The organism is Streptomyces sp. NBC_01241 (genome assembly GCF_041435435.1).
GTDB lineage: Bacteria > Actinomycetota > Actinomycetes > Streptomycetales > Streptomycetaceae > Streptomyces.
Window position 1 is genome coordinate 6,078,891 of sequence record NZ_CP108494.1, and the last position, 57,671, is coordinate 6,136,561.

General features: G+C 70.4%; 50 protein-coding genes and 3 pseudogenes (2 of these 53 cut by a window edge). 41 read left to right on the forward strand and 12 right to left on the reverse strand.

The features are described from left to right. From OG306_RS27350 to OG306_RS27385, 8 genes are all read left to right on the forward strand, one after another. A protein-coding gene (locus OG306_RS27350; protein ID WP_266905325.1) for a 2-hydroxyacid dehydrogenase crosses the window boundary here: on the forward strand, positions 1-451 show its 3' portion. It extends 500 nt beyond the left edge of the window; 451 of the gene's 951 nt are visible here — the last part of the coding sequence; the start codon falls outside the window, past its left edge; the stop codon is at positions 449-451. 432 nt (positions 452-883) lie between these two features. Then, entirely contained in the window at positions 884-3,721 is a 2,838-nt protein-coding gene (locus tag OG306_RS27355; RefSeq protein WP_266905323.1) for a putative bifunctional diguanylate cyclase/phosphodiesterase, read from the forward strand. A gap of 227 nt (positions 3,722-3,948) precedes the next feature. After that, complete coding sequence (locus OG306_RS27360) at positions 3,949-5,805, forward strand: acetolactate synthase large subunit (protein WP_266748771.1); 1,857 nt, start codon at positions 3,949-3,951, stop codon at positions 5,803-5,805. A 20-nt stretch (positions 5,806-5,825) separates the two neighbouring features. Next, complete coding sequence (gene ilvN, locus OG306_RS27365; RefSeq protein WP_136329340.1) at positions 5,826-6,353, forward strand: acetolactate synthase small subunit; 528 nt, start codon at positions 5,826-5,828, stop codon at positions 6,351-6,353. A 100-nt stretch (positions 6,354-6,453) separates the two neighbouring features. Further along, on the forward strand, positions 6,454-7,455 hold the full coding sequence (ilvC, locus tag OG306_RS27370) for a ketol-acid reductoisomerase (protein ID WP_266748772.1): 1,002 nt from the start codon (positions 6,454-6,456) through the stop codon (positions 7,453-7,455). A 273-nt stretch (positions 7,456-7,728) separates the two neighbouring features. Next, positions 7,729-9,321 (forward strand): phosphoglycerate dehydrogenase, encoded by a 1,593-nt coding sequence (gene serA, locus OG306_RS27375; protein ID WP_266748773.1) that lies wholly within the window; start codon positions 7,729-7,731, stop codon positions 9,319-9,321. Positions 9,322-9,401: 80 nt separating this feature from the next. Continuing rightward, entirely contained in the window at positions 9,402-9,998 is a 597-nt protein-coding gene (locus OG306_RS27380; RefSeq protein ID WP_266748775.1) for a TetR/AcrR family transcriptional regulator, read from the forward strand. A gap of 193 nt (positions 9,999-10,191) precedes the next feature. After that, positions 10,192-12,651, forward strand: coding sequence for a Tox-REase-5 domain-containing protein (locus OG306_RS27385; protein ID WP_266748777.1), 2,460 nt, complete (start codon positions 10,192-10,194; stop codon positions 12,649-12,651). A 32-nt stretch (positions 12,652-12,683) separates the two neighbouring features. Here the strand turns inward: OG306_RS27385 and OG306_RS27390 are convergent, their stop codons facing one another. Next, the gene (locus OG306_RS27390; RefSeq protein ID WP_266907592.1) at positions 12,684-13,355 is read right to left on the reverse strand and encodes a TetR/AcrR family transcriptional regulator; all 672 of its coding nucleotides are present in this window, start codon (positions 13,353-13,355) and stop codon (positions 12,684-12,686) included. Positions 13,356-13,436: 81 nt separating this feature from the next. Here OG306_RS27390 and OG306_RS27395 point away from each other — a divergent pair, with 81 nt between their 5' ends. From OG306_RS27395 to OG306_RS27415, 5 genes and pseudogenes are all read left to right on the forward strand, one after another. Next, a complete protein-coding gene (locus tag OG306_RS27395; protein ID WP_432762242.1) occupies positions 13,437-14,417 on the forward strand; it encodes an ABC transporter permease in 981 nt (326 codons plus the stop codon). Between the two features lie 217 nt (positions 14,418-14,634). Continuing rightward, the gene (locus OG306_RS27400) at positions 14,635-15,072 is read left to right on the forward strand and encodes a cytidine deaminase family protein (RefSeq protein WP_266748781.1); all 438 of its coding nucleotides are present in this window, start codon (positions 14,635-14,637) and stop codon (positions 15,070-15,072) included. 45 nt (positions 15,073-15,117) lie between these two features. Further along, positions 15,118-15,429: pseudogene (locus OG306_RS27405) on the forward strand (IS5/IS1182 family transposase); the annotation flags it as partial. A 183-nt stretch (positions 15,430-15,612) separates the two neighbouring features. Continuing rightward, positions 15,613-16,335, forward strand: a complete 723-nt coding sequence (locus tag OG306_RS27410; protein ID WP_371665692.1) for a hypothetical protein — start codon at positions 15,613-15,615, stop codon at positions 16,333-16,335. Continuing rightward, positions 16,332-16,850, forward strand: a complete 519-nt coding sequence (locus OG306_RS27415; protein ID WP_371665693.1) for a hypothetical protein — start codon at positions 16,332-16,334, stop codon at positions 16,848-16,850. The genes OG306_RS27410 and OG306_RS27415 overlap by 4 nt, the downstream gene beginning before the upstream one ends. A 28-nt stretch (positions 16,851-16,878) precedes the next feature. Here OG306_RS27415 and OG306_RS27420 read toward each other — a convergent pair whose 3' ends face one another. Continuing rightward, entirely contained in the window at positions 16,879-18,021 is a 1,143-nt protein-coding gene (locus tag OG306_RS27420) for a PucR family transcriptional regulator (protein WP_266748786.1), read from the reverse strand. Positions 18,022-18,200: 179 nt separating this feature from the next. On the opposite strand from OG306_RS27420, the gene OG306_RS27425 reads away from it, so the two are divergent. Continuing rightward, complete coding sequence (locus OG306_RS27425) at positions 18,201-19,166, forward strand: proline dehydrogenase family protein (RefSeq protein WP_371665694.1); 966 nt, start codon at positions 18,201-18,203, stop codon at positions 19,164-19,166. A 39-nt stretch (positions 19,167-19,205) separates the two neighbouring features. Next, positions 19,206-20,837 carry an L-glutamate gamma-semialdehyde dehydrogenase gene (gene pruA / locus OG306_RS27430; RefSeq protein ID WP_266748789.1) on the forward strand — a complete coding sequence of 544 codons (1,632 nt, stop codon included), beginning with the start codon at positions 19,206-19,208 and terminating at the stop codon, positions 20,835-20,837. Positions 20,838-21,063: 226 nt separating this feature from the next. Here the strand turns inward: pruA and OG306_RS27435 are convergent, their stop codons facing one another. The 3 genes from OG306_RS27435 to OG306_RS27445 all read right to left on the reverse strand — a co-directional run bounded on the left by OG306_RS27435 (position 21,064) and on the right by OG306_RS27445 (position 24,076). Beyond that, the gene (locus OG306_RS27435) at positions 21,064-21,774 is read right to left on the reverse strand and encodes a nitroreductase family protein (protein WP_371665695.1); all 711 of its coding nucleotides are present in this window, start codon (positions 21,772-21,774) and stop codon (positions 21,064-21,066) included. Positions 21,775-21,920: 146 nt separating this feature from the next. Next, the gene (locus tag OG306_RS27440) at positions 21,921-23,345 is read right to left on the reverse strand and encodes a sensor histidine kinase (RefSeq protein WP_371665696.1); all 1,425 of its coding nucleotides are present in this window, start codon (positions 23,343-23,345) and stop codon (positions 21,921-21,923) included. Beyond that, the gene (locus OG306_RS27445) at positions 23,342-24,076 is read right to left on the reverse strand and encodes a response regulator transcription factor (RefSeq protein WP_323183950.1); all 735 of its coding nucleotides are present in this window, start codon (positions 24,074-24,076) and stop codon (positions 23,342-23,344) included. The genes OG306_RS27440 and OG306_RS27445 overlap by 4 nt, the downstream gene beginning before the upstream one ends. A 170-nt stretch (positions 24,077-24,246) precedes the next feature. Between OG306_RS27445 and OG306_RS27450 the strand changes: the two genes are divergently transcribed. From OG306_RS27450 to OG306_RS27470, 5 genes are all read left to right on the forward strand, one after another. Continuing rightward, positions 24,247-25,611, forward strand: a complete 1,365-nt coding sequence (locus OG306_RS27450; RefSeq protein ID WP_266905319.1) for a ferredoxin reductase family protein — start codon at positions 24,247-24,249, stop codon at positions 25,609-25,611. Positions 25,612-25,622: 11 nt separating this feature from the next. Continuing rightward, positions 25,623-26,066, forward strand: a complete 444-nt coding sequence (locus OG306_RS27455) for an FMN-binding protein (RefSeq protein ID WP_266748795.1) — start codon at positions 25,623-25,625, stop codon at positions 26,064-26,066. Beyond that, positions 26,059-26,826 carry an FAD:protein FMN transferase gene (locus tag OG306_RS27460; protein WP_266748796.1) on the forward strand — a complete coding sequence of 256 codons (768 nt, stop codon included), beginning with the start codon at positions 26,059-26,061 and terminating at the stop codon, positions 26,824-26,826. The genes OG306_RS27455 and OG306_RS27460 overlap by 8 nt, the downstream gene beginning before the upstream one ends. 214 nt (positions 26,827-27,040) lie before the next feature. After that, complete coding sequence (locus tag OG306_RS27465) at positions 27,041-27,496, forward strand: hypothetical protein (protein ID WP_371665697.1); 456 nt, start codon at positions 27,041-27,043, stop codon at positions 27,494-27,496. 355 nt (positions 27,497-27,851) lie between these two features. Further along, complete coding sequence (locus OG306_RS27470; RefSeq protein ID WP_266748797.1) at positions 27,852-27,980, forward strand: hypothetical protein; 129 nt, start codon at positions 27,852-27,854, stop codon at positions 27,978-27,980. Between the two features lie 47 nt (positions 27,981-28,027). Here OG306_RS27470 and OG306_RS27475 read toward each other — a convergent pair whose 3' ends face one another. Further along, entirely contained in the window at positions 28,028-28,216 is a 189-nt protein-coding gene (locus OG306_RS27475; RefSeq protein WP_266748798.1) for a hypothetical protein, read from the reverse strand. Positions 28,217-28,328: 112 nt separating this feature from the next. On the opposite strand from OG306_RS27475, the gene OG306_RS27480 reads away from it, so the two are divergent. Further along, the gene (locus tag OG306_RS27480; protein WP_266748799.1) at positions 28,329-29,372 is read left to right on the forward strand and encodes a 3-isopropylmalate dehydrogenase; all 1,044 of its coding nucleotides are present in this window, start codon (positions 28,329-28,331) and stop codon (positions 29,370-29,372) included. A 241-nt stretch (positions 29,373-29,613) separates the two neighbouring features. Beyond that, positions 29,614-30,702 carry a branched-chain amino acid aminotransferase gene (locus OG306_RS27485; protein ID WP_266748800.1) on the forward strand — a complete coding sequence of 363 codons (1,089 nt, stop codon included), beginning with the start codon at positions 29,614-29,616 and terminating at the stop codon, positions 30,700-30,702. A gap of 252 nt (positions 30,703-30,954) precedes the next feature. Here the strand turns inward: OG306_RS27485 and OG306_RS27490 are convergent. Further along, positions 30,955-31,277 (reverse strand): annotated as a pseudogene (locus OG306_RS27490) (cytosine permease); the annotation flags it as partial. 137 nt (positions 31,278-31,414) lie between these two features. On the opposite strand from OG306_RS27490, the gene ureA reads away from it, so the two are divergent. From ureA to OG306_RS27570, 16 genes are all read left to right on the forward strand, one after another. Continuing rightward, entirely contained in the window at positions 31,415-32,110 is a 696-nt protein-coding gene (gene ureA / locus OG306_RS27495; RefSeq protein ID WP_266748801.1) for an urease subunit gamma, read from the forward strand. After that, entirely contained in the window at positions 32,110-33,792 is a 1,683-nt protein-coding gene (locus OG306_RS27500) for an urease subunit alpha (protein ID WP_266748802.1), read from the forward strand. Before ureA ends, OG306_RS27500 begins: the two co-directional genes overlap by 1 nt. Before the next feature lie 27 nt (positions 33,793-33,819). Next, positions 33,820-34,845: an agmatine deiminase family protein gene (locus OG306_RS27505; RefSeq protein ID WP_371665698.1), complete on the forward strand. Its 1,026-nt coding sequence runs from the start codon at positions 33,820-33,822 to the stop codon at positions 34,843-34,845. A gap of 57 nt (positions 34,846-34,902) precedes the next feature. Continuing rightward, the gene (locus OG306_RS27510) at positions 34,903-35,508 is read left to right on the forward strand and encodes a TetR/AcrR family transcriptional regulator (protein ID WP_371665699.1); all 606 of its coding nucleotides are present in this window, start codon (positions 34,903-34,905) and stop codon (positions 35,506-35,508) included. Between the two features lie 81 nt (positions 35,509-35,589). Beyond that, positions 35,590-36,924 carry an MFS transporter gene (locus OG306_RS27515; RefSeq protein WP_371665700.1) on the forward strand — a complete coding sequence of 445 codons (1,335 nt, stop codon included), beginning with the start codon at positions 35,590-35,592 and terminating at the stop codon, positions 36,922-36,924. A gap of 279 nt (positions 36,925-37,203) precedes the next feature. Continuing rightward, complete coding sequence (cimA, locus tag OG306_RS27520) at positions 37,204-38,811, forward strand: citramalate synthase (protein WP_266748808.1); 1,608 nt, start codon at positions 37,204-37,206, stop codon at positions 38,809-38,811. A gap of 262 nt (positions 38,812-39,073) precedes the next feature. Then, positions 39,074-40,048, forward strand: coding sequence for a LacI family DNA-binding transcriptional regulator (locus tag OG306_RS27525; protein ID WP_266905307.1), 975 nt, complete (start codon positions 39,074-39,076; stop codon positions 40,046-40,048). Positions 40,049-40,255: 207 nt separating this feature from the next. Next, positions 40,256-41,929, forward strand: a complete 1,674-nt coding sequence (locus OG306_RS27530; RefSeq protein WP_371665701.1) for an ABC transporter substrate-binding protein — start codon at positions 40,256-40,258, stop codon at positions 41,927-41,929. Positions 41,930-41,950: 21 nt separating this feature from the next. Next, on the forward strand, positions 41,951-43,096 hold the full coding sequence (locus OG306_RS27535) for an ABC transporter ATP-binding protein (protein WP_266905303.1): 1,146 nt from the start codon (positions 41,951-41,953) through the stop codon (positions 43,094-43,096). Beyond that, positions 43,093-44,073 carry an ABC transporter permease gene (locus tag OG306_RS27540; protein ID WP_266748815.1) on the forward strand — a complete coding sequence of 327 codons (981 nt, stop codon included), beginning with the start codon at positions 43,093-43,095 and terminating at the stop codon, positions 44,071-44,073. Before OG306_RS27535 ends, OG306_RS27540 begins: the two co-directional genes overlap by 4 nt. 3 nt (positions 44,074-44,076) lie before the next feature. After that, positions 44,077-45,075, forward strand: coding sequence for an ABC transporter permease (locus tag OG306_RS27545; protein WP_266748816.1), 999 nt, complete (start codon positions 44,077-44,079; stop codon positions 45,073-45,075). Then, positions 45,072-46,091 carry an ABC transporter ATP-binding protein gene (locus OG306_RS27550; RefSeq protein ID WP_266748817.1) on the forward strand — a complete coding sequence of 340 codons (1,020 nt, stop codon included), beginning with the start codon at positions 45,072-45,074 and terminating at the stop codon, positions 46,089-46,091. The genes OG306_RS27545 and OG306_RS27550 overlap by 4 nt, the downstream gene beginning before the upstream one ends. A gap of 85 nt (positions 46,092-46,176) precedes the next feature. Next, positions 46,177-47,595 (forward strand): GH1 family beta-glucosidase, encoded by a 1,419-nt coding sequence (locus OG306_RS27555; RefSeq protein WP_266905301.1) that lies wholly within the window; start codon positions 46,177-46,179, stop codon positions 47,593-47,595. A gap of 74 nt (positions 47,596-47,669) precedes the next feature. Next, positions 47,670-49,046, forward strand: coding sequence for a hypothetical protein (locus OG306_RS27560; protein ID WP_266748819.1), 1,377 nt, complete (start codon positions 47,670-47,672; stop codon positions 49,044-49,046). Between the two features lie 164 nt (positions 49,047-49,210). Then, entirely contained in the window at positions 49,211-51,892 is a 2,682-nt protein-coding gene (locus tag OG306_RS27565) for a SpoIIE family protein phosphatase (protein WP_266748821.1), read from the forward strand. Positions 51,893-52,027: 135 nt separating this feature from the next. Next, positions 52,028-52,474 (forward strand): DUF7144 family membrane protein, encoded by a 447-nt coding sequence (locus OG306_RS27570; RefSeq protein WP_266748822.1) that lies wholly within the window; start codon positions 52,028-52,030, stop codon positions 52,472-52,474. Positions 52,475-52,640: 166 nt separating this feature from the next. Here OG306_RS27570 and OG306_RS27575 read toward each other — a convergent pair whose 3' ends face one another. Next, positions 52,641-53,258: a YceI family protein gene (locus OG306_RS27575; RefSeq protein ID WP_266748824.1), complete on the reverse strand. Its 618-nt coding sequence runs from the start codon at positions 53,256-53,258 to the stop codon at positions 52,641-52,643. Positions 53,259-53,473: 215 nt separating this feature from the next. On the opposite strand from OG306_RS27575, the gene OG306_RS27580 reads away from it, so the two are divergent. Beyond that, positions 53,474-53,998 (forward strand): hypothetical protein, encoded by a 525-nt coding sequence (locus OG306_RS27580; protein ID WP_266748826.1) that lies wholly within the window; start codon positions 53,474-53,476, stop codon positions 53,996-53,998. A 205-nt stretch (positions 53,999-54,203) separates the two neighbouring features. On the opposite strand, the gene OG306_RS27585 is transcribed toward OG306_RS27580, so the two are convergent. After that, the gene (locus OG306_RS27585) at positions 54,204-54,632 is read right to left on the reverse strand and encodes a DUF6223 family protein (protein WP_266748828.1); all 429 of its coding nucleotides are present in this window, start codon (positions 54,630-54,632) and stop codon (positions 54,204-54,206) included. Between the two features lie 195 nt (positions 54,633-54,827). Here OG306_RS27585 and OG306_RS27590 point away from each other — a divergent pair, with 195 nt between their 5' ends. After that, positions 54,828-55,955 carry a sensor histidine kinase gene (locus OG306_RS27590; protein WP_266748829.1) on the forward strand — a complete coding sequence of 376 codons (1,128 nt, stop codon included), beginning with the start codon at positions 54,828-54,830 and terminating at the stop codon, positions 55,953-55,955. Next, positions 55,952-56,614: a response regulator gene (locus OG306_RS27595; RefSeq protein ID WP_266748830.1), complete on the forward strand. Its 663-nt coding sequence runs from the start codon at positions 55,952-55,954 to the stop codon at positions 56,612-56,614. The genes OG306_RS27590 and OG306_RS27595 overlap by 4 nt, the downstream gene beginning before the upstream one ends. Before the next feature lie 421 nt (positions 56,615-57,035). Here the strand turns inward: OG306_RS27595 and OG306_RS27600 are convergent, their stop codons facing one another. The 3 genes and pseudogenes from OG306_RS27600 to OG306_RS27610 form a co-directional block, all read right to left on the reverse strand. Beyond that, positions 57,036-57,323 carry a DUF1905 domain-containing protein gene (locus tag OG306_RS27600; protein ID WP_266748833.1) on the reverse strand — a complete coding sequence of 96 codons (288 nt, stop codon included), beginning with the start codon at positions 57,321-57,323 and terminating at the stop codon, positions 57,036-57,038. Positions 57,324-57,435: 112 nt separating this feature from the next. Then, positions 57,436-57,543: pseudogene (locus OG306_RS27605) on the reverse strand (beta-1,3-glucanase family protein); the annotation flags it as partial. Positions 57,544-57,610: 67 nt separating this feature from the next. After that, a protein-coding gene (locus OG306_RS27610; RefSeq protein WP_266905299.1) for a DUF397 domain-containing protein crosses the window boundary here: on the reverse strand, positions 57,611-57,671 show its 3' end. The gene runs 203 nt beyond the window's last position; 61 of the gene's 264 nt are visible here — the last part of the coding sequence; its start codon lies beyond the right edge, outside the window; its stop codon occupies positions 57,611-57,613.

Sequence of the window (57,671 nt, forward strand, 5' to 3'; positions counted from 1 at the left end):
GGTGGCGCGCGTCGCGCGCTCTGCGCGGACAACCGCACGCGGCCCCGTGCACACACTCGACGACCTCCCCGCACTCCTGTCCGAGGCCGACGTCGTCGTGCTGTCCACCCCGCTGAACCCGTCCACACAAGGGCTGGTGGGCGCGGAGTTCCTCGCCGCGATGCCGGACGGAGCGCTGCTCGTGAACGTCGCACGGGGCGGCGTCGTCGACACCAAGTCACTGCTGCTCGAACTCGAGTCCGGCCGGCTGCGCGCCGCTCTCGATGTCACCGACCCGGAACCGCTGCCCGCCGGCCATCCTCTCTGGCATGCTCCGAACGTCCTGATCACCCCTCATGTGGGCGGCAGCACCTCGGCGTTCCTGCCACGTGCCAAGCGCCTGGTGGCCGGGCAACTGAGCCGGTTCGCCGCGGGGGAATCGCTGCGGAACGTCGTACACACCACCGGCTGACCACGCTGTGGGTCCGCCCGGCTGCGCACCGTACCGACAACGGTCGCGATGGTTACGGAGAGTAGATGAACTATGTCCCTCTGTGACTGGTCTGGTGTATCGTCCCGAAAGGGGCGCTGCGCCGAGGAGGGGACGGCGCCGGGGAGGACGCAACACGCGAGGGGGACGGGCGATGCACGGCCGATGGGCGAACGATCCGACACCGCAGGGCAGTCGACGGCGACTCGGGGCCGCTCGGGCTTTCCCGCTCCCCGCCCGTGGCACGGGCGTCGCGGCGCGTGGGCCGTGTGACCGCACGGCGGACGGACTCCTTCGCACCGGGCGTACGCGTACGGACCCGACCGCAGGGCGGGCGTCGTGGGTGCCGGGCATCGCGGTGGGAGCCCCGGCGGGGCGACCGGTGCGTGCGCACCCGTCGCCGGGTGTGCCACGGTGAGCGCGCCGACCGGCGCCCTCGGAGCGCTCCTCTCCCGGCGGGCGGCCCTCGGCGGCGCGTCCTCGCTGGTGTCGCAGGTCCTGCTCGGCCTCGTCTGCGGGGGCTACGCGGTCGGGGCCGCCCTCGGCTGGGGTTCGAGGGAGCTCGCGCTGTTCATGGGGGATTTCGGCCTCAGCGCCGCCGCGCTGGCCGCGGCCGTCTCCTGCTTCCTCTACGGGCGGGCCGGCGGTGACCGGTGCCGGCCCGCCTGGCTACTGTTCTCGCTCTCCTCGCTCATGGCCGCCGGGGGCAACGCCGTCTGGGGGTGGTACGAGGTCCTGCTCGGGCGCCAGGTGCCCAGCCCCTCACTCGCCGACGCCTTCTACCTCTGCTTCGCACCGCCCGCCATCGTCGGACTGCTCGTCCTCGCCAAACGCCCCGTCACCCGGGCCGGCTGGGTCTGTCTCGCACTGGACTCCTGGCTGATCGGCGGATCGCTCCTCACGCTCTCCTGGAGCCTCGCCCTCGCCCACACCGCGCACCTCGTGGACGCGCAGGGGGCGAGTGTGGCGCGCGCCGCCCTCTCGCTGGCCTATCCGCTGCTCGACATCGTGCTGGTCTCCATGGTGCTGGCCCTGCACTTCCGGCGGTCCAGCATCAACCGCTCCGCGGTGAACACCGCCATCGCCGCCCTGGCCCTGACAGTCCTGTCCGACGCCCTGTTCACCTCACCGCTGCTGCGCCAGACCTACCGCTCCGGCCAGTTGCTGGACGCGGGCTGGTTCGCCGGATCGCTGCTCCTCGCGTACGCCCCCTGGGGCGCGGCCAACGCGCAGGAGCACGCCTTCCCGCCACGGGACGCGCCGCGGCCGACCAGCCGCCCCATCGCCGGATCGCTGGCCGCGCTGACGCCCTATCTCGCCGCCGCCGTCTGCACCCTCGGAATTCTCCACAACGTCATCGAGGGCCGCCGCGTGGACCGCGTCGTGGTCTTCACCGGCTGCACGGTGGTGCTCGCCCTGGTCGTCCGGCAGGGCATCATGCTCGTCGACAACATCGCCCTCACCCAGGAGCTGGCGCAGAAGGAGAACCACTTCCGCTCCCTGGTGCAGGGCTCCAGCGACGTCATCATGATCGCCGCCCCCACTGGTGTCCTGCGCTACGTCAGCCCCGCCGCCGCAGGGGTGTACGGGCGCGACGCCGAAGACCTCGTCGGCGCCGAGCTCTCCTCGATCATCCACCCCGACGACCTGGGCCGGGTGGTCCACGAGGTGCGCCGGTTCCTCGCCGCCTCTCCGGCCGAAGAACCCACCACCCGGATCGAGTGCCGGTTCAGATCCGGTACGGGCGACTGGCTCAATGTCGAATCCACCGTCAACCGCCACCAGGGCGGCCTGATCCTCAACAGTCGCGATGTGACCGAACGGGTGCGCCTGCAGGCCCAGTTGCAGCACAACGCCGAGCACGACCCGCTCACCGACCTGCCCAACCGTGCACTGTTCACCGAGCGGGTGCGCCAGGCTCTCGGCGGCCGCCGCTCCGGCGACCCGGGCACCGCCGTGCTCTTCATCGACCTCGACGGCTTCAAGGCGGTCAACGACCGCCTCGGCCACCAGGCGGGCGACGAGCTCCTCGTCCAGGCCGCCCGCCGCCTCCACGAATCCGTACGGGCCGGCGACACCGCCGCCCGCCTCGGCGGTGACGAATTCGCCGCCATCATCCTCGGCGACGGCACCCGCGACCAGTCCGCCCGGGAGTGCCAGGTCCACGAGATCGCCGACCGGCTGCGCCTCACGCTCTCCCAGCCGTACCGCATCGGCGCCGGTGAGGTCAGGGTCGCCGCGTCCATCGGAGTCGCGTTCGCCGAGCCCGGCATCACTCCCAGCGACCTCATGCGCAACGCGGACCTCGCCATGTACCGCGCCAAGGCCGGCGGCAAGGACCGCGTCGAGCTGTACGCCCCGCAGATGCAGGCCGAAGTCGTACGCCGCTCCGAGCTCGCGGCCCGGCTGCGCACCGCACTGCGCGACGGCGAGTTCGCCCTGCTCCACCAGCCCGTCGTACATCTCGCCAGCGGCAGCGTCGCCGCCGTCGCCGCCCAGGCCCGCTGGCGCTCCGCCCAGGGCATCCTGTTCACCCCGGCCGAGTTCCTCCGCGTCGCCGATGACAGCGACCGCACCGCCGAGCTCGGCCGCTGGCTCCTCGAAAAGGCCGTCGAGCAGGCCGCCGACCGGGCCAGGGCCGGTCACCCCGTCTCCGTCGCCGTGCGGCTCTCCGCCCGCAGGCTCCTCGACCAGGCCATGCCGTTCAGTTCCGTCGAGGCGCTGCTCACCCGCCACAGCCTGCCCTCGGGCGCCCTCATGATCGAGGTCGCCGACAGCGACCCCCGCATCTCCTTCGACGACCTCGAACAGCGTCTCGTCGCCCTGCGCCGGCTCGGCGTCCGCATCGCGCTCGACGGCTTCGGCAGCGGCTACGCCGCGATCAATGCCCTGCGACGGCTCCCCATCGACGTACTGAAACTGGACCGCGGTCTCGTCGAGGGCGTCGTGGAATCCGCCCGGCTGCACAAGATCACCAGCGGCCTCCTGCGCATCGCCTGCGACCTCGGCATGCAGTCCGTGGCCGACGGGGTCGACGTACCGGAGCAGGTCCTTGCGCTGCGCGCCATGGGCTGTACGCACGGCCAGGGAATGGCCTTCTCCGGGCCGCTCGACGAGTACCGGCTGCGCCGCGCCCTGGCCCGCGGTGAGTTCCCGGTACCCGGCAGCACCACCGCCCGGCCGGTCCTGACGGGCGGCTCCGTCCCCCTCCTGAGCGGCTCACATGCTGAGACTCCCGTCCCACCCACTTGACACCCCGCGTGCGTCGGAGAGAGGGTCATTGCCATGCGCACCCGAATTCTCGTACTTGGAAAGCGCGTCGGCTGAGCGGAGTCCCTCGTGGAGACTCCGCAGACCACACCGACGCGCTCCCCTCGCTTGCCTCACGGCACGAGGGGTTTTTTATTGCACCGGCACCAGGCAAAACGTCGCAAAGTACCCGCAAGACACTCGCAAAAACCCTCAGCTTCGAGAAGAGAATGCCGATGACCGAGCAGGCCACCGGGGCCCACCATCCCCAGCCGCGGGCCCGTAACGGCGGATCGTCCACCGCCACCGTTGAGCACGTCACGGGCGCGCAGTCCCTCATCCGGTCTCTCGAGGAGGTGGGGGCCGACACGGTATTCGGCATTCCCGGCGGCGCCATCCTTCCGGCGTACGACCCGATGATGGACTCCACCCGGGTCCGTCATGTGCTGGTCCGGCACGAGCAGGGCGCGGGCCACGCCGCCACCGGTTACGCGCAGGCCACCGGCAAGGTCGGCGTCTGCATGGCCACCTCGGGCCCCGGAGCCACCAACCTGGTCACGCCGATCGCCGACGCCCACATGGACTCCGTCCCGCTGGTCGCGATCACCGGCCAGGTCGCCTCCAAGGCGATCGGGACGGACGCCTTCCAGGAAGCCGACATCTGCGGCATCACCATGCCGGTCACCAAGCACAACTTCCTGGTCACCAGGGCCGAGGACATCCCGCACACGATCGCCGAGGCCTTCCACATCGCCTCCTCCGGCCGTCCGGGACCCGTCCTCGTCGACATCGCCAAGGACGCCCTCCAGGCGCGGACCACGTTCAGCTGGCCGCCCGTCCTGGACCTGCCCGGCTACCGCCCGGTCACCAAGCCGCACGCCAAGCAGATCCGCGAAGCCGCCAGGCTCATCACCCAGGCCAAGCGCCCGGTGCTGTACGTCGGCGGCGGCGTCATCAAGGCGGGGGCCACTGCCGAACTGAAGGTCCTCGCAGAGCTCACCGGAGCGCCCGTCACCACCACACTGATGGCGCTCGGCGCATTCCCCGACAGCCACCCGCTGCACGTCGGAATGCCGGGCATGCACGGTGCGGTCACCGCCGTCACCGCGCTGCAGAAGGCCGACCTGATCGTCGCCCTCGGAGCCCGTTTCGACGACCGCGTCACCGGCAAGCTGGACAGCTTCGCCCCGTACGCCAAGATCGTCCACGCCGACATCGACCCGGCCGAGATCGGCAAGAACCGCGAGGCCGACGTGCCGATCGTGGGCGACGCCCGCGAGGTCCTGGCCGACCTGGTCCAGGCCGTCCAGGCCGAGCACACCGAAGGCCACGTGGGTGACTACGAAGCCTGGTGGAAGGACCTCAACCGCTGGCGCGAGACGTACCCGCTCGGCTACGAGCTGCCCGAGGACGGCAGCCTCTCGCCGCAGCAGGTCATCCAGCGCATCGGCGAGCTCGCCCCCGAGGGCACGATCTTCGCGGCGGGCGTCGGCCAGCACCAGATGTGGGCCTCGCACTTCATCCAGTACGAGCAGCCCGCCACCTGGCTGAACTCCGGCGGCGCCGGAACGATGGGCTACGCGGTCCCGGCCGCGATGGGCGCCAAGGCCGGCAAGCCGGACCGTACGGTCTGGGCGATCGACGGCGACGGCTGCTTCCAGATGACCAACCAGGAACTCACCACCTGCGCGCTCAACAACATCCCGATCAAGGTCGCCATCATCAACAACGGCGCGCTCGGGATGGTCCGCCAGTGGCAGACCCTGTTCTACAACCAGCGGTACTCCAACACCGTGCTGCACTCCGGTGCCGACACCGAGGGCCTCCCGGCGAAGGGCACCCGCGTCCCCGACTTCGTCAAGCTGTCCGAGGCCATGGGCTGCTACGCGATCCGCTGCGAGGACCCGGCCGATCTGGACAGGGTCATCGAAGAGGCCAACTCCATCAACGACCGCCCCGTCGTGATCGACTTCATCGTCCACGAGGACGCCATGGTGTGGCCGATGGTCGCCGCCGGCACCTCCAACGACGAGGTCATGGCCGCCCGCGGAGTCCGCCCCGACTTCGGCGACAACGAAGACGACTGAGAGACAGAGAGACCGACTCCATGTCCACCAAGCACACGCTCTCCGTCCTGGTCGAGAACAAGCCCGGTGTCCTCGCCCGGATCACCGCCCTGTTCTCCCGCCGCGGCTTCAACATCGACTCGCTCGCGGTCGGCACCACCGAACACCCCGACATCTCGCGCATCACCATCGTCGTCAATGTCGAGGACCTGCCTCTCGAGCAGGTGACCAAGCAGCTCAACAAGCTGGTGAACGTCCTGAAGATCGTCGAACTCGAGCCGTCCGCTGCGATCCAGCGCGAGCTCGTCCTGGTGAAGGTCCGCGCCGACAGCGAGACCCGTTCCCAGATCGTCGAGATCGTCCAGTTGTTCCGTGCCAAGACCGTGGACGTCTCCCCGGAGGCCGTCACGATCGAGGCGACCGGCGGCGCCGACAAGCTGGAGGCCATGCTCAAGATGCTGGAGCAGTACGGCATCAAGGAGCTGGTCCAGTCCGGCACGATCGCCATAGGGCGTGGCGCGCGCTCGATCACCGACCGTTCGCTGCGCGCCCTGGACCGTACGGCCTAGCCGCTACCCCCTCGCCGCTCGTATGGCGAGACCCGAAAACGTATCTGACGCACCCCGCCGTACGGTGGGACGCAACACCTGCACACCAAGGAGAGACCCAGTGGCCGAGCTGTTCTACGACGACGATGCCGACCTGTCCATCATCCAGGGCCGCAAGGTCGCGGTCATCGGCTACGGCAGCCAGGGCCACGCCCACGCGCTGTCGCTGCGTGATTCGGGTGTCGACGTCCGTGTCGGTCTGCACGAGGGCTCCAAGTCCAAGGCGAAGGCCGAGGAGCAGGGCCTGCGCGTGGTGACGCCGTCCGAGGCCGCCGCCGAGGCCGACGTCATCATGATCCTGGTCCCGGACCCGATCCAGGCCCAGGTCTACGAGGAGTCCATCAAGGACAACCTCAAGGACGGCGACGCGCTGTTCTTCGGCCACGGCCTGAACATCCGCTTCGACTTCATCAAGCCGCCGGCGGGCGTCGACGTCTGCATGGTCGCCCCCAAGGGCCCGGGCCACCTGGTCCGCCGTCAGTACGAGGAGGGCCGCGGCGTTCCGTGCATCGTGGCCGTCGAGCAGGACGCCTCGGGCAACGGCCTGGCGCTCGCCCTGTCGTACGCGAAGGGCATCGGCGGCACCCGCGCCGGCGTCATCAAGACGACCTTCACCGAGGAGACCGAGACCGACCTGTTCGGTGAGCAGGCCGTCCTCTGCGGTGGCACCGCCGCCCTGGTCAAGGCCGGTTTCGAGACCCTGACCGAGGCCGGCTACCAGCCGGAGATCGCGTACTTCGAGTGCCTGCACGAGCTGAAGCTCATCGTGGACCTCATGTACGAGGGTGGGCTGGAGAAGATGCGCTGGTCCATCTCGGAGACCGCCGAGTGGGGCGACTACGTCACCGGCCCGCGGATCATCACGGACGCCACCAAGGCCGAGATGAAGAAGATCCTCGCGGAGATCCAGGACGGCACCTTCGCCAAGAACTGGATGGCCGAGTACCACAACGGTCTGCCCAAGTACAACGAGTACAAGAAGGCGGACAGCGACCACCTCCTGGAGACCACCGGCCGTGAGCTGCGCAAGCTCATGAGCTGGGTCAACGACGAGGACGCGTAACACCGACGCCCCCGGGGGCGGGTCATCCGACCCGCCCCCGGGGGCGTATCCGCTTCACCGCTGGAAGAGGCGGCGTCGTACGTGTGTACAAGTCGTCCACCCCCGTGTGGGTGATCCTTCCATCGGGGCGCAGTATGCGTCCTGGCGCATGACTACACTTCTCCACACATACACGCGTCAGGCCCACAGTGTCGTGCGTCTTCCACGCGGCAAGCCCCTCCACCGCCTGCGGCCGTCGGGACGGCCGTCCGCACTGGACCTGTGAGGACTCACGTGAGCTCGAAACCTGTCGTACTCATCGCTGAAGAGCTGTCGCCTGCCACGGTCGACGCCCTGGGCCCGGATTTCGACATCCGGCACTGCAACGGCGCGGACCGCGCCGAGCTCCTCCCCGCGATCGCCGATGTCGACGCCGTCCTGGTGCGCTCCGCCACCAAGGTCGACGCCGAGGCCATCGCCGCCGCGAAGAAGCTGAAGGTCGTCGCCCGCGCGGGCGTCGGTCTGGACAATGTCGATGTCTCCGCCGCCACCAAGGCCGGCGTGATGGTCGTCAACGCGCCGACCTCCAACATCGTCACCGCCGCCGAACTGGCCTGCGGTCTGCTGGTCGCCACCGCGCGCAACATCCCGCAAGCCAACACCGCCCTGAAGAACGGCGAGTGGAAGCGCTCCAAGTACACCGGCGTCGAGCTGAGCGAGAAGATCCTCGGCGTCGTCGGCCTCGGCCGCATCGGCGTCCTGGTCGCGCAGCGCATGTCGGCCTTCGGCATGAAGATCGTCGCGTACGACCCCTATGTACAGCCCGCGCGCGCCGCCCAGATGGGCGTCAAGCTCCTGTCGCTGGACGAGTTGCTCCAGGTCGCCGACTTCATCACCGTGCACCTGCCCAAGACCCCCGAGACGCTCGGCCTGATCGGCGACGAGGCGCTGCACAAGGTGAAGCCCTCGGTGCGCATCGTCAACGCCGCGCGCGGCGGCATCGTCGACGAGGAGGCGCTCGCCTCCGCCCTCAAGGAGGGCCGGGTCGCCGGTGCCGGTCTCGACGTGTACACGAAGGAGCCCTGCACGGACTCCCCGCTGTTCGAGTTCGACCAGGTCGTCTGCACCCCGCACCTCGGCGCCTCCACCGACGAGGCCCAGGAGAAGGCCGGTATCGCGGTCGCCAAGTCCGTGCGCCTCGCGCTCGCCGGTGAGCTCGTGCCGGACGCGGTCAACGTCCAGGGCGGCGTGATCGCCGAGGACGTGCGCCCGGGCCTGCCGCTCGCCGAGAAGCTCGGCCGGATCTTCACCGCGCTCGCGGGCGAGGTCGCGGTCCGGCTCGACGTCGAGGTGTACGGCGAGATCACCCAGCACGATGTCAAGGTGCTCGAACTCTCCGCGCTCAAGGGTGTTTTCGAGGACGTCGTCGACGAGACCGTGTCGTACGTGAACGCCCCGCTCTTCGCGCAGGAGCGCGGTGTCGAGGTCCGCCTCACCACCAGCTCCGAGTCGCCGGACCACCGCAACGTGGTCACCGTCCGCGGCACGCTCTCGGGCGGCGAGGAGGTCGCGGTCTCCGGCACACTGGCCGGACCCAAGCACCTCCAGAAGATCGTCGCCGTCGGCGAGTACGACGTGGACCTGGCGCTGGCCGACCACATGGTGGTGCTGCGCTACGAGGACCGCCCCGGTGTCGTCGGCACGGTCGGCCGGATCCTTGGCGAGGCCGGTCTGAACATCGCGGGCATGCAGGTCTCGCGGACGGGCGCGGGCGGCGAGGCGCTGGTCGTGCTCACCGTCGACGACGACGTCCCGGCGTCGGTGCTCGCCGAGATCTCCTCGGAGATCGGGGCCGCGTCGGCCCGTACGGTGAACCTGACCGACTGACAAAGGCCCGAGGACTCCGCGTACCCGGCATCTAGACGTTCGTTTTACACAAACGTCTGCATGCCGGGTACGCTGCTTTCATGGGACATCGTGAGGATCTGCTCGAAGGTGCCAAGCGCTGCCTGCTGGAGAAGGGGTACGCCCGGACGACGGCGCGCGACATCGTGGCCGCCTCCGGGACGAACCTCGCCTCCATCGGCTACCACTACGGCTCCAAGGAAGCCCTGCTCAACCTCGCCTTCCTCAAGGTGACGGAGGAATGGGGCGATGTGCTCACCGAGCAGCCGGACGAGGCGGTGGGCGGCGACGCCGACGGCGGGCCCCGGGCGCCGCTGGACCAGTTCCGCGACACCTGGGAACGGGTGATCGACAGTTATGAGCAGACCCGGTCCGTCTGGCAGCTCCAGATGGAGGTCGTCTCCCGGATCGACCAGGACCCGGAGTTGCAGAAGGCCCTCGTGGGCCCGCAGCGCGAGGGCCGTGACGGCCTCGCCGAGAACATGCTCGGCATCGATCCGGAGGCGGACCCGGAGAAGGCGCGGGTGGCCGGGCTGTTCTGCCAGGCACTGCTCGCGGGCGTGATGGTGCAGTGGCTGATGGACAGCGAATCCGCACCGTCCGCACAGGACCTGACGGATGGTCTGAAGGCGGTGCTGGAGGGACGGGCGGGCCAGTAGAGCCGGGTCGCGTAACGGGGCGGCGGTCGCGGGTGTCGCGGAAGCGGACGCCGTGATCCGGCCTCGGTGACGGCACCTCATGGGGCCCGCGCGGGGCCGATGTTGGGCCCTGAGACCCATGACGTGCGCGGGGGCCCGACCCTAGGGTGAGTGACTGTCATGGCACTCACCGACGCCGGGGGGCGGCTCGCGTATGTCTGTTATGGGCGGCGTACCGGTTCCTGAAGGCCCGGCGCGGGGGAGTGCGGGGCGGCGGGAGCTCCCGCGCCCGCTCAACACGGTGCGAGTGCTGCTCCTCGTGCTGTTCGGCGCGACCGTCCTGGGCGCACTCGGCCTCTTCGGTTCGGCGCTCGCGGTGGACGCGCTGGGCGCCGAAGTCATCGGCATCCTGCTGTACGCCGCCGCGCCGGGCATCCTCGGCCTGCTGCTGGCGCGGCACGTACGGACCGGCGGCAAGCGGGTCTGGTGGGGACTGGTCGCCGTCCAGGTGTGGCTGGTCCTCGGCGGCGTGGCCAACATCGGGGACGGGTCGGCACACGGCTTCACCCAACTGCTGCTGCCGGTCCTGATCCTGGTCTTCCTCACCCGGCAGCAGAGCCGGGCGTGGTTCCTGCTGCCGCCGGGGGAACGGGGCGAGCAGCCGAAGTTCTCGCTTCCGCACATGATCACCTGGCGCCGGGACCGGGGGCAGACGGCCCTGGAGTACCTGGGCCTGGTGCTCATCGTGGTCGCGCTGATCGCGGCCATGGCGCTGAGTGGCGTCGGCGGCAGGATCACCGCGGAGCTCCAGTCGGCGATCTGCTCGCTGAGCGGCTACTCGTGCCCCGCCTCCGGCGACGGCACGGGCCGGGTCGAGGCGGGCGGCGGCCAGGACGGCGGCGCCACGGGCGGCGAAGCCGCCGGGGGAAGCACCGCGGGCGCGGACGGCGGCACGACGGTCACCGGCGGTACCGGCTCGACGGGCGGTACGAACGGCGGCGCGAACGGCAGCAGCAGCGGCGGCGACGCGAGCGGCGGGAGCGCGGCCGGGGGCTCCTCCGGTGGTACGAGCGTGAGCGGCGGGGGCGCGGTCGGGGGCTCCTCCGGTGGTACGAGCGTGAGCGGCGGCACCGGGGGGCCCGACGACGGCCGTCCGGGCAGCGGGGTCGACACCTACCCCGAGAACGGCGAGGAACCCGAGGCCGACTACGACGTACCCGCGTCCGACAAGGACGACAACGGGAACGACCAGGGCGGCGGCGACAAGGCCGGGAAAGAGGACTGTGGCGGCTGGGGCTTCTTCGGCTGCGCCTGGGACCGCACGACCCAGGTCGTCAAGGGGCTCGCGGTCGACGGGGTCTGGGGCGACGTCACCGGGATCATCGACCTGTTCAAGCCCGAGACGTGGTCCGGCATCGCGGACTACGGCAAGCAACTCGGCAACCAGTGGATGCAGGACTCCAAGGACGCCGGCCACAAGTGGGGCGACGGCGACTACCTCGGTGCGGTCTGGGACTGGGGCAAGGCGTCGGTCAACACCGTCGTGAAGGCCGGCGACGACGTCTTCGTCGGCGACGACGTCCGCGACCGCTGGAACGACGGCGAGAAGACCCGGGCCGTCACCGACGTCGTGTGGAACATCGGCTCCTTCTTCATCCCCGGCTACGACGTGGCGAAGGTCGTCGGCAAGGTCGGCAGACTCGGCAAGCTGGGAAAGGTCGCCGAGAAGGTGGCGGAGGCCGCCAAAGACGCGGGGGCCGCGGCCCGCCGCGCCCGCAAGGCCGCCGAACTCGGAGACCTCGACGGAGTCCGCAAGGCCGCCAAGGAGGCCGACGACGCCGCGGACGCCGCGGAGGACGCGGCGCGCCGGACCGGCTGCGTCATCGCTTCCGGGCCGCCCCTGGTGCGTTACGACGGCAGAACCACGGGCGTCGGCGGCTCCGGCACCGGAGTGCTGGCCTCCGGTCCCGCCGGCCGGGTCGTCCTCGCGGACGGCGGGTGCGACGAGGCGGCCAAGGCCAAGGCTGCTCAGGCGCGCGCCCAGGAACGGGCGGCGCACCTGGAGCAGAAGCGCCTGGAGGAGCCGGAGCGCGCCCGCAAGGCCGAACTGGAGAAGAAGAAGTACCCGGAGCCGAAGCGCAACGACACCTCCGACCCCCGCAACTACAACCCGCCGTCCTGGGGCAAGGACCTCAAGGACCACAAGTTCGGCGACGCGGACCTGGGCGACGGCTACTGGGCCGGCCGCGACCGCAACCCCGCACCCAACTGGAAGAACGAGTCCTGGCTGCGGTACCAGGAGCAGATCACCGGCACCAACCGGGGCCAGGAGTACGTCGTACCGCACCCCAGGGAGGGCAAGCCGGCCGTGGAGTACGACGGCTGGGATTCGAGCAGGCAGACCTTCCTGGAGGCCAAGAACGGCTACCGCAGCTATCTCTCCCAGACCGAGCAGGGCGCGCTCACCAAGTCCGGCAAGGACAAGTTCATCGCCGAGGCGCAGGCCCAGGTGGAGGCGGCCGGCGGCCGGGCGGTGGAGTGGCACTTCTCCGACCCGGACGTGGCCAAGGCCGCCCGCCGGGCGTTCCGTGACGAGCAGCTGCCGGTCAAGGTCGTCTACAGCAAGCCGAAGCCGAACGACAGCACCAGGAAACCGGGTGCCTTCGACGAGTAGCGTCTCCAGAACTCCGGGTCAAGCGCCGCTCGTCACATGGAATGTGACCTGGGTTCAGGCGTGACCCCGCCCAGGATCACGCTCAGGCCGGAGCGGAACTCGGCCGCGTCGGCGTCGCCGAGCAGGGCGAGCTGAATCACGTACCCGTGCAACATGCCGATGAGGACGCGGGCCACGCCGTCGGCGGACGCGTCGCCCGGCAGCAGTCCCACCTCCTGCTGCTCCTCTACGGCTCGCACGACGAGCCGGCGCACCTGGTCGAACGTCGCAGCGAAGAATCTTGAGAGCTCCGGTGAGCGTGCCCCTTCTCCCCAGACAGTCAGGATCAGCTTGGCGACGTCCTGGGTGGCGTCCAGTCGATGGATGACGTCGAGCATCTGGCCGAGTGCGCCATCGAGGGGACTCGATGCGCCATTTCCCAGCACTGAGTCGAAGGCTGCCGTGAACTCGCCGAGCGCGTCGGAGCCGATGGCCGCGATGATGTCGTCCTTGCCACGGAAGTACCGGTAGACAGCGCCCGCGGACATATCGGCTTCGCGCAGGATGTCCTGCATCGAGGTGGCATGGAAGCCGTTGTTGATGAAGCAGCGGCGTGACGCGTCGAGGATCTGTCGGCGACGAGCGTCGAGGTGTGCTTGAGATACCCGGGGCATGCCACTAAAAAAAACGAACATTCGCCTTGCGTGAGCCGACGCGCAGGCCATGCTGCCCACGAACGCGAACGACCATTCTGTTAGGAGCGTCTGATGGCTTCCCCGAACCCTCCGCAGCCCGCTCGCCTGTTAGTGGGCGTCCTGTTGGTCCCCCTGATCGTCATCGCGGCCCTGTCCGCCTTCGCCTGGCCGGCGGCCCGCCTGGAACCGAGACATCTGCCGCTCGGCGTGGCAGGCTCCGAGCAGACGGTCACCGCCCTCACCGCAAGGCTGGAACATCAGGCCAATGCCATCGACGTACACATGTACAAGAACGAAACGGAGGCGACCCAGGCCATCAAGGACCGCGATGTCTACGGCGCCATCGTGACCACGCCCGAGGGAGTCACCGTGCTGACGGCCTCGGCGGCAAGCCCGATCGTGGCCCAGGAACTCACCTCCGTAGCCGCGCAGGCCACGGGCGACAACGCAGGCGCAGCGAAGCAACCACCACACATCGTCGACGTGGTGCCCGCCAGCCCCAAGGATCCCCGCGGCGTGGCACTGAGCTCCTCGGTACTGCCCCTGGTGCTGGCCGGCGTACTCACCGGGCTCATCGTCACCGGCGTCAGCCGCCCGGGCGCAGCGCGACTGGGTGCCCTGATCACCGCGGCCGCGATGGCCGGCCTCGCCGGGGCGGCGATCACCCAGTCCTGGCTCGGTGTCATCGGCGGAAACTGGGTGGCCAACGCCGCGGTGCTCGGCCTCACGGTACTGGCCATCGCCTCGCTGGTCGCCGGACTGGACGCCGTGTGGGGACGCATCGGCCAGGTCGTCGCCGCCATGCTCATGGTCTTCATCGGCAATCCGTTCTCGGGTGTCTCGTCCGCACCGGAACTCCTGCCGCAGCCCGTCGGCCGGCTCGGGCAACTGCTCCCGCCCGGAGCCGGAGGCAACCTGCTGCGCAGCACCGCCTTCTTCGACGGGAACGGAGCCGCTGTGCACCTGACCGTGCTGCTGGTCTGGGTCGGGCTCGGCCTGACTCCCCTCATCTGGGCCGGTCTGCGCTCCCGGCAGGAGAGCCGGCCGACCAAGCCGGAAACCGCGATGTCTCCGAACTCCGCGAATGCCTGACCAACACCGCCCCGCCTCGCCCGAAGGCGATGAAGAGCGACACGCTGTGTAACCACGAAGGACGGACGTGCCCGCGCTGCCAGAAGACATCCCGCGACCCCGAATACGCGGCCAAGAAGGCGCGGGTGGAGCACCTGTATGCGATCCGGCCGATATTCGCTTGCGCGCCATCGTCACGCAGGTAAACGTCGCCTGACACCTCACGAAGGCGGAGAAGATGACCACGCAGGTTCCCCACGTCGACCACGAACTCATCCAGGCTGCGGCCCACGTCGCCCGTACTCGTTGCCGGGGCGACAACCACACCATGGCGGCCGCAGCCCGTGCCCAGGACGGCCGGATCGTCACCGCGGTGAACGCTTATCACTTCACCGGCGGGCCCTGCGCCGAGCTGGTTCTCCTCGGCACGGCAGCTGCCCAGGGCGCCTACAAGCTGGACACGATCGTCGCCGTGGGAGACCGCGACCGGGGGGTTGTTCCCCCGTGCGGACGGTGCCGCCAGGTCCTTCTCGACTACTTCCCGGACCTGAAGGTCATCGTCGGGGCCGGCGACCGGCTCCGGACCGTCTCCATCACCGGCCTGCTTCCCGAAAGCTACATCTGGGCCGACCACCAACTCGACACCGAGGAAACCGAACCACTCAGCACAAGCTGACAACGCCAGACACAAACAGGGCGAACGTTGCCTGATGCGGCACTGGTCGCCCACCTGGGCTGCTCAGACCGCACCATCCGACGCCGCATCAAACGCCGGCGGAGATGGGCCTCGCGCAGGCGCTGCACCGGACCGTCTTGGACGCCTGCGACCGCATGATCGGACTCGGGCTGGAGGCGCTGTCCGTAGACCTGCATCACCAAGGCCCCCAGCGGCGGGGAGCGGGCCGGCCGCTCCCCGGCCGACCGGGGTAAACAGGGGCTGAAGCGGTCGGTGGCGGTCGAGCGGGCCGGGGTGCCGCGCGGCCTGGTTTCCGCCGGCGCCAACCTCCACGACTCCCCATCGAGGCTTACGACCTCGCCCACGATTGTCAGAGGCGTCGCGGTGTCTGGGACCTCCGCCTTGGATTCGAAGGCCCCAGACACCGCTCCTTCTCCCACTGCCAATCGTGGGCGAGGTCGTTAGGGTCTGACCGGCGGATCAGGGCCGGACAGGCCCGGGTGCCACGCCCGACGGACGAAGCTCGACGGAGGAAAGTGCATGCGACGTGTAGTGCGGGGCTTCTGGGGCCCCCGTCCGGAGCCGGCCGAAGCGCTCGCCCGACGCTGGAAGCGGACGCTGGACGGGCTCACGGAACTGCTCCCCGAAGCGGCGTCGGCGAACGGCGCGGCCGGAGCCGGACCCTGGCGGCACGTCCACGGTTCCGGGCCCGGGGCCGCATTGCCGGCGGACGAGGGGGCGTTGCTCGGCGCCCTGCGCGTGATGCAGGCGGCCGAGGGCTGGTCCGACCTCACGGGCACCGCGCTGCGGCTGGCCCGCACGGGGGCGCCCGGCTGGCAGACGGAGATCAGCGGACTGGGCGGGGGCGCCCCGGAGTTCCTGCTCCAGTCGTTCGTGGTGACGCTCCACGCGCCGGACGGGGCCGAGGTGCCGGAGGCCGAACTCCTCGCCGTCCTTGCCCGGGAGTGGGAGCCGGACTTCGGTGACGTGAGCGACGACGACGTGCTCGACGCGCTGGAGGACGACGCCGGGTTCTCCATCGGCGATCCCGTGGTGGGCCGGGTCGGATACCTCTCCCCGGGCCGGGCAGCCCTCGTCCCGGACAGCCTGAAGGCGGCCCGCGAGGAACTGCCCGGCGGCGGCGTGCTCCTGCGCATCGCGGGCCCCGGCGCGAGCGCGGAGGTGGTGACGGCCTACGAGCGGCTCCGCGAGGCCGGGGCGCTCGATCCGCTGCCCCGCCCGATGGACCGGGCCGTCCTGTGACCTCCCGCGCCGGGGAGACCTTCGCCGTGGCCCGCGCGCTGGCCGACATCGAGGAGCTGCTGGCCGGCCCCGTACCGGCGACCGGGCCCACCGTGGCCGAGGGGGATCCGGAGACGGGGGAGTGGACCGCGACCGGCGGCGAGGGCTTCCGCGTCGTCCCGCTCTGGGAGGGCGACCCGCTGACCGGGGTGTACGCCCCCGAGTGGAACGACGCCGAGGACGCGGCCGAGGCCCATCTCGCCGCCCTCGTCGGGGAACTGGACCGCCGATGGGGCCCGCACCGTGCGGTGCCGCTGCTCCTGCCGCTGCTGCGCCGGCAGGAGGGCGCCCCCGTCGAACTGCTGTTCGATGCGCTGTTTGATGAGGATCTCTACGGTGATCTGTCCGTCTGGGGCCCGGTCGGCGGCACGGACCGCTGGGTGGGCGTGAGCGTGGGGCACAGCGACGGCGACGCGCCGCTGGTGCTGGCGGCCCTGGTCAGCACCCGGCCGGTCACCGCCCCGGACGAGCGCTGAAGGCCGCCCCGACGGCGTCGACGCGCAGTCAGAGGCGGGCGCCCTTGAGCGCCATGTGCAGCAGCAGCCGGTCCTCGCCGTCGTTGAGATCGAGGCCGGTGAGCTGCTGGACCCGGGAGAGCCGGTAGTAGAGCGTCTGGCGGTGGATGCCGAGCGCCGCGGCCGTCCGGGACGCCTGGCCCGCGCAGTCGAGGAACACCTCGGCGGTGCGGGCCAGATCCTTGTGCGGCGGGGTGAGCAGGGCACGCACCGCCGCATCCGCGGCCGCCTCGGCGGGGAGTGCGGTCAGCAGCCGGTACGGGCCGATCGCCGACCACTCGGCGACCGGGCCGAAACGGGCCTCGGCCGCCGCAGCGCGGGCCGCAGCCGACGCCTCGTGCCAGGCCGCAGCCAGCTCCGCCAGACCTCGGCGGGGCACCGCGACCCCGGCCGTGGCGTCCCGGCCCGCCGCGGCACGCAGCCGGTCCGCGGCGGTCAGCGCCGGGTCGAGGACATCGGCGGAGCGCAGCCGGACCAGCGCCGCGAGCGAGGCGGCCCTACCGGCCCCCGGGGCCGGTAGGGAGGTCAGCGCCGCGGTCGAGGGCACCGTACGGACCGACGGCGGATCGTCGGTCCACGGGGTCACGCACACCAGCGTGTGCAGCCCTTCCGCGTCCCGGCCCAGGGCCTCGCGCAGCGCGGCCACCGCCATGTCGCGCTGCCAGCCCCCCGCGGCGGTGAGGACCGCGCCGAACTCCCGGGACAGGTCCGTGCCGGCCCGCGCCTCGTCGGAGAGCAGCCCCCCGATCCGGGCCGCCACCTCCATCGCCGCGTTCAGCTGCTCGCCGGTCGGCCCGGGGTCCGCGTCGAGCAGCCACACGTAACCGAGCACCACACCCCGGTGGCGTACGGGCAGACAGATCCGGCCCCGGAACACCCCGGCCTCCGGGGCGGCCGGAATGCGGACCGGGCCGGTGGCGCGGGCGATGCCGAAGCCCTCGAACCAGGCGCGGACCGCGGGGGTGGAGCGCCTGGTCAGGATCGAGCGGGTGCGGACCGGGTCCATCGCCGTGTCGTCGTCGCTGTCGTGGGCGCCGAAGGCGACCAGGCCGAAATCCCGGTTCTCCAGCGTCGCGGGGGCGCCGAGCAGTCCGGAGATCTCGTCGACCAGCTCCTGGTAATCGCCCTTCACCCGGCCATTCTCGCACCGCTTCAGACATATGTCTGAGAACCCGGGAACGGATGCGTGACAGCTGTCGATGGCCCACGATCGGAGGGATCCTTAGATTTCACGGTGGTTCTCCGTGCTGTACCGCTTTGTTCCCCCTCTGCCGGTACGGCCTTCGTTCGTACTTTCCGTGGAGGTGCCCCGTGCTGGGTCCCGTGATTCTCGCCGCGTCCCGCAGCGACAGGATGCGCCGTTTCATCTCGGCCGCACCTGGCACCAAGCAGGTCGTCGACCGCTTCATCGCCGGTGAGACCGTCGACCAGGTCGTCCCGGTCATCGAGGACGCCGCCGACAAGGGCCTCGAAGTCACCCTTGACGTGGTGGGCGAGGACATCACCACCCCCGAGCAGGCCGCCGCCGCCCGCGACGCCTACCTCGAACTGGTCGACCGCCTCAAGGACCTCGGCCTGGGCACCAGGGCCGAGATGTCCATCAAGCTCTCCATGTTCGGCCAGTCGCTGGACATCGAAGGGCTCTCGGCCAAGGGCGGTGGCGGTTGGCGGGCGGGACACGAGCTGGCCCTCGCCAACGTCCGCCCGGTCGTCGAGGCCGCCGCCGCGATCGGCACCACGGTCACGCTGGACGCCGAGGACCACACCACCCTCGACTCGATGTTCGCCATCCACGAGGAGCTGCGGAAGGACTTCCCGCAGACCGGCTGTGTGATCCAGGCGTACCTGTTCCGCACCGAGGACGACGCCCGCCGCCTGGCCGCCGCCGGCAGCCGCGTCCGCATCGTGAAGGGTGCGTACAAGGAGCCCGCCTCCGTCGCGTACCAGGACAAGGCCGAGATCGACAAGGCGTACATCCGTATCCTGAAGACGCTGATGGAGGGCGAGGGCTACCCGATGATCGGGTCGCACGACCCGCGTCTGATCGCCATCGCCCAGGAACTGGCCCGCAAGGCGGGGCGCAAGCTGGACGAGTACGAGTTCCAGATGCTGTACGGCATCCGCAGCGACGAGCACCTCCGGCTCGCGGCCGAGGGCCACCGGATGCGCGTCTACACCGCGTACGGCACGGACTGGTACGGCTACTTCATGCGCCGTCTCGCGGAGAAGCCGGCGAACCTGCTGTTCTTCGGCCGCTCCATCCTCACCAAGGGCTGAGCCCCCCTCCACCTCTCTACCCAAGGAGCAACGGAAACCATGGACGCTGTCACCCAGGTCCCCGCGCCGGTCAACGAGCCGGTCCACTCCTACGCCCCGGGCTCCCCGGAGCGCGCCCGCCTGGAGGCGAAGCTCAAGGAGCTCAGCCAGAACCCGATCGACCTTCCGATGACCATCGGCGGCGAGAAGCGGATGGGCGGCGGCGAGCGCTTCGACGTCGTACAGCCGCACAACCACAAGGCCGTCATCGGTACGTTCGCGCACGCCACTCAGCAGGACGCGCAGGACGCGATCGACGCCGCGCTCGCCGCTGCCCCGGCCTGGCGCGCGATGTCCTTCGACGACCGTGCCGCGATCATCCTGCGCGCCGCCGAGCTGCTGTCCGGCCCGTGGCGCGAGACGCTGGCGGCCTCGACGATGCTCGGCCAGTCGAAGACCGCCCAGCAGGCCGAGATCGACACCCCCTGTGAGCTCGTCGACTTCTGGCGCTTCAACGTGCACTACGCGCGCCAGATCCTGGCCGAGCAGCCCCCGGCCAACTCGCCGGGCGTGTGGAACCGCATGGACCACCGCCCGCTGGAGGGCTTCGTCTACGCGATCACGCCGTTCAACTTCACGGCCATCGCGGGCAACCTGCCCACCGCCCCCGCCCTCATGGGCAACGTCGTGGTGTGGAAGCCGTCCCCGACGCAGACCCACTCCGCCGTGCTGCTCATGCAGCTCCTGGAAGAGGCCGGTCTGCCCAAGGGCGTCATCAACCTGGTGACGGGCCACGGCATCCCCGTCTCCGAGGTGGCCCTGAACCACCGCGACCTGGCCGGTATCCACTTCACCGGCTCGACCCCCACCTTCCAGCACCTGTGGAAGACGGTCGGCAACAACATCGCCAACTACCGCGCCTACCCGCGGCTCGTCGGCGAGACCGGCGGCAAGGACTTCGTCGTCGCCCACCCGTCGGCCGACCACGCCATCCTGAAGACCGCGCTGACCCGTGGCTCCTTCGAGTTCCAGGGCCAGAAGTGCTCGGCGTCCTCCCGCGCGTACATCCCGGCCTCCATCTGGAACTCCGGTTTCAAGGAGAAGTTCGCGGCCGAGGTCGACTCCATCACCATGGGTGACGTCACCGACCTGTCGAACTTCATCGGTGCCGTCATCGACGAGCGCTCGTTCGCCAAGAACAAGGCCGCGATCGACCGCGCCAAGTCGGACCCGTCCTGCACGATCATCGCGGGCGGCACGTACGACGACTCGGTGGGCTACTTCGTCCGCCCGACCGTCATCGAGTGCACCGACCCGGCCAACGAGGTCTTCACGACCGAGTACTTCGGCCCGATCCTCGCCGTGCACGTCTACGAGGACGACGCGTACGACGCGATGCTGGAGCAGATGGAGTCGGCCTCCGACTACGCGCTGACCGGTTCCGTCATCGCGGGCGACCGCGCCGCGGCCGCGTACACGATGGAGAAGCTGCGGTACGCCGCGGGCAACTTCTACATCAACGACAAGTCGACCGGTGCCGTCGTCGGCCAGCAGCCCTTCGGCGGTGGCCGTGCCTCGGGTACGAACGACAAGGCGGGCGCTCCGCAGAACCTCCAGCGCTGGACCCTGACCCGGGCCATCAAGGAGACGCTGGTCCCGCCGACCGAGTACACCTACCCCCACCAGGGCTGACCCCCACCAGGGCTGACCCCCACCAGGGCTGCCCCCCTCCGGGGCTGCCCCCCTCCGGGGCGCCGCACACTCCCGGCGCCCCACCACGAGTTCCGCCTCCCGCCCGGTTCCCCTGCCGGCCGGGAGGCGGTTTCCATTTACGACCTCGCCCACGATGGTCAGCGGCGTCGCTGCCCATCGTGGGCGAGGTCGTTACCCGCCGGTCCGCCGTGCCGGGCCGGCGGGTTCAGATCTCCACGAGCACCTGGTCGAGCGATTTCCGTACCAGGTCCGGCACCTGGCAGTCGTCGGCCGGATACCCGACCGGGATCACCGCGAACGCCTTCTCGTTCTCCGGGCGGTCCAGCACCTCACGCAGGAACCGCATCGGGCTCGGCGTGTGGATCAGCGCCGCCAGGCCCGACAGGTGCAGGGCCGAGAGCAGCATCCCGACCGCGATCCCGACCGACTCGTCGACGTAGTAGTGCTTGTGCCTGGCGCCGTCCTCGCCCACCCAGTACCGCTGCTGGAAGACCACGACAAGGGCCGGGGCATCCGTCATAGGGGCCTTGACGGCATCCGTGCCCAGCGGTCGCAGCGCCGCCAGCCACTCCTCGCCGAGCCTGCCGTCGTAGCTGATCCGCTCCTCGTGCTCGGCCGCCTCCCGGATGCGTCGCCGCACCTCCGGATCCTTGACCAGGACGAAGGTCCAAGGCTGCTGATGTGCGCCGGACGGGGCGGTGGCCGCGCAGGCGATCGCGTCCTTCACGACCTGCTCCGGTACGGGATCCGCCGAGAACCGGCGTACGGTTCTGCGCTCGTCCATCCGCCGTCTCAGCTGCGCGGCACGCGCGAGGGACTCATCGGCCGGGGTCCGCTCCGGGCGGTAGGGGACCGGACGGTACGGCTCGCCATGCGTGGGCGTCCAATGCGGGGGTACGGCTGTGGTGTCGGGCATACGGGCAGTCTTGCGGTGCCGGCAGGTCCGGACCAGAGGGCTGTCGGACAGAACCGGCGCACACGACCGGCCGGTGTCCTCTCGGGCCGGGGCGTGGGTCTGCCCACCGGCCCGCCCCTCCGGTGCGGTGACCGGGGCGCACGGCGTCAGCCGGGGAGTGTCAGGCGGAAGGCGGTGTGTCCCGGGCGGCTGGTGACGGTGACGGTTCCGCCGTGCGCGGTGATGACGGCGTGGACGATGGCGAGGCCGAGACCGGTGCTTCCGGTACTGCGGGAGCGGGCGTGGTCGGCGCGGACGAAGCGACCGAAGACCTCCGGCTGAAGCTCTTCGGGGATGCCCGGCCCGTCGTCGCTCACGCTCACGGCGACGCCGGTCCGATCGGCGGTGAGGGTGACGGTCACCTCGGTGCCGGGCGGGGTGTGGGTACGGGCATTGGCGAGGAGGTTGCCGATGGCCTGCTGGAGCCGGTGCGCGTCGCCGGTGACGGTGACCGGTTCTTCGGGGAGGTCGAGGAGCCAGCGGTGGCCGGGGCCGACGGCGCGTGCGTCGTCCGTCGCGTTCAGGATCAGCAGGGTCAGATCGACCGGCTCCTGTCCGAGGGGGCGCCCGGCGTCCAGCCGGGCGAGCAGGAGCAGGTCGTCGACCAGGCAGGTCATGCGCTGCGACTCGCCTTCGATGCGTTCCAGTGCGTGGCGGACCGCGCCGGGAACGGGGCCTTCGTGGCGCAGGGCGAGTTCGGCGTGGCCCCGGATGTTGGCGACGGGGGTGCGCAGTTCGTGGCTGGCGTCGGCGGCGAAGTGCCGGAGCCGTTCCTCGCCGGCCTGGCGACGGGTGAGCGCGTCCTCGATGTGGCCGAGCATGTGGTTGAGGGCGGTGCCGACCTGGCCGACCTCGGTGCGGGGGTCGGTGTCGGGGAGCGGCCCCGGCATGGCGACCTCACCGCTCGCGAGCGGCAGCCCGGCCACCTCCGCGGCCCGGGCGGTGACCCGCTGGAGGGGGCGCAGGGAGATCCGTACCCACAGGGCCCCGGCGACGCCGGTGACCGTGAGGGCGACGCCGAACAGTGCGGCTTCGACCGCTTCGAGGCGGTGCACGGTCTCTTCCACCGGGTGCAGGGGCAGCCCGGTGATCAGGGTGTCCTGGTCGTCGCCCCGGACGGCCGTGACGCGGTAGATCCCCAGAGCGGAGAGGCGGATGCTGTGTCCGTGTCCGTCAGTGGGGATCCCCGCCAGGGCGCGGCGGTCCCCGGGGGCGAGGGGGAGGGGGCGGTCGCTCGCGTCGTGGACGACGGCGGCCTGGGTGACGGAGCCGTTCACGAGGCGGGCGCCGAAGGTCGATTCGGCCTGGCCCCGGGTGTCGGGGCGGTTGTCGGCGTCGGGTTCGGCCTCGTGTTCCAGGCTGGCGGCGAAACGGCCGCCGGACGCGGAGAGCTGCTCGTCCAGGCGCCCCACGAGGAAGCCTCGCAGGGCGAGGGCGGTGGTGATGCCGACGGCGAGGCAGGCGAGGGCGAGCAGGGCGACGAGTCCGGCGGTGAGCTGGCCGCGCAGGGTGCGGGGTGCCGGGCGTCTCACGGGGAATCCGGCTTGAGGACGTAGCCGACGCCGCGCACGGTGTGGATCATCGGGGTGCGTCCGGCGTCGATCTTCTTGCGCAGGTAGCTGATGTAGAGCTCGACGACGTGGGCGCGGCCGCCGAAGTCGTAGGCCCAGACCCGGTCGAGGATCTGGGCCTTGGACAGGACTCTGCGCGGGTTGCGCATGAGGAAGCGCAGAAGCTCGAACTCGGTCGGGGACAGGTCGACGGTGGCCCCGCCGCGTCTGACCTCCCTGGCTTCCTCGTCCATGGTGAGGTTTCCGACGGTGAGCCGGTGCGCCCCCGGCTCGGCGGTCAGGCCGGCCCGCCGGAGCAGCCCGCGCAGCCGGGCCAGGACTTCTTCCAGGCTGAACGGCTTGGTGACGTAGTCGTCGCCGCCGGCGGTGATGCCGGCGATGCGGTCCTCGACCGCGTCGCGGGCGGTCAGGAACAGCACGCACACGCTGGGTGACTCGCGTCTGAGCGCGCGCAGCACCTGCAGGCCGTCGAGGTCGGGCAGCATCCAGTCCAGGACCACCGCGTCGGGCCGGAAATCACGGGCGGCCGCGAGCGCGGCCGCGCCGTCGGCGGCGGTGCGGACCTGCCAGCCCTCGCCGGTCATGACGCCGGCCAGGACGTCGGTGACGTCGGGTTCGTCGTCGACGACGAGGACCCGCACGGATCCTCCGTCGGGGCGGTGCAGAAGCGATGTCGTACGCGGCTCGTCCATGGTTCCTTCAGCATCCCCCCGGCGAGGGGCGTAGTGGGGCGGGTGGTGTCTGTGAGATTCCTCTGAATCGGAGCAGAGAGGGGTCGGCGGGGCGGATTCAGAAGGAACGCAGAGGTTGGGCTGTGAGGCTGGCCGCCCATCGCCGGAGCGAGTCCCATCCGGAGGAGCCCATGACCACCACGTTCACCAGCACCGCCTACGAGAGCCGCGGGATGCGCCACCGGCGCCCGCGCCGCAGCTTTGTGCCGTTCCTGGCACCGCTGGTGATCGGGGCCGGCGGGGCGGGGGTGCTGGTCCTGTGGTGGAGCGACACGACTGCGGTGGTCGGCCCGGCGGGCTGGCTGACCGGGGCGGGGCGCATCACGGGGCTGCTGGCCGGGTACGCCTGCGCGGTGCTGCTGGCCCTGATGGCCCGTGTTCCGCTGCTGGACCACACCATCGGAACCGACCGGCTCGCCCGCTGGCACGCCCTGGGCGGCCGCTGCACCATCTCCCTGGCCCTCGCCCACACCCTGCTGATCATCTGGGGCTATTCACTGACCTCCCACACCAGCGTCGTGGGCCAGACCTCCACGCTCGTCCTGCACTATCCCGACCTCCTCAAAGGCACGGCCGGCTTCCTGCTGTTCCTGGCCACCGGAGTTCTCTCGGCCCGTGCGGCCCGCCGCAGGCTGAGTTACGAGACCTGGCACTACCTGCACTTTGCCACTTACCTGGCCGTCTTCCTCACCTTCGGACACCAGCTCTCCAACGGAGCCGACTTCGTCGGCAACCGCGCCGCCCAGATCGCCTGGTACACGCTGTTCCTCGGCGTCGCCGCGCTGGTCGCGTGGTACCGGTTCGCCGTACCGCTGCGGCGCGGACTGCGCCACCGCCTGCGTGTGGCGGCGGTCCACCCCGAGGCGCCGGGCGTCGTCTCCGTCCACCTCACCGGTGAACACCTCGACGAGCTGGGGGGCGAGCCGGGGCAGTTCCTGCGCTGGCGCTTCATGACCCGCGGTCTGTGGTGGACCGCCAATCCGTACTCCCTCTCCGCCCCCGCCCACCCCAGTCGTCTGCGCATCACGGTGAAGACCGCCGGTGGCCACAGCGCCGCCCTCGCCCGCCTGACGCCCGGCACCCGCGTGTGGGCGGAGGGACCCTACGGCGGCTTCACCGCGAACCGACGTACCTCTCCCAAGGTCCTGCTCCTGGCCGGCGGCGTCGGCATCACCCCCTTGCGCACGCTCTTCGAGACGCTGCCGGGACAGGTGACCCTCGTCTACCGGGCCCGCCGTACCGACGACCTCGCCCTGCGTGGCGAAATCGACGCGATAGCCGCCCACCGACGGGCCACCGTGCACTACGTCGTCGACGAACCGGCCGGATACTCCTCACCCCTCACCGCCCGGGGCCTGACCGCGCTGGTGCCGGATCTCGCCGCGCACGACGTCTACCTCTGCGGTCCGCCCGGCATGACACAGGCCGCGATCCAGGCCCTGCGCGAGGCCGGAGTCCCGGCACGAAGCATCCACCACGAGTCGTTCGCGTTCTGAGGAGAACCACCATGCGCCGAGCCGTCCTCGCCACCACCGGGATCAGCGCCCTCGTCGTTGCGCTGCTCGCCCTCAAACCGCACCAGTTCCCGGCCCTCGCCGGGGTGGCCCCCCGTTCCCCGACGGACTCCTCCGCCCCGCACACCCCCGCGGGCACCACGGCGGGCGCATCCACCGGCACCGGCACATTCACCGGCGATCCCATCGACACCCCCTACGGGACCGTGCAGGTCGCCGCCACCCTCTCCCGGGGAAGGATCACTGCCGTCAAGGTTCTCCAGGCCCCGGACCACAACGGCCGCGACCAGCAGATCGCCTCCTACGCGCTGCCCCGTCTCACCCAGGAGGCGATCGGCGCCCAGAGCGCGCACATCGACGCCGTGACCGGCGCCAGCTACACCAGCCAGGGCTACATCCAGTCCCTGCAGAGCGCCCTGGACCGGGCTCATGCCTGACACCGCACACGGACTGCGCCACGTCGAACACGTCATGGGCACCGTCTTCTCCTTCGACATCCGCGACAAGCCCACCCCGGCCATCCACCGCGCCCTCGCCGAGGCCGTGCGTCAGCTTCACCGGGTCGACGCCGTGTTCTCCACCTACCGGCCCGACAGCCACATCAGCCGCCTGGACCGCGGCGAGATCCACCTGGACGACTGCCCTCCCGAAGTCCACGAAGTGCTGTCCCTCTGCGCGCAAGCCACCCACGTCACCAACGGCTGGTTCAGCATCGTCCCGGCCGGTGTCCTGGACCCCTCGGGACTCGTCAAGGGCTGGGCCACCGAAGCCGCGTCCCGGCTGCTCCACGAAGCGGGGGCGCACCACACCTGCGTCAACGGCGGAGGCGACCTCCAGCTCCGCGGCCGGGCAGCCCCCGGCACCCCCTGGCGCATCGGCATCGCCCACCCTTTGCGCCCCGGCGAACTGGCCACCGTCATCACCGCACGCCACGACCTGGCCGTCGCCACCTCGGGCACCGCCGAACGCGGCGCCCACATCCTCGACCCGCACAGCGGCACACCCGCCACCGCGTTCGCCTCCCTCACCGTCGTCGGGCCCCGGCTGACCACGACCGATGCCTACACCACCGCGGCGTTCGCCAGAGGCGAGGACGCACGGGACTGGATGGAAGCACTGGACGGCCACGAGGCGCTCGCCGTCCTGCTCGACGGCCGGACGTGGCAGACGTCAGGATTCAGCCGGTACGGGTCATGAGGCAGGACGCGGACTCGTGGCCTCCCGCAGGGAACGGGGCCCGCACCTTTGCCCGGCCCCTCTCACCAGGAATCATCGACCACCAGGAATCACCGACGCGGGACCGCTGCCGGCAGGACGGCGAACGGTCGCTCTGTCCGCGCCGGTTCACAACCTTGGAGTCCTCGACCGGCTGCACGACGCGCCCGCCCAGGTCTTCAGCGACCGGGGGGAGGTGCTCGCGCAGAACGCCATGGCTGTTGCGCTGGTCGGTGAGGCGGGGCCGGGCCACAACATCGTCCGGGCCTGGTTCACCGACCCGGCCGGGCGCGCGCTGTTCCCGCCCGAGGACCACGAGACGCACTCCCGCAGCCACGTGGCCCAGCTCCGGGCGGTGTTCGCGGAGCGCCCCGAGGACGCCCAACTGCGCACCCTGGTCGGGGAACTGCGCGAGCGGAGCGAGGAGTTCGACGCGTTGTGGACCGAGCACCGGGTGGCGCTGCGCCGCGCGGAGCACAAGAGGTTCCTGCACCCGGTCGTCGGGCTGCTGGACCTGGAGTGCGAGGTGCTGCTCAGCGGGGCCTGCGGGCAGAACCTGGTCATCCACACGGCCCGGCCGGGCAGCGAGGCATACGAGCGGCTGCAATTGCTGCGGATGGTGGGGGTGCAGAATTTCGGGCAGCGCGTGTGACGGCCGGCCGCGCCGACGGACCCGGCCGGCCCTGTCACCACCTCTGAGCAGGCACGATCGCTCGCCGGCCGGGCTCGGGACCGGGAACCGGGGGCGGGCGGTCGTAAACCTCCGTCTCAGATAGTAGGAAGTCCGAGTAATTGTGGAGACAGACCGGCCGAGCTGTCCTAACTTTGTAGAAGCCGAACGTCTCGCTAGATCCAGCGACTGGCGGTCGTGAGTGCGCGCCCCCGTGCAGGCAACCCCTGCGGCGCCCGCTCCCCGCCCCTTCAGGCGCCTCGAAATCCCGATCTCGACATCACTTTCACGGTTTTTCGATCTCGAAGTCCTCGCGATCTCAAGGAGTCGATCCACCATGGCCGAGACGACTGTCCGCCGCGTCCGTCACACCCACCGCCCGACCGAGTCGGAGCGCCGCAATGCCGCCGCCGCCCTGCAGCGGGCCCTCGACCGCAGGGACAACGGCGGCTCCACGGGCCACTGAGGCCGGCCGCTGAGACCGGTCACCAAGGCCGGCTGCCCGGTCGTTGATCAGCCGCGGCTGATCTCGAAGCGGTCGATGCGCTCGCCCGACTCGGCGAGCGCGATGACCTTCATCCGGGCACGCCGTCCGGGTTCCACCCCCACCGCCAGGAACGAGAAGCCGGCGCAACGGACCCGGGACCACTCCACGGTCCCGGTCGCCCTTCCGCCGCCCTCGACCACGTGGTACGTGTCCACGCTGTCGTGGTCCCCGACGTGTCCCTCGCATGTGTCCGGCGCCGGGAGCGGCCATGTGTCCGTATCGTGGACGTCACGTGTCATGAGGTGGGACGCGCAGTAAGGTTCGGGCATGTCTCGCAGCATCAATCTCGCAGTGATCCCCGGTGACGGTATCGGCCAGGAGGTCGTGGCCCAGGGCCTCAAGGTCCTCAACGCTGTTCTCCCGCAGGATGTGAAGCTGGAGACCAAGGAGTACGACCTCGGCGCCCGGCGCTGGCACCGTACCGGTGAAACCCTCCCGGACGAGGAGCTGGCGGCCCTCAAGGGTCACGACGCCATCCTGCTCGGCGCGATCGGCGACCCCTCCGTGCCGTCCGGCGTTCTGGAGCGCGGGCTCCTGCTGAAGCTGCGGTTCGCCTTCGACCACTTCATCAACCTGCGGCCGTCGAAGCTGTTCCCGAACACCGCGACGCCGCTGGCCGGCCGCCCGGACATCGACTTCGTCGTCGTCCGCGAGGGCACCGAGGGCCCGTACACCGGCAACGGCGGTTCGCTGCGCACCGGCACGCCGGCCGAGGTCGCCACCGAGGTCAGCGTCAACACCGCCTACGGTGTCGAGCGCGTCGTCCGTGACGCCTTCGAGCGGGCCAACGCCCGCCCCCGCAAGAAGCTGACGCTCGTTCACAAGAACAACGTCCTCGTGTACGCGGGCCACCTGTGGAAGAACACCTTCGACAAGGTCGCGACCGAGTACCCCGAGGTCACCACCGACTATCTGCACGTCGACGCCGCGACGATCTTCTTCGTCACCCAGCCGGAGCGCTTCGACGTCATCGTCACCGACAACCTCTTCGGTGACATCCTCACCGACCTCGCCGCTGCCGTGACCGGCGGCATCGGCCTGGCCGCGTCCGGCAACATCAACCCGACGGGCAACTTCCCGTCGATGTTCGAGCCGGTCCACGGCTCTGCCCCCGACATCGCGGGACAGGGCAAGGCCGACCCGACCGCCACGATCCTCTCCGTCGCCCTCCTGCTGCGCCACCTCGGCTACGAGGCCCAGGCCGCGCGCATCGAGGACGCCGTCTCCGCCGACCTCGCGGAGCGCGACGGAGTGACGCCCCGTACGACCGACCAGATCGGCGACGCGCTCGCGGTACGCGTAGCGAGCTGACCCGACGACTCCAATTTTCGAAGCCGCCGGGTCGCAACCGCACCCGGCGGCTTCTCCTGTGCGGTCCCGGGTGCGACCATCGACCCCTGGACCGCATTCGCGTCATTTCGTGCACGGCCACCCCGGAGCGATAATCGAACGGGGCCGTCGCTCGCGGTGAAGCTCGGACGTCCTAGCACCTGTCTGACAGGAGCGACGTGAGCGCGGTCCAACACACACAACCGGTGAAGGACACGCACACATGACGACGCCCACGATCGAGCTCAAGCCCTCCTCGAACCCGCTGTCCGACGCGGAGCGCGAGGCGATCCTGGTCAAGCCCGGGTTCGGCCGCTACTTCACCGATCACATGGTGACGATCCGGTGGACCGAGGGCCGCGGCTGGCACGACGGCCAGCTCGTCCCCTACGGCCCGCTCTCCCTCGACCCCGCGACCACCGTCCTGCACTACGCGCAGGAGATCTTCGAGGGCCTCAAGGCCTACCGCCAGCCCGACGGCAGCGTCGCCACGTTCCGCCCCGAGGCGAACGCCAAGCGCTTCCAGGCCTCGGCGCACCGGCTGGCCATGCCGGAACTGCCCGTCGAGACGTTCATCGAGGCGTGCGACGCGCTGGTCCAGCAGGACAAGGCATGGGTTCCGGCGCACGGCGGCGAGGAGTCGCTCTACCTGCGTCCGTTCATGGTCGCCACCGAGGTCGGCCTCGGCGTGAAGCCCGCCAACGAGTACCTCTTCATCGTCATCGCCTCGCCCGCCGGCGCCTACTTCCCCGGTGGCGTCAAGCCGGTCTCCATCTGGCTCTCCGAGAACCGCGTCCGCGCCGTCCCCGGCGGCATGGGCGACGCCAAGACCGGCGGCAACTACGCCGCGTCCCTCCTCGCCCAGGCCGAGGCCGCCGAGCAGGGCTGCGACCAGGTCGCCTACCTCGACGCGGTCGAGCACAAGTGGGTCGAGGAGCTCGGCGGGATGAACCTGTACTTCGTGTACGGGAACAAGATCATCACCCCGGCCCTGACCGGCTCCCTGCTCGCCGGTGTCACCCGTGACTCGCTGCTCAAGGTCGCCCGCGACCTCGGCTACGAGTCCGAGGAGGGCCGCGTCTCCATCGACCAGTGGCGCGCCGACACCGAGAACGGCAGCCTCACCGAGGTCTTCGCCTGCGGCACGGCCGCCGTCATCACCCCCGTCGGCATCGTGAAGTCCGCGGGCGGCGAGTGGACCCAGAGCGACGGCGCGCCCGGCGAGGTCACGGGGAAGCTGCGTGAGCGCCTGCTGGACATCCAGCGCGGCGTCGCCGAGGACACCCACGGCTGGATGCACCCGCTGGGCTAGTCAGCCCCTGTACGGCCCAGGCCCCCGTCCCGACCGCGCGCAGCGACTGGGGCGGGGGCGCGGTGCGTTCCGCTACCGGCTCCGCGTCGGAGCGCCCCGGTTCTTTGCGCCGGGCGGCGAAGAAACTCGAACGCGAGGGAGCCTGTCCCGGAAGGAGAGGGAATCGAAGAACCGGGGCAAGCAGCGGGTCAGGATTGCGCAGGCTCGTACGAGGTGGCGGATGCGCGCTGGGAGGAACCTTTCGTCGCGCCATGTCAGGGCGGTGTACGTCACCCCGCCCACCAGGCCCGAGAGGATGAAGCTGCAGTCCACCCCGCCCGTGAGGGCGAGCAGCGGTCCTTCGTAGACCGTGGTGGAGACCGCCGCGAGGCCGACCGCTGCGCCCAGGGCTCAGGGCCCAGGACACCGTGGCGCTGATGTTCCAGCCCGCCCGGCACCAGTAGATGCCGCCCTTGGCGCGTCGGTTGAGAATCCGGGTCGTACTGGCCGCCGCAGCGCACGTACCCGATCAGCGAGATCACGGCCCACGGGGTGCCGATGGCCGTCAGCAGCAGCACGAAGGACGTCATGGTTGTTCCATCGGCATGAGGCCGCCCCTGACGCCCGACTGTTTGAGCGCCGCTCAATATGACTTAAGGACAGATGGCAGTCAGTACTTTCCAGTCAAGGGGAGCCCGGTTAGAGTGATGTTCTAATCTGGAGGTATGGTGACGTGCAACTGACCCCGGCCGAGCGTGACCGGCTGCTGCTCTTCGGAGCTGCCGAACTGGCGCGGGCGCGCCGAGCGCGTGGGCTGAAGCTCAATGTGCCCGAAGCGACCGCGCTGATCGCGGACACCGTGTGCGAAGCGGCGCGCGACGGACGGCGTCTCGCGGAGGCCATCGAGGCCGCGCGCAGTGTGCTGGGACCCGGCGACGTCCTGCCCGGTGTGGCGGATGTGGTCACCGAGGTCCATGTGGAGGCCGTCTTCGACGATGGGTCCCGGCTGGCGGTCGTGTCCGAGCCCATCGGCCACGGTGCCGGAGTCCGGCTGGGGGACAGCGCGCCCGGCGCCGTACTGCCCGCACCGGCGCACGCCGAGCCCGAACCCGCTCTGCGGCTGGCCGTGCGCAACACCGCGACCGTCCCGGTCAGCGTCACCTCGCATTTCCACTTCTTCGAGGCCAACCCGCGACTCGACTTCGACCGGGCCGCGGCATACGGCATGCGGCTGTGTGTTCCCGCCGGGTCGTCGGTCCGTTTCGACCCGGGCGGTGAGGCCGAGGTCGGTCTGTTGCCGATCGGCGGTGCTCGCATCGCGATCGGTTTCGCGGGCCTGGTCGACGGCCCGCTGGACGCGCCCGGCGCGAAGGACGAGGCCCTGCGACGTGCGGCGGCCTGTGGCTATCTGGGAGCGGAGGACGCCTGATGGACCCCTACGAATACGCATCGGTCCACGGACCGCGCGCCGGGGACCGGATCGTCCTCGGCGACTCCGGCCTGGTGGTGCGCGTCGAGTCGGACGCACAGCAGCACGGCGACGAGTTCCTGGCCGGATTCGGAAAGACCGCGCGCGACGGGTTGCACCTCAAGGCCGCGGCCGTACGCGACACCTGTGACGTCGTCATCAGCAATGTGCTGGTCATCGACGCGGTCCAGGGCATCCGGAAGGTCTCCATCGGCATCCGCGAAGGCCGGATCTGCTCGATCGGACGGGCCGGGAACCCGGACACGCTCGACGGCGTCGACGTCGTCGTCGGTACGGGCACCTCGATCGTCTCCGGCGAAGGCATGATCGCGACGGCCGGCGCCGTCGACACCCATGTCCATCTGCTCTCGCCGCGCATCATGGAGGCCTCGCTCGCCTCCGGCGTCACCACCGTCATCGGCCAGGAGTTCGGCCCGGTGTGGGGCGTCGGGGTCAACTCGCCGTGGGCGCTGCGCCACTCCTTCAACGCCTTCGACGCCTGGCCGGTCAACATCGGCTTCCTGGCGCGCGGTTCCTCCTCCGACGCCGCGCCCCTGGTGGAGGCGCTTGCCGAGGGGGGCGCGTCCGGCTTCAAGGTGCACGAGGACATGGGCGCGCACACCCGCGCACTCGACACCGCCCTGCGGGTCGCCGAGGAGCACGACGTACAGGTCGCCCTGCACAGTGACGGGCTGAACGAATGCCTGTCCGTCGAGGACACCCTGCGTGTCCTGGACGGCCGGACGATCCACGCCTTCCACATCGAGGGCTGCGGCGGCGGACACGTACCGAACGTGCTCAAGATGGCGGGCGTCCCGAACGTCATCGGCTCCTCCACCAACCCGACCCTGCCGTTCGGCCGGGACGCGGTGGCCGAGCACTACGGGATGATCGTCTCCGTGCACGACCTCAAGACCGACCTGCCCGGTGACGCCGCCATGGCACGGGACCGGATCAGGGCCGGGACGATGGGCGCGGAGGACGTGCTGCACGACCTCGGCGCGATCGGTATCACCTCCTCCGACGCACAGGGGATGGGGCGCGCGGGCGAGACCGTACGCCGTACCTTCGCCATGGCCGGGAAGATGAAGGCCGAGCTGGGCCCGATGGAGGGCGACGGCCCGCACGACGACAACGCCCGGGTGCTGCGCTACATGGCGAAGCTGACGATCAATCCGGCCATCGCGCATGGTCTGGCGCACGAGATCGGCTCGATCGAGGTGGGCAAGCTCGCCGACATCGTGCTGTGGAAGCCGCAGTTCTTCGGGGCCAAGCCGCAGCTCGTGCTCAAGTCGGGCTTCCCGGCGTGGGGAGTGACGGGCGACCCCAACGCCGCGACCGACACCTGTGAACCGCTCGTCCTGGGACCGCTGTTCGGGGGGCACGGCGCGACCCCCGCGGACATCTCGGTGGCCTTTGTGGCGAAGGCGGCGACCGAGCTGGGCTCCGATCTGATACCGACGCGACGCCGCCGGGTGGCCGTACGCGGCACTCGTGGGATCGGGCCGGCGGACCTGCGCCTCAACTCCCGTATCGGCGAGGTGGCAGTGGACGGGCGCAGCGGCCTGGTCACGCTGGACGGTGCCCCGATGCGCTCCGAGCCCGCCGAATCGATTTCTCTCAACCGCCTCTACTTCCTGTAAAAACACAGCCTTGAGGAGTCCGACGACATGACGTTCCGTATGCCGCCCGAGTGGGCCCCGCACGAGCGCACCTGGATGGCCTGGCCGGGCCCCAACGTCACCTTCTCCGGCGACGACCTCGCCGAGTCCCGCCAGGCATGGGCCGCGGTGGCCCGGGCCGTACGCCGCTTCGAGCCGGTCACCATGGTCGTCGGGCCCGGCCAGGCGGAGGACGCCCGTGGCCTCCTCGGCCCGGACATCGAGCTGGTCGAGCGCGAGCTGGACGACGCCTGGATGCGTGACATCGGCCCGACCTTCGTCACCGACGGCACCCGGCTGGCCGCCGTGGACTGGGTGTTCAACGGCTGGGGTGCACAGGACTGGGCCACCTGGGATCACGACGCGAAGATCGCTCGCCATGTCGCGGACCTCGCCGGGGTCCCCGTGCACAGCTCACCCCTCGTCAACGAGGGCGGCGGCATTCACGTCGACGGTGAAGGCACCGTCCTGCTCACCGAGACCGTGCAGCTCGGCCCCGAGCGCAACCCGGACTGGACCAAGGAGCTGGTCGAGGCCGAGATCCACGCCAAGCTCGGCACCACGAAGGCGATCTGGCTGCGGCGCGGCCTGACGGGCGACTTCCCGCCGCACGGCTTCGGCACCCTCGGTCATGTCGACATCGTCGCCGCCTTCGCCGGACCCGGTGTGGTCGTCGTCCATACCCAGCCGGATCCGTCCCACCCGGACCACGAGCTCTGCAAGGAGAACGTGCAGATGCTCAGGGCCCAGACGGACGCGCAGGGCCGCGCCCTGGAGGTCATCGAGGTCCCGGCCCCGACCGTCGTGCAGGACGAGGAGGGTCAGTGGGTCGACTACTCGTACATCAACCACTACGTCTGCAACGGCGGCGTGGTGCTGTGCGCCTTCGACGATCCCCGTGACGAGAACGCCGCGGGCATCTTCCGTCGCCTCTACCCCGGCCGCGCGGTCACGCTGGTCGACGCCCGCACGATCTTCGCGGGCGGGGGCGGTATCCACTGCATCACTCAGCAGCAGCCTGCTGTAGGCGGCTGAGCGGCGGATCCGGTAGAACGTACGGGTGAACGAGATGCTCTGCGCGGCGGCCGCAGCATGACCCCGCCCTCCGCCCGGCGGCGCAATACGGCGCCGCCCCGTGAGTCCCTGCTCGCAGCCGCCATGGCCACCATCGCCGAGCGCGGGCTCGACGGGCTGACCATGGCGGGGCTCGGACGCGAGGTCGGGATGAGCAGCGGGCACCTTCTGTACTACTTCCGGACCAAGGACGAGCTCCTGCTGCAGACCCTGGAGTGGAGCGAGGGGCGCCTCGGCGCCGAGCGCAGCGCCCTGCTCTCCCAGCAGGCCCCCGCCGCCGAGCGGCTCGACCACTATGTGGATCTGTACGTCCCCGAAGGACCGCGCGACCCCCATTGGGCGCTCTGGCTGGAGGTCTGGAACCGCTCGCAGAACGCCGACGCCGACGCCCGCGGTCGGCAGGCCGCCATCGAGGGGGCCTGGCACCGGGACTTGGTGGCGCTGCTCGCCGAGGGCGTTTCGCGGGGGGAATTCCGCGCCGTGGACCCGGACCGGTTCGCCACCCGATTGCGCGCCCTGCTCGACGGCTTCAGCGTCCATGTCGTCGTCGGCATACCGGGTACGGGACGTGAGCAAGTCCTCTCCCACGTAAGGGAGTTCCTTCAGAGCTCGCTGCTTCCCTGAACGCAACGCACATAAGTACGCGTGATCGTTGCCCGCCCGGTTCTTGTTGCGCTCCCGGCTGTTCGGGCACGGTGACGGACCATGGGACGAGAGCAGTGGAAGAAAATCTGGGTCGGCTCCGCCGGCAACATGGTCGAGTGGTTCGACTGGTTCGTGTACGCGACCTTCGCGGTCTACTTCGCGGACTCGTTCTTCCCCGCGGGCAATGAGACCGCCAACCTCATGAACACCATGGGGATCTTCGCCGTCGGTTTCTTCATGAGGCCCGTCGGCGGGTGGCTGCTAGGCCGGATCGGTGACCGCAGGGGCCGTAAGGCCGCGCTCACCCTCACCGTCACCCTCATGTCGGCCTCCGCGATCCTCATCGCCGTCGCGCCGACGTACGACGTCGCGGGCTACGGCGGCGTCGCCGTCCTGCTGGTGGCCCGGCTCCTGCAGGGCCTCTCCGTCGGCGGCGAGTACGCCGCCAGCGCCACGTACCTGACCGAGGCCTCCGCACCCCACCGGCGCGGCTTCGCCTCCAGCTTCCAGTACGTGTCCATGACCGCCGGACAACTCGTCGGCCTCGGCCTCCAGATCGTCCTCCAGCGCAATATGTCCGATGCCGCGCTGCACAGCTGGGGCTGGCGCATCCCGTTTATCGTCGGCGCGCTCGGCGCCGCAATCGTCTTCTACCTGCGCCGCTCGATGCTGGAGACCGAGGTCTACGCGGAGTCCGGCGCCGCCGAGCAGGAGGACCGCGGCACCCTGAAGGCGCTGTGGCGGCACAAACGCGAGGCGTTCCTCGTGATGGCGCTGACCATGGGCGGGACCGTCGCGTACTACACGTACACGACCTACCTCACCAAGTTCCTCTCCAAGAGCGCCGGCATGGAGAAGTCCACCGCCTCGCTCGTCAGCTTCTGCGCCCTGTTCGTCTTCATGTGCATCCAGCCGCTGGCCGGAATGCTCTCCGACCGGATCGGCCGCCGCCCGCTGCTGATCACCTTCGCCGTCGGCTCCACGTTCCTGACCGTGCCGATCATGACGATGCTCAAGCACGCCGGCACCTTCTGGCCCGCCCTCGGCCTGGCGCTCCTCGCCCTGGTCGTCGTCACCGGATACACCTCGATCAACGCCTGCGTGAAGGCCGAACTCTTCCCGACCGGCATCCGCGCCCTGGGCGTCGCCCTCCCGTACGCCATCGCCAACGCGCTCTTCGGCGGCACCGCCGAATACGTGGCGCTCTGGTTCAAGAAGGCCGGCATCGAGTCCGGCTTCTACTGGTATGTCGCCGGGTGTGCCGCGGTCTCCCTGATCGTCTACCTGGCCATGCGCGAGACCCGCGACATCGACCTGGGCCGGGTCGGCGCCGGCAAGCGCGGACAGGAGCGCTCGGAGCCGTCCGGAGCGACCACCGTCACGCCCGCATCCTGAGACGGGGCAGGGCACGGAGGTGGCCCTGTGCAAGACTGCCTCCGTGCCCTCGTTCGTCATGATTATTGGCAACAGGCGCGCCGGTCCGCAGTGACCGCCCCGTACCACCTACGTGCGGCGCGGCCACCGTGCCCCAGACCCGCGCGCAGACCTCTCGCACCCGCGAGGGGTTTTTTCGTTTTCCGGCCCTCACCTCGGCCGGGGCGAGGCGCGCGGGATGATGGGGGCAAGTGGAGCCAGATCGTCCGGATCCACTCATCCGACAGGAGTCAGACCAGCATGACCACCAAGGCCAAGGCCAGCGACGACAGTTTCCACGTCTTCGACACCACACTGCGCGACGGGGCCCAGCGTGAAGGCATCAACCTGACGGTCGCGGACAAGCTGACCATTGCCCGGCACCTGGACAACTTCGGCGTGGGCTTCATCGAGGGCGGCTGGCCCGGCGCCAACCCCCGGGACACCGAGTTCTTCGCCCGCGCCCAGCAGGAGATCGAGTTCGAGAACGCCCAGCTGGTCGCCTTCGGCGCGACCCGCCGGGCCGGTGGCAAGGCCGCCGAGGACCCCCAGGTCAAGGCACTGCTGGAGTCCGGCGCCCCGGTGATCACGCTGGTCGCCAAGTCCCACGACCGCCATGTGGAACTCGCCCTGCGCACCACCCTCGAAGAGAACCTGGAGATGGTCCGCGACACCGTCTCCTTCCTGCGCGAGCAGGGCCGCCGGGTCTTCGTCGACTGCGAGCACTTCTTCGACGGCTACCGCGCCAACCCCGAGTACGCCAAGGCCGTCGTCCGGGCCGCCGCCGAGGCCGGCGCCGATGTCGTCATCCTCTGCGACACCAACGGCGGCATGCTCCCCGCGCAGGTCACGGCCGTCGTCTCCACCGTGCTCGCCGACACCGGCGCCCGGCTCGGCATCCACGCCCAGGACGACACCGGCTGCGCCGTCGCCAACACCCTCGCCGCCGTCGACGCGGGCGCCACCCACGTCCAGTGCACCGCCAACGGCTACGGCGAACGGGTCGGCAACGCCAACCTCTTCCCCGTCGTCGCCGCCCTGGAACTCAAGTACGGCAAGACCGTCCTCCCCGAGGGTGCGCTCGCCGACATGACCCGCGTCTCCCACGCGATCGCCGAGGTCGTCAATCTGACGCCCTCCACCCACCAGCCCTATGTGGGGGTTTCCGCCTTCGCCCACAAGGCCGGACTGCACGCCTCCGCGATCAAGGTCGACCCGGACCTGTACCAGCACATCGACCCCGCGCTGGTCGGCAACACCATGCGGATGCTGGTCTCCGACATGGCCGGCCGTGCCTCCATCGAGCTCAAGGGCAAGGAGCTCGGCATCGACCTCGGCGGCGACCGCGAACTCGTCGGCCGCGTCGTCGAACGCGTCAAGGAGCGCGAACTCAAGGGCTATACGTACGAGGCCGCCGATGCCTCCTTCGAACTGCTGCTGCGCGCCGAGGCGGAGGGCCGGGCACGCAGCTACTTCCGTACCGAGTCCTGGCGTGCCATCGTCGAGGACCGCCCCGACGGGACGCACGCCAACGAGGCGACCGTGAAGCTCTGGGCCAACGGCGAGCGCATCGTCGCCACCGCCGAGGGCAACGGCCCGGTCAACGCACTCGACCGGGCGCTGCGCGTCGCGCTGGAACGGATCTACCCGCAGCTCGCCAAGCTGGAACTGGTCGACTACAAGGTCCGCATCCTCGAAGGCCGGACCGGCACCGAGTCCACCACCCGAGTCCTCATCACCACGGGCGACGGCAGCGGCGACTGGGCGACCGTGGGCGTAGCGGAGAACGTTATCGCGGCCTCCTGGCAGGCGCTGGAGGACGCGTACACGTACGGGCTGCTGCGCGCCGGGGTCGAGCCCACGGAGTAGCGGAGTCGCTCCTCGGCCGCCGGGCGGGCCCGGCCCCGGGCCCGTCCGGCGGCCGAGGAATGTGAGCCACCGGGTGCATTCAGAACCTGAACGCATAACGCAACCTGCCCGTACGGGAAATGGGTACGGACCAATGTCGGCGTGAAGTATTGACGGCAGTGTTCCAGCGGGGTTAACTCACGCCGCAACGCCGGTACCGGTTCCGGTACCGGTTGCGGTACCGGTTTCAGCTCCCTGTCGCGCCTTGTCCTGGAGGCCCCCGATGCGTGTCACCATCGCCGATGTCGCCCGCGAGGCCGGCGTCAGCAAGACGACCGTGTCCCGGGTCATCAACACCAAGGGCGAAGTGGACGTCTCCACGGCCGCCCGTGTTCGTGAAGTGATCGCACAGCTCGGCTATGTGCCCAGCTCGGGCGCCGTCGGACTGGCCCGCGGCAGCAGCCGTACGGTCGGCATGCTGGTGCCCTCGCTCACCTGGCCGTGGATGGGCGAAGTGCTCCAGGGCGTCGTCGACACCGTCGAGGCCGCCGACTACGGACTGCTGCTCTTCACCTGCAACCGGGGCGCCGAGTCCGTGGAGCGCTTCACCAGCCAGGTGTCGGCGCGCGCCTTCGACGGGCTGGTCGTCGTCGAACCCGAGAACACCCTCGACCACCTCACCGCACTGCACCGCGGCGGTCTGCCGATCGTGCTGATCGACGACCGCGGCCACCACCCCGAATTCCCCTCCGTCGTGACCACCAACCGCGAAGGAGGCGCGTCCGCAGCCCGCCATCTGCTCGCCGCCGGACGCATCAGACCCCTGGTCATCACCGGCCCCCGGAACTTCGGCTGCGTACGCGACCGGCTGGACGGATTCCGTACGGTCCTGCCCACCGATCTCGTCGCCCACGGGGACTTCACCGAACGCTGCGGCCGGCTGGCCGTGGAGCAACTCCTCGCCTCCGGCACGGAGTTCGACTCGGTCTTCGCGCACAACGACATCAGCGCGGCAGGCGTGCTGCGGGCGTTGCGGACGGCCGGGCGGTCCGTGCCGGACGACATCGCCGTGGTCGGCTTCGACGACATCCCGATGGCCGAGCACACCGAACCGCCGCTGACCACCGTGCGCCAGCCCACCCGGCAGATGGGTGAGACGGCCGCGCGGATGCTGCTCTCCCACCTCGGCGGCACGGCCGTGCCCGACGCACCGGTCGTGTTGCCCACCGAACTGGTCGTGCGCCACTCGGCGCCGTAGCGGTCCGGCCGGCATCCCCGGCCGCCTGCCCCTTCCGCAAGCTCCCCCGCACCACCGGCCCCGCCTGCACCACTGGTATCGCCCGTACCACTGGCACCGTCCGCACCATCGGCACCACCCGCACCGCCCCGTACCGCCTGTACCCGGCGCGCCGAGCGCTGCCCATTTCCCGGATCTCCCAGACCCGCAGTCCCTCATGGAGTCGCCATGTCCGCACGACGTCACGCCACCCTGAGAGCGCTCTCGCTCGCTACCACCGTGGTCGCGCTCGCCGCCGGTTGCTCGTCCGCCAATTCGGGTGCCAACAAAGGGGGCGGCGCCTCCGGCGTGCTGACCCTGGGCAAGCCGGACGGGCCGCAGACCAACAACAGCAACCCGTTCCTCAGCACCTCGGCGGGCGCCACGCTCGGCTACCGCTTCATGATCTACGAGCCCCTCGCCATGACGAACCAGATCCGGCCCGCGGACAAGGCCGCCCCCTGGCTCGCGACCGGCTGGAAGTGGGAGTCCAACTTCACCAAGGTCACCTTCACCCTGGACCCCAAGGCCAAGTGGGCCGACGGCAAGCCGCTGACCGCCGAGGACGTCGCGTACACCTTCGACCTCCTGAAGAAGCACCCGGCGCTCAACGGCAACGGCATCCCGTTCGACGGGGTCGCGGTGCAGGGCAAGACGGTCGTCCTGACCTTCAAGGACTCCCAGTACGTCAACCAGAACAAGATCATCCAGCAGTTCGTCGTGCCCAAGCACATCTGGGAAGGCGTCAAGAACCCGGAGACCTGGCCCAACCGCACGCCGGTCGGCTCGGGCCCGTACAAGCTCAAGACGTTCACCCCGCAGACCACCACCCTGACCGCCACGCCCACCTACTGGAAGGGCGCGACCAAGGTCAAGGAGCTGCGCTACACCGCGTACAACGACAACAGCGCGGCGACCACGGCGCTGGCGAGCGGCAAGGTCGAGTGGTCGTTCGTCTTCATGCCGAACTACAAGCAGCTGTTCATCAGCAAGGACCCCAAGAACCACAAGCTGTGGTTCCCGTCCGGGCTCGGCATCCACGGACTGTGGTTCAACACCGCCCGCAAGCCGCTCGACAACCCGGCGCTGCGCAAGGCCATGGCGATGGTCGTCGACCGCAAGGCGATCTACACCCAGGCCGAGGCGACCCTCTACCCGGAGATCACCAACCCGACCGGCATCCCGCTGCCCGCCGGTGAGTCCTTCCTCGCGCCCGAGTACAGGAGCGCCACCACCGCACCGGACGTGGCCGGGGCCAAGAAGATCCTCGCCGACGCCGGGTTCGAGCTCAGCGGCGGAGTGCTGAAGGACCCGAGCGGCAAGCCGGTGCAGCTCACCTTCACCGACCCGGCCGGCTGGAACGACTACATCACCGGGCTCGCGATCATCAAGGACAACATCAAGCAGCTCGGCATCGAGGCCAAGGTCAAGACGCAGACCGCGGAGGCCTGGGGCGCGGACGTCGCCAACGGCAACTTCGACGCAACCCTGCACTGGACCAACAGCGGCGCCACCCCGTACGACATGTACCAGAACATCATGGACGGCGCGCTGCTCCAGCCCGTCGGCAAGGCGTCCCAGCTCGGCAACTTCGGCCGCTTCAAGAACGACCAGGCCACCAAGGCGCTCAAGGACTTCGCCAACGCCACCGAGGACTCCGCCCGCACCACGGCCATGAACACCCTCCAGAAGATCATGGTCGAGCAGGCGCCGGTGATCCCGACGGCCGCCGCCCCCATCGGAGCCGAGTACTCCACGAAGAACTGGGTGGGCTGGCCCACCGAGGCCGACCCGTACGCCCCGCCGCAGCACACCCAGCCGTCCGCGCTGCAGATCGTGCTCCAGCTCAAGCCCGCCAAGTAAGCACGGGGAGACGGACCGGCCATGACCACCACCACCGATCGGACCGGCGACGTCGTGCTCGAAGCACGCGGAGTCGCCAAACACTTCCCCGTCCGCCGCACCGGCCGCGATCTCGTCTCCCGCCGGCGCCGCACCGTCCACGCCGTCGACGACGTCTCGCTGCAACTCCGGCGGGGCACGGTCACGGCCCTGGTGGGGGAGTCGGGCTCCGGGAAGTCCACCGTGGCCAGACTGCTCGCCCAGCTGTATCCGCTCACCGAGGGCGAGATCCGGCTGGCAGGGAAGGCGGTGAAGGCAGGCCGCGGCCGGTCCTTCCGCGCGTACGTACGTCAGGTCCAGCTGATCTTCCAGGACCCGTTCGCCTCGCTCAACCCCGTGCACACCGTGCGCTACCACCTCACCCGGGCACTGACGATCCACGGCCGGGAGGCGAGCGGGGCCGAGCTCGCCGCGCTGCTGGAACGGGTGCAGCTCACCCCCGCCGCGCAGTACCTCGACACGTTCCCGCACGAGCTGTCGGGGGGACAGCGCCAGCGCGTGGCCATCGCCCGCGCGCTCGGCGCCGACCCCCAGGTCCTGCTCGCCGACGAGCCCGTCTCGATGCTGGACGTCTCGATCCGGCTCGGGGTGCTCAATCTGCTGAAGGACCTCAAGGACCGGCTGCGCCTCGCGATCCTCTACATCACCCACGACATCGCCTCCGCCCGCTACTTCGCGGACACCACGCTGGTGATGTACGCGGGCCGGATCGTCGAGGGTGGTGACAGCGAGACCGTTACCCAGCGCCCCGCTCACCCGTACACCCAGCTCCTCATCGCCTCGGCGCCCGACCCGGACCGGGTGGTCGCCGAGGCGGAGCAGGAGGAGACGGGCAGCGGCGAACCGCCCTCGCTCATCGACCCGCCCGCGGGCTGCCGCTTCCACCCCCGCTGCCCCAGGGCGATGGAGCGCTGCCGCACCGAACCGCCGCCGCGCTTCGACCTCGAAGACGGCCAGTGGGCGGCCTGCTGGCTGTACGCGGACGGCGCGCACGACGCGGACGGCGCGCACGGCCCGGACGACGCGCACGACGCGCACGGCCCGGACGATGCGGACGGCGCGCACGGCCCGCACGGCGCGCACGTCGCGGAAGCCGCCGATGGTCAGGCGAAGGGGGCCGCGAAGTGAAGTACCTGCTGCAACGGCTCGCCTTCTACCTGGTCACCGCCTGGGCCGCGATCACCATCAACTTCCTGATTCCGCGCATGATGCCCGGCGACCCCGTCCAGGCGCTCATCTCCCGCTTCCAGGGCCAGCTCGATACCAACGCCGTCAACTCGCTCAAGGCGCTCTTCGGCCTCGACAAGCACCAGTCGCTCTGGCAGCAGTACACCGACTACTGGTCGCATCTGCTCGACGGCGACCTCGGGCTCTCCTTCACCTTCTTCCCGACGCCGGTCAGCGAGGTGATCGCCCAGTCGCTGCCGTGGACGCTCGCGCTCGTCGGCGTCACCACCCTGATCAGCTTCGTGCTCGGCACGGGCATCGGGGTCTTCACCGGCTGGCGGCGCGGCTCCTGGATGGACAGCCTGCTGCCCGTCACCACGTTCATCTCGGCCATCCCGTACTTCTGGCTGGGGCTCATCGCCATCGCGCTGTTCGCCGTGAAGTGGCCGCTCTTCCCGGCCGCCGGCGGCTACGACAGTTCGCTCGTGCCCGCCTTCGACTGGCCGTTCATCTCCAGCGCGCTCCGCCACGCGGTGCTGCCCGGTTTCACCATCGTGCTCAGCGCGGTGGCCGGCTGGATCCTCGGCATGCGGAACATGATGGTGACGGTGTCCTCCGAGGACTACGTCATGGTCGCCCAGGCCAAGGGGCTGTCCGAGCGCCGGGTGATGTTCGGATACGCCGCACGCAACGCGATCCTCCCCAACATCTCCGGCTTCGCCCTCTCGCTGGGCTTCATCGTCGGCGGCACGCTGCTGGTGGAGATGGTCTTCTCCTACCCCGGCATCGGCTACCAGCTCTTCCAGGGCGTGGGCGCGAAGGACTACCCCCTGATGCAGGGCGTCTTCCTGATCATCACGCTCTCCGTCCTCGCGGCGAACCTCCTTGCCGATGTGCTCTACATGGTCCTCGACCCCCGTACCCGAAGGGAGGCCTAGGACATGGCCGTCACCGCCGCCGAGGTCGCCGTGATCGATGCGACCGAGACCCCGGCACCCAGCAGACGCCGCCTGCGTTTCCTGCGCGGCCGCAAGACCGTCATCGGCCTCGGCATCCTGTCGTTCTTCGTCGTGATCGCGGTCATCGGGCCGTGGATCGCACCGTACGACCCGGACACCATGAGCAACGAGTTGCTCCAGCCACCCTCCGGCGCCCACTGGTTCGGTACCACGCAGACCGGTCAGGACGTGCTCTCACAGATCCTCGTCGGCACCCGGGGCGTCCTGATCGTCGGCTTCGTCGCCGGGATCTTCGCGACGATCCTCTCGGTGATCGTCGGGGTCAGCGCCGGATTCCTCGGCGGCACGGCCGACGAGGTGCTCTCGGTGCTCTCCAACGTCTTCCTGGTCATCCCGGGACTTCCGCTGATCATCATCATCGCCAGCTTCGTCTCCGACGCGGGCGACCTGCTGATCGCCACCGTCATCGCCTTCACCTCCTGGGCGTGGGGAGCGCGGGTGCTGCGCGCGCAGACGCTGTCGCTGCGCCGCCGGGACTACGTCGAAGCGGCCCGCGCCACCGGCGAGTCCACCTGGCGGATCATCTTCTTCGAGGTCCTGCCGAACCTGACAGCCGTCATCGCCTCCGGCTTCGTCGGCACGGTCATCTTCGCCATCCTCTCCGAGATCACCCTCGCCTTCATCGGCGTCGCGGACATCTCCCACTGGAACTGGGGGACCGTCCTGTTCTGGGCACAGTCCAACCAGGCCCTGGCCCAGGGCGCGTGGTGGTGGTTCGTCCCCGCCGGGCTCTGCATCGCCCTGCTCGGCATGTCGCTCGCCCTGATCAACTTCGGCATCGACGAGTTCGTCAACCCGCGCCTGCGTACGGAGACGGGCGCGTCCGGGAAGGTCCGGATGCGGGTCGGCTTCACCCCCGTGGCACGCGGTACGCACGATGCCGCGGCACGCGGCACGCACGACAAGGAGACCCGCTCATGAGCAGCGAGCCCGTCCTCAGCATCCGTGGTCTGAACGTGGACTACGGCACCGGGGACGACGCCGTGCACGCGCTGCGCGACATCGACCTCACCCTGCACCGGGGCGAGGTCCTGGGCCTGGCGGGCGAGTCCGGGTCCGGCAAGTCCACGCTGGCGTACGCCGTCACCCGGCTGCTCTCGCCGCCCGGGGTGATCACCGGCGGCGAGGTCCACTACCACCGGCGGGACGGCGAGGCGCTCGACCTGCTGACCCTGTCGGCCCCCGAGCTGAGGGCCTTCCGCTGGCAGGAGCTGTCGATCGTCTTCCAGGGCGCGATGAACTCGCTCAACCCGGTGCACACGGTCCACAGCCAGCTCACCGACGTACTCAAGGCCCACCGCCCCGACCTGAAACGGACCGAACGGACCGACCGGGCCAAGGAGTTGCTGGGCCTGGTCGGCATCTCCGCCGACCGGCTCGCCGCCTACCCGCACCAGCTCTCCGGCGGGATGCGCCAGCGGGTGATGATCGCGATGGCGCTCGCGCTGGAGCCCGAGATCGTCATCATGGACGAACCGACGACGGCCCTGGACGTCGTCATGCAGCGCCAGATCCTGCGCCAACTGGTCAGGCTCCGCGAGGAGCTGGGCTTCTCGGTCGTCTTCATCACCCACGACATCTCGCTGCTGATCGAGTTCTCCGACCGGATCGCGATCATGTACGGCGGCCGGATCGTCGAGGAGGCCGGCGCCTCCGCCATCTATCAGGACCCCCACCACCCGTACAGCGATGGCCTGTTGCACTCCTTCCCGGCACTGCACGGCCCCCGCCGCGAACTCACCGGCATCCCCGGCTCGCCCCCGCACCTGACCGCGATGCCCGCCGGCTGCTCCTTCCACCCCCGCTGCGGCAAGGCGCTCGACGCCTGCGCCGCCCATGTCCCGGTGCTCGCCGCGCCGGACGGAGACGACTCGCGCACGGTGGCCTGCTGGCTCCACCGGCCGGCCCCCGCCGCCGCGACGCCACCCCGCTCGTAGCGATCCCACGCGACCCGCGCGATCCCACGTGACCCACGCGATCCGACGCGATCCGACGCGACCCCACGCACACCACAGGAGACCCATGAACATCGTCACCCCGCAGGCATACGCGCGCGAGATCGCCGCCGAGGCCGTCCCGGGCCTGCCCGCCGACTTCCGCTGGGGCGTCGCCACCGCCGCCTACCAGATCGAGGGAGCGGCCGCCGAGGACGGCCGGACCCCGTCCATCTGGGACACGTACTGCAGGGTGCCGGGCATGGTCGTCCGCGGCGAGAACGGCGATGTCGCCTGCGACCACTACCACCGGATGCCCGAGGACGTGCGGCTGATCGCCGACCTGGGCGTCGACACGTACCGGTTCTCGCTCGCCTGGCCGCGCATCCAGCCGGGCGGCCGGGGCCCGGCCAACGCGAAGGGCCTGGACTTCTACCGGCGCCTCGTCGACGAGCTGGAGTCCAGGGGCATCACGCCGTGGATCACCCTCTACCACTGGGACCTCCCGCAGGAGCTGGAGGACGCGGGCGGCTGGCCGGCCCGTGACACGGCCTACCGTTTCGCCGAGTACGCCGCCCTCGCCTACGACGCGCTCGGTGACCGGGTCAAGCACTGGACGACGCTGAACGAGCCCTGGTGTTCGGCCATGCTCGGTTACGCGTACGGCAACCAGGCCCCCGGCCGGAAGAACTTCGGCGACGCGATCCACGCCGTCCACCATCTGCTCCTCGGCCACGGCCTCGCCGCGCGGGCCATCCGCGAGACGGCCGCCGCCCGCGGCAACGAGCTCGAACTCGGCATCACGCTCAACCTCGGTACCGCCACCCCCGAGACCGACAGCCACGAGGACGCCGAAGCCTGCCGACGTGCCGACGGCCTCGGCCGCCGCCTCTACCTCGACCCGATCGTCAAGGGCGCCTACCCCGAGGACGTCATCGCCGACCTTGCCCTGCAGAACGTCGAACTCCCGGTCGAGAAGGGCGACTTGGCCGTCATCTCCACCCCGATCGACGTCCTCGGTGTCAACTTCTACCGGGGCACGCTCTTCTCCGGCTTCACCCAGGAGGGCTCACCGGTGGGCGCCGACGGCCTGCCCGTCACCCGTGGTGTGGAGCGCGACCTGCCGCGTACCGCGATGGACTGGGAGATCACCCCCACCGCCCTCACGGACCTGCTGGTGCACCTGGAGAGGGACTACGGCGTCCCGACGGTCATCACCGAGAACGGTGCCGCGTTCGACGACACCGTCTCCGAGGACGGACAGATCCACGACGCCGACCGCACCACCTACCTCGCCGACCACATCACCGCCGTGGCCGCGGCCCGCTCAGAAGGGGCGGATGTCAGGGGCTACTTCGCCTGGTCGCTGATGGACAACTTCGAATGGTCCTACGGCTACGACAAGCGGTTCGGCATCGTCCGCGTCGACTACGACACGCAGGAGCGGACGCTGAAGGACAGCGCCAAGTGGTACCGCGACACGATCCGCCTCACCCGCGACGCGTAGTCCGGTCGGCGCGCGGGAAGCCGGCCCGTGTGGGTGACCGGGCAGGCGTCAACCACGTGGGTTAGCTTCGAGATATGCGGAACGGGCTGTTCCTGACCTTGTTGGCCGGCCTGCTGCTGATTCTGTCGGCGGTCGTGCTCGCCGATGCGTCGACCGCTGCACCCGCCGCGGTCGGTGCATCGACCATCAACGATGTCGCGCAGGCGCTGCGCAAGAACCCGGTGTACGTCGACCCGGCCGCCGCCGCCCAGCTCTCCCCGGGCCAGGCGGCCGCCCTGACGAAGAAGATCAAGGACGCCGACAAGCCCGTGTTCGTGGTCGTACTCCCGCGGACCCCGGCGTTTCCCGAGCAGAGCCTGCTCACCACCCTGCGCGCGGACACCGGCATCACCGGCGTCTACGCGGTCCGTCTCGGCAACGGATTCAACGCCGGCGCCGACCCGCGGGTGATGTCCACCCGAACGGTCCAGAACCTGACCGCCGCGGTCAAGGCGCCCGGCACGGACATCGATGCCGCGACCCAGCTGAACGCCTTCGTGGACCGGGCCGTCGAACAGGCCCGGGGCAGGGCCCCCGCCTCCTGGGGCGGCTCCTCGGCGGGCAGCGGACCGTCGTCCGTCGTCGGACTGATCACGGCTGCCGCGATCCTGGTGCTGGGCGCCGGTACGGCGTACACGATTTTCCGGCGCAACCGGAAGCGCAAGGAGAACGAGGAGCAGGCCGCGCTCGACAAGCTCCGCCTCGTCGTGGACGAGGACATCACCGCGTACGGCGAAACCCTGGACCGGCTGGACTTCCACCCCGCCGAGCCGGGCGCCGACGACGTCATGCGCGGCGACTACGAACGGGCACTCGACTCCTACGAGAGCGCGAAGACCCGCATGTCCCGGGCCCGGCGCCCGTCCGACGTGCGCGGGGTCACCCAGGCCCTGGAGGACGGCCGGTTCTCCCTCGCGGTCCTTCAGGCCCGCCGCACCGGCACCGAGCCGCCCGCCCGCCGCCCGCCGTGCTTCTTCGACCCGCGCCACGGCCCCTCGGTCGCCGACGCCCGGTGGTCCCCGTCCGGCGGCACGGCCCGCGAGGTCCCGGTCTGCGCGGCGGACGAGATCCGGCTGCGCGAGGGCGAGGAACCGCTGAGCCGCACCGTCGACACGGGCGACGGCCGCCGCCGCCCGTACTGGGAGGCGGGCCCGGCGTACGGCCCCTGGGCGGGTGGCTACTTCGGCGGCGGTCTGCTCCCCGGCCTGCTGGCCGGCACGGTCCTCGGCTCGATGCTGTCCTCCCCGGCGTACGCGGACGAGTACGGCGGCGGAGACTTCGGCTCCGGCGGTGACTGGAGCGGCGGTGACGGCTCCGGTTCCGACTTCGACACCTCCGGCTTCGACGGCGGGGGCTTCGGCGGGGGAGGCGACCTCGGGGGCGGCGGCGGATTCGACGGGGGCGGGTTCTGAGCCGTTGATCAGCGAACTCTCGGGCAGGGGCGATTCATGCTAGACCTGAAGTCATGTCTGGTATCGGCCGATTTCGGGCGAGGCTGCGGCGCACCGTCCGGCGACCACATCGGCACGATGGGGGGCGCTCGGGCCAAGCTCCCGCTGCGCCGCCCGACCGGAACATGACTCACTGTTCCCCGGGGAGTGAACTGCGCGCGCTGTTCAGCGTGCGCACCCTGGCGGGCCAGGTCTTCTGCTTCGTGCTCGCGCTCGTACTGCTGCTCGTCGCCGCCGCCGCGATCGCGCTGGTGGTGCAGAGCCGCCGCGACAGCCTGGAGGAGGCCAAGCTGCGCACCCTGAGCGTGGCCCAGACATTCGCCGACTCGCCGGGGATCGTGGAGGCGCTGGGCACCAAGGACCCCACGGCGATCCTGCAGCCACGCGCGGAGGAGACCCGCAAGGAGGCCCATGTCGACACTGTCGTCGTGATAAGCGTCCACGGCGTCCGCTACACCCACCCCGACCCCGCGCTGATCGGCAAGCACGTCGTCGGCCCGTACAAGGAGGCCCTGGCGGGTCATGCCTTCACCCGGAGCTTCCGCGGCAGCCAGGGGCCCTCGGTCAACTCGGTGGTGCCTGTCGACCGGCCCGACGGGAAGGTCGTCGGCGTGGTGTCCGTCGGGCTCACCGACAAGTCGGTGAACATGGTGGCCGACCGGTCCATCCCGCTCAGTGCCGCCGCGGCGGTGGTCGCCGCGGCGATCACCACGGGCGGCGCGGCGCTCGTGAGCAGACGGCTGCGCCGTCAGACGCACGGCCTCGGACCCGCAGAGATGACCCGGATGTACGAGCACCACGACGCGGTGCTGCACGCGGTCCGCGAGGGCGTCCTCATCGTCGGGGCCGACCACCGGCTGATGCTCGCCAACGACGAGGCCCGCAGACTCCTCGACCTCCCGCTGGACGCCGAGGGCCGCGCGGTCGCGGACCTCGGGCTGCCCCCGGCCACCGCGGAGCTGCTCGTCTCCGGCCGGACCACCACCGACGAGGTGCTGCGCAGCGGCAACCGGCTGCTGGCCGTCAGCCTCCGCCCGACGGACACGCGCGGCGCACCCCGGAGCACCGTGGCGACCCTGCGGGACACCACCGATCTCAGTGCGATCTCGGGCCGGGCGGAACTCGTGCATGAACGCCTGCTGCTCCTCTACGAGGCCGGTGCCCGGATCGGTACCACCCTCGACGTGACCCGGACGGCCCAGGAGCTCGCGGACGTGGCGATCCCCGGATTCGCCGACGTCGCCACCGTCGATTTCGCTCCCCCCACCGTCCCCGGGGAGAGACCGGCCACGGAGACCGGATCCCCGCTGGACATGCGCCGTACCGCGATCGCCGCCGCGGACCCGGACCAGCCGTTGTTCCCGGTCGGACGAGAGGTCGGCTTCGTTCCCAACAGGACCGGGGCCAAGCGCGTGAACATCGCGGAGGCCGGGCTGGGCACCGAAGTGATCACCGCGCTGGGCTGGCGGCACTGGTCCGCCGAGCATGCCAGGGACATCCTGGACTACGGATTCCACTCGGTGATCTCCGTACCACTGCACGCCCGCGGATTCATTCTGGGCCTGGCCAACTTCTGGCGCGCAGGCGACAGGGCTCCGTTCGACGCCGACGACGAGTCCTTCGCCGAAGAGCTGGTGGGACGGGCGGCCATCAGCCTGGACAACGCCCGCCGGTACACACGCGAGCACGAAATGGCCGTGACACTGCAACGCAGCCTGCTGCCCCGCGGCCTGCCCGAACAGAACGCCCTCGAGGTGGCCTACCGCTATCTGCCGGCGCGCGCCGAGGTGGGCGGCGACTGGTACGACGTGATCCCGCTGTCGGGCGCCCGCGTGGCGCTGGTCGTCGGTGACGTGGTCGGCCAGGGACTGCACGCCGCCGCCACCATGGGGCGGCTGCGAACCGCCATCCACAACTTCTCCACGCTGGACCTCCCGCCCGACGAACTCCTCGGACATCTCGACGAACTGGTCAGCCGGATCGACCAGGACGAAGCGGCCGGCGACGGCGTCGAGATCGCCGGAGCCACCTGCGTGTACGCGATCTACGACGCGGTCTCCGGTAACTGCTCGGTGGCCCGGGCCGGCCATCCGGGGCCGGTACTGGTCCTGCCCGACGGCACCGTGGAGTTCTCCGAGGTTCCGGTCGGTCAGCCCCTCGGCATCGGCGGCATGCCGTTCGAGGCGGCCGACTTCCACGTACCCGAGGGGAGCCGTCTGGTCCTTTACACGGACGGCCTCGTCGAACGGCGCGACCAGGACATCGACACCGGACTGGAGCTGCTGCGCGACTCCCTCGCGGGTCGCGACCGGACACCGGAGGAGACCTGCGACGACGTGCTCGCCGCGATGCTGCCCGGCCAGCCGAGCGACGACGTGGCCCTCCTCGTGGCCCGTACCCGCACGCTCGATCCCGACCAGGTCGCGCGGTGGGCCGTCGCCACCGATCCGTCGGCCGTCGCCGGAGTCCGAAAGAACGTCACTCAGTGGCTCGCCGACCGCGGCCTGGACGAGGAGGCGTTCACCACCGAACTCATCCTGAGCGAGCTGGTCACCAACGCGGTGCGCTACGGCACCGGACCGATCGAGGTCCGCCTGCTCTACGACCGCAACCTGATCTGCGAAGTGTCCGACACCAGCAACACCTCACCGCATCTGCGGTACGCGGCGACGACGGACGAGGGCGGCCGGGGCCTGTTCCTCGTCGCCCAGTTCGCCGAGCGCTGGGGTACCCGTTACACCGACAGGGGCAAGGTGATCTGGTCGGAGCAGACGGTCGGCGAACCGGAGACGGACGAGGGGGCTTGAAGCGTTGCGGAAGGCCGTGGGCGTTGTCGCCCGACATGCCTGCGGGGAGCGGCCGTGACACGCTGAAACGGGGGGTCAGGCCGGTCGCGGCACCGCTGGGCCGGAGCGACGGCTCTGCCACCCGAGGAGATCGAAATGGCCAGTGAAACCACCGGAACCGGAGCGAGCAGCACGAACCCGAGCCCCACGCACGCGCCCGTATCCGGTACCACCGCCTTCGCGGCGGTCCTGATGGTCGTCGGCGGAGCGATGGCGATCTTCGAGGGGGTCGCGGCCCTCGCGAAGGAGCATTTGTTCGTCGTGACGCGCCACTACCTGTTCGAGTTCAGCCTGACGGGCTGGGGCTGGGTCCACCTCATTCTGGGCATCGCTCTCGTCCTCGCCGGCTTTGCCGTGCTCGGCGGAGCCCTGTGGGGGCGCTTTTTCGGTGTCGCAGTCGCCGGCCTGGGGGCGATCGCCAACTTCCTGTGGCTGCCGTACTACCCCTTGTGGGCCTTGGTGCTGATCGTCATCAACATCCTCGTCGCCTGGGCGCTGTGCATGGGCATGCACCGAGAAGCGGACGCGGGCCGCTTGGCCTGACCCGCGTCTGCCCGCGTCAGGCCGCGTCAGGCCGAGAACGCGCACCCTGCCTCACGGAAGGTGGCGAGCTGTGCCCGGCGCCCCACGACGCCGAGCGCCCGCCTCCCGCCCCAGGCGGGGGAGGGGGAAGACAGGCGCGCTCGGGTTCGGCGTGAGCCGGAAAGCGTCAGGCCTGCGGTGCGGCGGCCTTGATGGCGGAGATGTCGAAGTTGAGCTTGACCTTGTCGCTGACCATGACGCCGCCGGTCTCCAGCGCGGCGTTCCAGGTCAGGCCCCAGTCGGAGCGCAGGATGTCCGCGCTGCCCTCGAAGCCGACGCGCTCGTTGCCGTAGACGTCGGTGGCGGAGCCGTTGAACTCCAGGTCGATGGCGAGGGGGCGCGTGACGTCCTTGATGGTGAGGTCGCCGGTGACGCGGTACTTGTCGCCGCCGAGCTGCTCGGCCTGCGTGGAGCGGAACGTCATGAGGGGGAACTTCTCGGCGTCGAAGAAGTCGCCGCTGACCAGGTGGCCGTCGCGGTCGGCGATGCCGGTGTCGACGCTGGCGATCCTGACGTCGATGGAGGCGGCGGAGTTCGCGGGGTTGTGGCCGTCGAGCTTCAGGCTGCCCTCGTGCTCACCGAAGGAACCGCGCACGTTGGTGACCATGGCGTGGCGCACGGTGAAGCCGATGCTGGTGTGCGCCGGGTCGATCGTGTAATCACCGGTGAGGGCGGCCAGGGCCGGGTCCACGGCGGGGGTGGTGGCGGACGGGGCGTTGTTGTTCTTGCGGTTGAACAGAGCCATGGCTCCTCCTCGGGGGACGTGATCGAGTGGCGATCGAAGTGTTTGTTTAACCTTCAACGAGATTGACTGTAGCGCGATCTAGTTCAAAGTTCAACATCGAGGGACCGGATTGTTGTGCAAGAAGGGTCGTTCGCTGCCTCCCCCTCTGGCGACGCGCGTAGAACTCGGGCAGTATTCCCGTGCCCATACTTGTCATGAGCAGGAGGAGTCCCCCCATGGTGTCCCGTATGACCCTGCGCCCCGTCCTGACCGCCCTCGCCCTCGTCCTCGGCGTCCTCTTCGCCCCCGGCGTCGGTGTCCTCGGCGGAGGTGCCACCCAGGCCCACGCCGACACGAAGCTCACCCACGCCCAGGCCACCGCCCGGTTCAGCTCCTCCGGGATCACCTGGTCGTCCTCCGGCGGCTGCTCCAACCGCAACGTCGCCACCTGCACCTCGTTCGACCAGCTCAACCTGGCCACCGCCCAGGGCGCCCAGACCCTCAAGAGCGCCACGGGCTGCGCGCTGAACATCACCGGCGGCACCGAGACGGGCCACGCCAGCGGTACGTACTCGCACTGGAACGGCTACAAGCTCGACTTCGGCAAGTCCACCTGCCTCACCAACTACGTCCACGGCGTCTTCGCCTACATCGGGCTGCGCGGTGACGGCGCACCTCAGTACAAGTCCGGTTCCGGCAACATCTACGCGGACGAGGGCAACCACTGGGACGTGACGTACTACAACTGCGGCGGCTGCTGACTTCCGCGCCGCGGGCTTCAGTTCGTGCGGGTGCCCCGTTCGCCGGACGGGGCACCCCCACACGGGTGCGCGATCACGTCGGCAACGAGCCGACGGTCAACACCGCTTGGTCCGGGCAATGAGCCGGGTGCCTTTCCTTGGGAAGATGTCTCGTCGCCGGAGACGGCGCGGTTGCCGGTGCGCGAGGGAGGCCATCGCGTTTCGGTCAGCCAGTTCGGCGGGAGCGGGAGCGGGCCAGCCAACCGAGGGTGACGGCGATCAGGCCTACCAGCATGGCGACGTAGGCGCCGCCCAGCCCGTTGCCGGTGCCGAGACCACCATCGGCGGTGGCCGCGACCGCCCCGCCGACGACCACGGCGATCAGCCCCGCCACGAGAGCCGTGACGGCCCCGTTCCGCCGGGCCCAGGTGCCGATGTGACCCTGACCGGTGGAGCGGGCCAGAGCCAGGCCGCCGTTGACCGCGCCGAGGAGGCCGACCAGCGCGGCCAAGGACGCTCCGACGCGGCCGGCGCTCAGGGTGTAGACGCTTGCGGCAACCGGCTGGACAGAGGGGTCCGCGGCCGCCGGTTCGGCGAGCACGAGACTGCTGATCAGGGCGGCTCCGGCCACGGCAAGCACAGTGCGGACTGACATGAGGTGCTCCTTCTCCTCACGGGAACTGGATCACCCGAGCATGTCCGCCCGACCCGCCTCCGGTCGTCCGGCGGACGCAGACACTTCGCGCTGCCGCGGACGCCGCAGGCGCCGCGCACGTACCGCGTCCGTGGTAGCCGAGCACTCGTCCGCGAGCGGGACTCGCCCGGGGCCGCATCCGGCTAGGGTGCGCGCATGAGCACAGGATGGTCCGGTGTCCCGGCCGGTGTGAGGGACTGGGCGATCGCCGTCGGCGTGGCGGCGACGCTGCTGGTCACCGGCCTGTCCGAGCGCAACTCCGGTACGGGCCTCGACCTGCTCGGCTGCACGCTGCTGGCGGCCGGCGGCCTGGCGCTCGTCCGGCGCCGCCGGACTCCCGTTCCCATCCTGGCCGCCACCGGGCTGTGCGCGGTGGGGTACCAGGCGGCCGGTTTCGATGTGCCCGCCGTCGCGTTCCTGTTCGCGGTGTACGCGGCCGTACGGGAGGGACACCGCGGCGTCACCGTGGTGGCGAGCGTGGCCGTGCTGGCCACGCTCCCCCTGGCTGCCCTGGCCTCGGGCCTGCACGACACGGGCGAGGCGTTCGCGCAGGCGCGCGGTGCCCTGGAGATCGCCTGGCTGGTCGCGGCCGGGGCCGCGGGTGAGGCGCTGCGGCAGGCCGAGCGGCGGGCGGACGAGGCCGAGCGCACCCGTGAGGAGACCGCGCGGCGCCGTGCCGACGAGGAACGGCTGCACATCGCGCGGGAGTTGCACGATTCGCTCACCCATCAGATCTCGATCATCAAGGTGCAGGCCGAAGTCGCCGTCCACGTGGCCCGCAGGCGTGGCGAACAGGTGTCGGAGGCTCTGCTGGCGATCCAGGCTGCCGGACGTGAGGCGACTCGGGAGCTGCGCGCGACCCTGGGGGCGCTGCGCGACGACGAGACGACCCCGCCGCGTGGTCTCGACGACGTCCCGGAACTGGTGGAACGGGCCCGTTCCATCGGCCTGGATACGACGCTGACGATCGAAGGACAACGACACGATGTGCCGGCTGCGGTGGACCGGACCGTCTACCGGATCGTTCAGGAGTCGCTCACCAACATCGCCCGTCACGCGGACGCCGCCACGGCGTCGGTCCGGATCGACTGCCGACCGGACGTCCTCGGGATACGCATCGATGACGACGGCAAGGCCGCGCCGGACGCCGCCCCGACACCCGGCGTCGGGCTGCTCGGCATGCGCGAACGAGTCACCGCCCTCGGCGGGCGGCTGCGCGCGGAACCGCGCGGCGAGGGAGGCTTCACCGTCCAGGCCGAACTTCCCGTGGATCAGACGCCGTGATCCGTGTCCTGCTGGTCGACGACCAGCTGCTGATTCGCAGCGGATTCCGCGCGCTCCTCGACCTCGAAGACGACATCGAGGTGGTGGCCGAGGCCGCCGACGGGAAGGAGGGCCTGGCTCTGGCCAGGGAACACCTGCCCGACGTCGCTCTCATCGACATCCAGATGCCGGTCATCGACGGCATCGAGACGACCCGGCGCATCGCCGCGGACCCGACCCTGGCCCGGGTGCACGTCGTCATCCTGACCAACTACGGCTTGGACGAATACGTCTTCAACGCGCTGCGCGCCGGCGCTGCCGGATTCCTCGTCAAGGACATCGTGCCGGAAGACTTCCTGCACGCCGTACGCGTCGCCGCGCGCGGCGACGCCCTGCTCGCCCCCTCGATCACCCGCAAGCTCATCAACAGGTACGTCACCCAGCCGTTCAACACCGGCGCCGAGACGGGGCTGGATGAGCTGACCAACCGCGAACGCGAGGCCGTCGTCCTGGTCGCGCAGGGCCTGTCCAACGACCAGATCGCCGGCCGCATGGTGATCAGCCCGATGACGGCGAAAACCCACATCAACAGGGCCATGGCCAAGCTCCACGCCCGTGACCGCGCTCAGCTCGTAGTCCTGGCCTACGAATCCGGCCTCGTAACCCCACGCAACTCCTGACATCCAGGTCCACAGCCGGCAGGCCGGCCCGTCGGAAAGGTGAGGTACCGGTGAAGCACTCCGCAGGCCCGACGCGGCCCGGCCGCCGCCGTCCGAACTTGTGGCGCTGGCTGCGCCCCCGGAGTTCACGGGCGTTCGTCCTCGGCATCTGCATGGCCGTCGGCGGGCTCGCCGGCGGGGTGCGCTCCGCGGTGGACGGAAAGGGGATCTGGACGGCCTTCGGCATCTTCGGCGTGGGGGTCCTCGGAGTTGTTCTCACCCTTGCGTGGATCGTGACGTACACGCGGGAGCATGGACGAGAAGGCTCGGGCACAGCGGCCGGGTCGCGGACGCCGTCCGGATCTAGAAATGAGCCGGCCTGCCCAGCAGTTCGGGCCAGGCGGCCGGTCGCGATCCCGCCGACGCCCACATCACGCGACAGCTACACGCGGACGGTCATGGTCACGGTCACCTCGTCACCTGCCGAGAGTCCCTGCGGCTTGCGGACCGCGTTCTTGAGCGGCAGCAGGTAGCTGCCGTCCTTGGGGAAGAGCGACGTGGTGAAAGTGGTCGCGCCGATGCACGCGTCCACGGGGACCGCGCCCCAGCCGTACGTGGCCAGCGCAGCCACCTCGCGGATGTCGGCGGCCTGGTCGTCGGGCACGGCGGCGAAGTAGAACGGTGAAGGCCCCCGCCACTCGATGACGCGGCCGGTGAATACAACGTGCACGAGGTCGATCCGTTCATCGAGGGAGCCGAATGTCGGGCAGCGTACATGCGGGCTCACTCGGCACGAGAGGTGGCGGTCGCCCGCCTGCGGGAGGCGACCGCCACCCGCAGGATCAGGCCCCCACGGTCACCGTGGAGCGGCGCGGGCTGCCGTCGTTCGCGGCGCCTGAGACGTCGGGTTCGCCGTTGGGGCGGACGTCGTCGTACGGGAAGGCGTAGCCAGCAAGTCTTCACAACTCGTCACATCGAAAGGGAGGTTGCGGATCGGCACGCCGGGCCGCGGTACCGTCAGACCGTGGCGTCCAGGAACGCGGTCCAGGCGGCGGGGGGAACGGTGAGGACGGGGCCG

What these genes read in the sequence shown, in the direction of transcription:
- OG306_RS27360 (WP_266748771.1), top strand. Translation starts at nt 3,949, where the DNA reads ATGCCGATGACCGAGCAGGCCACCGGGGCCCACCATCCCCAGCCGCGG.
- ilvN (WP_136329340.1), top strand. Translation starts at nt 5,826, where the DNA reads ATGTCCACCAAGCACACGCTCTCCGTCCTGGTCGAGAACAAGCCCGGT.
- OG306_RS27380 (WP_266748775.1), top strand. Translation starts at nt 9,402, where the DNA reads ATGGGACATCGTGAGGATCTGCTCGAAGGTGCCAAGCGCTGCCTGCTG.
- OG306_RS27385 (WP_266748777.1), top strand. Translation starts at nt 10,192, where the DNA reads ATGTCTGTTATGGGCGGCGTACCGGTTCCTGAAGGCCCGGCGCGGGGG.
- OG306_RS27390 (WP_266907592.1), bottom strand. Translation starts at nt 13,355, where the DNA reads ATGGCCTGCGCGTCGGCTCACGCAAGGCGAATGTTCGTTTTTTTTAGT.
- OG306_RS27400 (WP_266748781.1), top strand. Translation starts at nt 14,635, where the DNA reads ATGACCACGCAGGTTCCCCACGTCGACCACGAACTCATCCAGGCTGCG.
- OG306_RS27410 (WP_371665692.1), top strand. Translation starts at nt 15,613, where the DNA reads ATGCGACGTGTAGTGCGGGGCTTCTGGGGCCCCCGTCCGGAGCCGGCC.
- pruA (WP_266748789.1), top strand. Translation starts at nt 19,206, where the DNA reads ATGGACGCTGTCACCCAGGTCCCCGCGCCGGTCAACGAGCCGGTCCAC.
- OG306_RS27435 (WP_371665695.1), bottom strand. Translation starts at nt 21,774, where the DNA reads ATGCCCGACACCACAGCCGTACCCCCGCATTGGACGCCCACGCATGGC.
- OG306_RS27445 (WP_323183950.1), bottom strand. Translation starts at nt 24,076, where the DNA reads ATGGACGAGCCGCGTACGACATCGCTTCTGCACCGCCCCGACGGAGGA.
- OG306_RS27450 (WP_266905319.1), top strand. Translation starts at nt 24,247, where the DNA reads ATGACCACCACGTTCACCAGCACCGCCTACGAGAGCCGCGGGATGCGC.
- OG306_RS27455 (WP_266748795.1), top strand. Translation starts at nt 25,623, where the DNA reads ATGCGCCGAGCCGTCCTCGCCACCACCGGGATCAGCGCCCTCGTCGTT.
- OG306_RS27460 (WP_266748796.1), top strand. Translation starts at nt 26,059, where the DNA reads ATGCCTGACACCGCACACGGACTGCGCCACGTCGAACACGTCATGGGC.
- OG306_RS27470 (WP_266748797.1), top strand. Translation starts at nt 27,852, where the DNA reads ATGGCCGAGACGACTGTCCGCCGCGTCCGTCACACCCACCGCCCGACC.
- OG306_RS27480 (WP_266748799.1), top strand. Translation starts at nt 28,329, where the DNA reads ATGTCTCGCAGCATCAATCTCGCAGTGATCCCCGGTGACGGTATCGGC.
- OG306_RS27485 (WP_266748800.1), top strand. Translation starts at nt 29,614, where the DNA reads ATGACGACGCCCACGATCGAGCTCAAGCCCTCCTCGAACCCGCTGTCC.
- OG306_RS27500 (WP_266748802.1), top strand. Translation starts at nt 32,110, where the DNA reads ATGGACCCCTACGAATACGCATCGGTCCACGGACCGCGCGCCGGGGAC.
- OG306_RS27505 (WP_371665698.1), top strand. Translation starts at nt 33,820, where the DNA reads ATGACGTTCCGTATGCCGCCCGAGTGGGCCCCGCACGAGCGCACCTGG.
- OG306_RS27510 (WP_371665699.1), top strand. Translation starts at nt 34,903, where the DNA reads ATGACCCCGCCCTCCGCCCGGCGGCGCAATACGGCGCCGCCCCGTGAG.
- OG306_RS27515 (WP_371665700.1), top strand. Translation starts at nt 35,590, where the DNA reads ATGGGACGAGAGCAGTGGAAGAAAATCTGGGTCGGCTCCGCCGGCAAC.
- cimA (WP_266748808.1), top strand. Translation starts at nt 37,204, where the DNA reads ATGACCACCAAGGCCAAGGCCAGCGACGACAGTTTCCACGTCTTCGAC.
- OG306_RS27525 (WP_266905307.1), top strand. Translation starts at nt 39,074, where the DNA reads ATGCGTGTCACCATCGCCGATGTCGCCCGCGAGGCCGGCGTCAGCAAG.
- OG306_RS27530 (WP_371665701.1), top strand. Translation starts at nt 40,256, where the DNA reads ATGTCCGCACGACGTCACGCCACCCTGAGAGCGCTCTCGCTCGCTACC.
- OG306_RS27535 (WP_266905303.1), top strand. Translation starts at nt 41,951, where the DNA reads ATGACCACCACCACCGATCGGACCGGCGACGTCGTGCTCGAAGCACGC.
- OG306_RS27545 (WP_266748816.1), top strand. Translation starts at nt 44,077, where the DNA reads ATGGCCGTCACCGCCGCCGAGGTCGCCGTGATCGATGCGACCGAGACC.
- OG306_RS27550 (WP_266748817.1), top strand. Translation starts at nt 45,072, where the DNA reads ATGAGCAGCGAGCCCGTCCTCAGCATCCGTGGTCTGAACGTGGACTAC.
- OG306_RS27555 (WP_266905301.1), top strand. Translation starts at nt 46,177, where the DNA reads ATGAACATCGTCACCCCGCAGGCATACGCGCGCGAGATCGCCGCCGAG.
- OG306_RS27560 (WP_266748819.1), top strand. Translation starts at nt 47,670, where the DNA reads ATGCGGAACGGGCTGTTCCTGACCTTGTTGGCCGGCCTGCTGCTGATT.
- OG306_RS27565 (WP_266748821.1), top strand. Translation starts at nt 49,211, where the DNA reads ATGACTCACTGTTCCCCGGGGAGTGAACTGCGCGCGCTGTTCAGCGTG.
- OG306_RS27570 (WP_266748822.1), top strand. Translation starts at nt 52,028, where the DNA reads ATGGCCAGTGAAACCACCGGAACCGGAGCGAGCAGCACGAACCCGAGC.
- OG306_RS27575 (WP_266748824.1), bottom strand. Translation starts at nt 53,258, where the DNA reads ATGGCTCTGTTCAACCGCAAGAACAACAACGCCCCGTCCGCCACCACC.
- OG306_RS27580 (WP_266748826.1), top strand. Translation starts at nt 53,474, where the DNA reads ATGGTGTCCCGTATGACCCTGCGCCCCGTCCTGACCGCCCTCGCCCTC.
- OG306_RS27585 (WP_266748828.1), bottom strand. Translation starts at nt 54,632, where the DNA reads ATGTCAGTCCGCACTGTGCTTGCCGTGGCCGGAGCCGCCCTGATCAGC.
- OG306_RS27590 (WP_266748829.1), top strand. Translation starts at nt 54,828, where the DNA reads ATGAGCACAGGATGGTCCGGTGTCCCGGCCGGTGTGAGGGACTGGGCG.